This window comes from Acidisoma sp. 7E03 (genome assembly GCF_054665075.1).
The window spans coordinates 53,808-110,831 of record NZ_BAAFHE010000011.1 but is presented as its reverse complement, the minus strand read 5'-3'; the positions used below and the strand labels follow the sequence as shown (position 1 = coordinate 110,831).

Annotated in this window: 51 protein-coding genes (1 of these 51 cut by a window edge); 23 read left to right on the top strand and 28 right to left on the bottom strand. The window is 66.4% G+C overall.

Features of this window, described 5'->3' with window-relative positions; translation table 11 throughout:
• Nucleotides 1-30: 30 nt before the first annotated feature.
• The 3 genes from ACYQ6W_RS17210 to ACYQ6W_RS17200 all read right to left on the bottom strand — a co-directional run bounded on the left by ACYQ6W_RS17210 (nt 31) and on the right by ACYQ6W_RS17200 (nt 5,086).
• Nucleotides 31-1,422 carry an HlyD family type I secretion periplasmic adaptor subunit gene (locus ACYQ6W_RS17210; protein ID WP_459677000.1) on the bottom strand — a complete coding sequence of 464 codons (1,392 nt, stop codon included), beginning with the start codon at nt 1,420-1,422 and terminating at the stop codon, nt 31-33.
• Nucleotides 1,385-3,646: a peptidase domain-containing ABC transporter gene (locus ACYQ6W_RS17205; protein WP_459676999.1), complete on the bottom strand. Its 2,262-nt coding sequence runs from the start codon at nt 3,644-3,646 to the stop codon at nt 1,385-1,387. The genes ACYQ6W_RS17210 and ACYQ6W_RS17205 overlap by 38 nt, the downstream gene beginning before the upstream one ends.
• Nucleotides 3,647-3,832: 186 nt before the next feature.
• A complete protein-coding gene (locus ACYQ6W_RS17200) occupies nt 3,833-5,086 on the bottom strand; it encodes a M20 family metallo-hydrolase (RefSeq protein ID WP_459676998.1) in 1,254 nt (417 codons plus the stop codon).
• 197 nt (nt 5,087-5,283) lie between these two features.
• Between ACYQ6W_RS17200 and fusA the strand changes: the two genes are divergently transcribed.
• The gene (gene fusA, locus ACYQ6W_RS17195; protein ID WP_459676997.1) at nt 5,284-7,380 is read left to right on the top strand and encodes an elongation factor G; all 2,097 of its coding nucleotides are present in this window, start codon (nt 5,284-5,286) and stop codon (nt 7,378-7,380) included.
• Between the two features lie 60 nt (nt 7,381-7,440).
• On the opposite strand, the gene ACYQ6W_RS17190 is transcribed toward fusA, so the two are convergent.
• From ACYQ6W_RS17190 to ACYQ6W_RS17155, 8 genes are all read right to left on the bottom strand, one after another.
• A complete protein-coding gene (locus ACYQ6W_RS17190; RefSeq protein ID WP_459676996.1) occupies nt 7,441-8,523 on the bottom strand; it encodes a Hint domain-containing protein in 1,083 nt (360 codons plus the stop codon).
• A gap of 278 nt (nt 8,524-8,801) precedes the next feature.
• Complete coding sequence (locus ACYQ6W_RS17185) at nt 8,802-8,987, bottom strand: hypothetical protein (protein ID WP_459676994.1); 186 nt, start codon at nt 8,985-8,987, stop codon at nt 8,802-8,804.
• Nucleotides 8,988-9,048: 61 nt separating this feature from the next.
• Nucleotides 9,049-9,645 carry a LutC/YkgG family protein gene (locus ACYQ6W_RS17180; RefSeq protein ID WP_459676993.1) on the bottom strand — a complete coding sequence of 199 codons (597 nt, stop codon included), beginning with the start codon at nt 9,643-9,645 and terminating at the stop codon, nt 9,049-9,051.
• Entirely contained in the window at nt 9,642-11,036 is a 1,395-nt protein-coding gene (locus tag ACYQ6W_RS17175) for a lactate utilization protein B (protein ID WP_459676991.1), read from the bottom strand. The genes ACYQ6W_RS17180 and ACYQ6W_RS17175 overlap by 4 nt, the downstream gene beginning before the upstream one ends.
• A complete protein-coding gene (locus tag ACYQ6W_RS17170; RefSeq protein ID WP_459676990.1) occupies nt 11,033-11,776 on the bottom strand; it encodes a (Fe-S)-binding protein in 744 nt (247 codons plus the stop codon). The genes ACYQ6W_RS17175 and ACYQ6W_RS17170 overlap by 4 nt, the downstream gene beginning before the upstream one ends.
• A gap of 8 nt (nt 11,777-11,784) precedes the next feature.
• Nucleotides 11,785-12,639, bottom strand: a complete 855-nt coding sequence (locus ACYQ6W_RS17165; protein ID WP_459676989.1) for a fumarylacetoacetate hydrolase family protein — start codon at nt 12,637-12,639, stop codon at nt 11,785-11,787.
• A gap of 109 nt (nt 12,640-12,748) precedes the next feature.
• Entirely contained in the window at nt 12,749-14,062 is a 1,314-nt protein-coding gene (rhaI, locus tag ACYQ6W_RS17160; RefSeq protein ID WP_459676988.1) for an L-rhamnose catabolism isomerase, read from the bottom strand.
• Between the two features lie 5 nt (nt 14,063-14,067).
• Entirely contained in the window at nt 14,068-16,176 is a 2,109-nt protein-coding gene (locus ACYQ6W_RS17155) for a bifunctional rhamnulose-1-phosphate aldolase/short-chain dehydrogenase (RefSeq protein ID WP_459676987.1), read from the bottom strand.
• A 189-nt stretch (nt 16,177-16,365) separates the two neighbouring features.
• On the opposite strand from ACYQ6W_RS17155, the gene ACYQ6W_RS17150 reads away from it, so the two are divergent.
• The 8 genes from ACYQ6W_RS17150 (at nt 16,366) to epmA (ending at nt 24,593) form a co-directional block, all read left to right on the top strand.
• Nucleotides 16,366-17,184: a DeoR/GlpR family DNA-binding transcription regulator gene (locus tag ACYQ6W_RS17150; protein ID WP_459676985.1), complete on the top strand. Its 819-nt coding sequence runs from the start codon at nt 16,366-16,368 to the stop codon at nt 17,182-17,184.
• Between the two features lie 67 nt (nt 17,185-17,251).
• On the top strand, nt 17,252-18,259 hold the full coding sequence (gene rhaS / locus ACYQ6W_RS17145) for a rhamnose ABC transporter substrate-binding protein (protein WP_459676984.1): 1,008 nt from the start codon (nt 17,252-17,254) through the stop codon (nt 18,257-18,259).
• 126 nt (nt 18,260-18,385) lie between these two features.
• A complete protein-coding gene (locus tag ACYQ6W_RS17140; RefSeq protein ID WP_459676982.1) occupies nt 18,386-19,870 on the top strand; it encodes a sugar ABC transporter ATP-binding protein in 1,485 nt (494 codons plus the stop codon).
• Entirely contained in the window at nt 19,863-20,861 is a 999-nt protein-coding gene (locus ACYQ6W_RS17135; RefSeq protein ID WP_459676981.1) for an ABC transporter permease, read from the top strand. The genes ACYQ6W_RS17140 and ACYQ6W_RS17135 overlap by 8 nt, the downstream gene beginning before the upstream one ends.
• Nucleotides 20,858-21,862, top strand: coding sequence for an ABC transporter permease (locus ACYQ6W_RS17130; RefSeq protein WP_459676980.1), 1,005 nt, complete (start codon nt 20,858-20,860; stop codon nt 21,860-21,862). The genes ACYQ6W_RS17135 and ACYQ6W_RS17130 overlap by 4 nt, the downstream gene beginning before the upstream one ends.
• 12 nt (nt 21,863-21,874) lie before the next feature.
• Entirely contained in the window at nt 21,875-22,189 is a 315-nt protein-coding gene (rhaM, locus tag ACYQ6W_RS17125; protein ID WP_459676979.1) for an L-rhamnose mutarotase, read from the top strand.
• Nucleotides 22,190-22,194: 5 nt separating this feature from the next.
• Complete coding sequence (locus ACYQ6W_RS17120; RefSeq protein WP_459676977.1) at nt 22,195-23,580, top strand: FGGY-family carbohydrate kinase; 1,386 nt, start codon at nt 22,195-22,197, stop codon at nt 23,578-23,580.
• Between the two features lie 2 nt (nt 23,581-23,582).
• Nucleotides 23,583-24,593, top strand: a complete 1,011-nt coding sequence (gene epmA, locus ACYQ6W_RS17115; protein WP_459676976.1) for an EF-P lysine aminoacylase EpmA — start codon at nt 23,583-23,585, stop codon at nt 24,591-24,593.
• Here the strand turns inward: epmA and ACYQ6W_RS17110 are convergent.
• Complete coding sequence (locus tag ACYQ6W_RS17110) at nt 24,590-25,183, bottom strand: Uma2 family endonuclease (RefSeq protein WP_459676974.1); 594 nt, start codon at nt 25,181-25,183, stop codon at nt 24,590-24,592. The two genes, epmA and ACYQ6W_RS17110, sit on opposite strands and share 4 nt — an antisense overlap.
• A gap of 57 nt (nt 25,184-25,240) precedes the next feature.
• Nucleotides 25,241-26,047, bottom strand: a complete 807-nt coding sequence (locus ACYQ6W_RS17105; protein ID WP_459676973.1) for an FkbM family methyltransferase — start codon at nt 26,045-26,047, stop codon at nt 25,241-25,243.
• Between the two features lie 158 nt (nt 26,048-26,205).
• Between ACYQ6W_RS17105 and ACYQ6W_RS17100 the strand changes: the two genes are divergently transcribed.
• The 9 genes from ACYQ6W_RS17100 to ACYQ6W_RS17060 all read left to right on the top strand — a co-directional run bounded on the left by ACYQ6W_RS17100 (nt 26,206) and on the right by ACYQ6W_RS17060 (nt 32,916).
• Nucleotides 26,206-26,604 (top strand): hypothetical protein, encoded by a 399-nt coding sequence (locus tag ACYQ6W_RS17100; RefSeq protein WP_459676972.1) that lies wholly within the window; start codon nt 26,206-26,208, stop codon nt 26,602-26,604.
• Nucleotides 26,601-27,209: a GNAT family N-acetyltransferase gene (locus tag ACYQ6W_RS17095; RefSeq protein WP_459676971.1), complete on the top strand. Its 609-nt coding sequence runs from the start codon at nt 26,601-26,603 to the stop codon at nt 27,207-27,209. The genes ACYQ6W_RS17100 and ACYQ6W_RS17095 overlap by 4 nt, the downstream gene beginning before the upstream one ends.
• A complete protein-coding gene (locus tag ACYQ6W_RS17090) occupies nt 27,206-28,078 on the top strand; it encodes a carbon-nitrogen hydrolase family protein (protein ID WP_459676970.1) in 873 nt (290 codons plus the stop codon). The genes ACYQ6W_RS17095 and ACYQ6W_RS17090 overlap by 4 nt, the downstream gene beginning before the upstream one ends.
• Nucleotides 28,078-28,533: a GNAT family N-acetyltransferase gene (locus tag ACYQ6W_RS17085; RefSeq protein WP_459676969.1), complete on the top strand. Its 456-nt coding sequence runs from the start codon at nt 28,078-28,080 to the stop codon at nt 28,531-28,533. The genes ACYQ6W_RS17090 and ACYQ6W_RS17085 overlap by 1 nt, the downstream gene beginning before the upstream one ends.
• Nucleotides 28,530-29,729 (top strand): lipid-A-disaccharide synthase, encoded by a 1,200-nt coding sequence (gene lpxB, locus ACYQ6W_RS17080; protein WP_459676968.1) that lies wholly within the window; start codon nt 28,530-28,532, stop codon nt 29,727-29,729. Before ACYQ6W_RS17085 ends, lpxB begins: the two co-directional genes overlap by 4 nt.
• A gap of 37 nt (nt 29,730-29,766) precedes the next feature.
• Nucleotides 29,767-31,239, top strand: coding sequence for a helix-turn-helix transcriptional regulator (locus ACYQ6W_RS17075; protein ID WP_459676967.1), 1,473 nt, complete (start codon nt 29,767-29,769; stop codon nt 31,237-31,239).
• A 143-nt stretch (nt 31,240-31,382) separates the two neighbouring features.
• Nucleotides 31,383-31,598: a CsbD family protein gene (locus tag ACYQ6W_RS17070; RefSeq protein ID WP_459676966.1), complete on the top strand. Its 216-nt coding sequence runs from the start codon at nt 31,383-31,385 to the stop codon at nt 31,596-31,598.
• A gap of 176 nt (nt 31,599-31,774) precedes the next feature.
• Nucleotides 31,775-32,650: a hypothetical protein gene (locus ACYQ6W_RS17065; RefSeq protein ID WP_459676964.1), complete on the top strand. Its 876-nt coding sequence runs from the start codon at nt 31,775-31,777 to the stop codon at nt 32,648-32,650.
• A 41-nt stretch (nt 32,651-32,691) separates the two neighbouring features.
• On the top strand, nt 32,692-32,916 hold the full coding sequence (locus ACYQ6W_RS17060; RefSeq protein WP_459676963.1) for a hypothetical protein: 225 nt from the start codon (nt 32,692-32,694) through the stop codon (nt 32,914-32,916).
• Nucleotides 32,917-32,927: 11 nt separating this feature from the next.
• Here ACYQ6W_RS17060 and ACYQ6W_RS17055 read toward each other — a convergent pair whose 3' ends face one another.
• On the bottom strand, nt 32,928-33,908 hold the full coding sequence (locus tag ACYQ6W_RS17055; protein WP_459677122.1) for a Gfo/Idh/MocA family protein: 981 nt from the start codon (nt 33,906-33,908) through the stop codon (nt 32,928-32,930).
• 251 nt (nt 33,909-34,159) lie between these two features.
• Here ACYQ6W_RS17055 and secD point away from each other — a divergent pair, with 251 nt between their 5' ends.
• From secD to ACYQ6W_RS17035, 4 genes are read left to right on the top strand one after another with little or no spacing between them, the layout of a single operon-like run.
• Nucleotides 34,160-35,737, top strand: coding sequence for a protein translocase subunit SecD (secD, locus tag ACYQ6W_RS17050; RefSeq protein ID WP_459676962.1), 1,578 nt, complete (start codon nt 34,160-34,162; stop codon nt 35,735-35,737).
• Between the two features lie 10 nt (nt 35,738-35,747).
• Complete coding sequence (gene secF / locus ACYQ6W_RS17045) at nt 35,748-36,719, top strand: protein translocase subunit SecF (RefSeq protein WP_459676960.1); 972 nt, start codon at nt 35,748-35,750, stop codon at nt 36,717-36,719.
• A gap of 54 nt (nt 36,720-36,773) precedes the next feature.
• Nucleotides 36,774-38,219 carry a tetratricopeptide repeat protein gene (locus tag ACYQ6W_RS17040; RefSeq protein ID WP_459676959.1) on the top strand — a complete coding sequence of 482 codons (1,446 nt, stop codon included), beginning with the start codon at nt 36,774-36,776 and terminating at the stop codon, nt 38,217-38,219.
• Between the two features lie 8 nt (nt 38,220-38,227).
• A complete protein-coding gene (locus ACYQ6W_RS17035) occupies nt 38,228-39,373 on the top strand; it encodes a tetratricopeptide repeat protein (RefSeq protein WP_459676958.1) in 1,146 nt (381 codons plus the stop codon).
• Here ACYQ6W_RS17035 and budA read toward each other — a convergent pair.
• The 9 genes from budA to ACYQ6W_RS16990 all read right to left on the bottom strand — a co-directional run bounded on the left by budA (nt 39,370) and on the right by ACYQ6W_RS16990 (nt 49,159).
• Nucleotides 39,370-40,203 carry an acetolactate decarboxylase gene (gene budA, locus ACYQ6W_RS17030; protein ID WP_459676956.1) on the bottom strand — a complete coding sequence of 278 codons (834 nt, stop codon included), beginning with the start codon at nt 40,201-40,203 and terminating at the stop codon, nt 39,370-39,372. The genes ACYQ6W_RS17035 and budA overlap by 4 nt on opposite strands.
• 15 nt (nt 40,204-40,218) lie before the next feature.
• Nucleotides 40,219-41,874, bottom strand: coding sequence for an acetolactate synthase AlsS (gene alsS / locus ACYQ6W_RS17025; RefSeq protein ID WP_459676955.1), 1,656 nt, complete (start codon nt 41,872-41,874; stop codon nt 40,219-40,221).
• Nucleotides 41,875-41,949: 75 nt separating this feature from the next.
• The gene (locus ACYQ6W_RS17020; RefSeq protein WP_459676954.1) at nt 41,950-42,699 is read right to left on the bottom strand and encodes an SDR family oxidoreductase; all 750 of its coding nucleotides are present in this window, start codon (nt 42,697-42,699) and stop codon (nt 41,950-41,952) included.
• A gap of 22 nt (nt 42,700-42,721) precedes the next feature.
• A complete protein-coding gene (locus ACYQ6W_RS17015) occupies nt 42,722-43,348 on the bottom strand; it encodes an SLATT domain-containing protein (RefSeq protein WP_459676953.1) in 627 nt (208 codons plus the stop codon).
• Complete coding sequence (locus tag ACYQ6W_RS17010; protein WP_459676951.1) at nt 43,345-44,157, bottom strand: exodeoxyribonuclease III; 813 nt, start codon at nt 44,155-44,157, stop codon at nt 43,345-43,347. The genes ACYQ6W_RS17015 and ACYQ6W_RS17010 overlap by 4 nt, the downstream gene beginning before the upstream one ends.
• A 78-nt stretch (nt 44,158-44,235) precedes the next feature.
• Nucleotides 44,236-44,928: a fumarylacetoacetate hydrolase family protein gene (locus ACYQ6W_RS17005; RefSeq protein ID WP_459676950.1), complete on the bottom strand. Its 693-nt coding sequence runs from the start codon at nt 44,926-44,928 to the stop codon at nt 44,236-44,238.
• On the bottom strand, nt 44,928-46,112 hold the full coding sequence (locus tag ACYQ6W_RS17000) for a phosphoglycerate kinase (protein ID WP_459676949.1): 1,185 nt from the start codon (nt 46,110-46,112) through the stop codon (nt 44,928-44,930). The genes ACYQ6W_RS17005 and ACYQ6W_RS17000 overlap by 1 nt, the downstream gene beginning before the upstream one ends.
• Before the next feature lie 97 nt (nt 46,113-46,209).
• Nucleotides 46,210-47,223: a type I glyceraldehyde-3-phosphate dehydrogenase gene (gene gap, locus ACYQ6W_RS16995; RefSeq protein ID WP_459676948.1), complete on the bottom strand. Its 1,014-nt coding sequence runs from the start codon at nt 47,221-47,223 to the stop codon at nt 46,210-46,212.
• A 37-nt stretch (nt 47,224-47,260) separates the two neighbouring features.
• Nucleotides 47,261-49,159: a transketolase-like TK C-terminal-containing protein gene (locus ACYQ6W_RS16990; RefSeq protein ID WP_459676947.1), complete on the bottom strand. Its 1,899-nt coding sequence runs from the start codon at nt 49,157-49,159 to the stop codon at nt 47,261-47,263.
• Nucleotides 49,160-49,371: 212 nt separating this feature from the next.
• On the opposite strand from ACYQ6W_RS16990, the gene ACYQ6W_RS16985 reads away from it, so the two are divergent.
• Nucleotides 49,372-50,259, top strand: coding sequence for a DUF4142 domain-containing protein (locus tag ACYQ6W_RS16985; protein WP_459676946.1), 888 nt, complete (start codon nt 49,372-49,374; stop codon nt 50,257-50,259).
• Here ACYQ6W_RS16985 and rsmA read toward each other — a convergent pair.
• The 5 genes in view from rsmA to lptF are tightly spaced (at most 34 nt apart) and all read right to left on the bottom strand, a layout consistent with a single transcriptional unit that may run on beyond the window.
• Nucleotides 50,256-51,140, bottom strand: coding sequence for a 16S rRNA (adenine(1518)-N(6)/adenine(1519)-N(6))-dimethyltransferase RsmA (gene rsmA / locus ACYQ6W_RS16980; protein WP_459676944.1), 885 nt, complete (start codon nt 51,138-51,140; stop codon nt 50,256-50,258). The genes ACYQ6W_RS16985 and rsmA overlap by 4 nt on opposite strands.
• Nucleotides 51,137-52,441: a SurA N-terminal domain-containing protein gene (locus ACYQ6W_RS16975; protein WP_459676943.1), complete on the bottom strand. Its 1,305-nt coding sequence runs from the start codon at nt 52,439-52,441 to the stop codon at nt 51,137-51,139. The genes rsmA and ACYQ6W_RS16975 overlap by 4 nt, the downstream gene beginning before the upstream one ends.
• Before the next feature lie 34 nt (nt 52,442-52,475).
• Nucleotides 52,476-54,755 (bottom strand): LPS-assembly protein LptD, encoded by a 2,280-nt coding sequence (locus ACYQ6W_RS16970; RefSeq protein WP_459676941.1) that lies wholly within the window; start codon nt 54,753-54,755, stop codon nt 52,476-52,478.
• Between the two features lie 11 nt (nt 54,756-54,766).
• Nucleotides 54,767-55,879, bottom strand: coding sequence for an LPS export ABC transporter permease LptG (gene lptG / locus ACYQ6W_RS16965; RefSeq protein WP_459676940.1), 1,113 nt, complete (start codon nt 55,877-55,879; stop codon nt 54,767-54,769).
• Between the two features lie 4 nt (nt 55,880-55,883).
• Nucleotides 55,884-57,024, bottom strand: the 3' portion of a protein-coding gene (gene lptF, locus ACYQ6W_RS16960) for an LPS export ABC transporter permease LptF (RefSeq protein ID WP_459676939.1). It continues 35 nt past the right edge of the window; the window shows 1,141 of its 1,176 coding nt (coding positions 36-1,176); its start codon lies beyond the right edge, outside the window — the gene reads right to left on this strand; the stop codon is at nt 55,884-55,886.

The following is a 57,024-nucleotide window of genomic DNA, read 5'->3' as shown; positions in this document are numbered from 1 at the left end:
CTTGCGGTGGTCAGGCAGAGGTCGCCCGGGTCAGTTCGGCTCCCGCATGCCTTCGGTGAAGGCCGGCAGCACACGCTTCAGCATGTAGTCCATGACCGAGCGCTTGCCGACTTTGACGTCGGCCTGAACCGGCATGCCCGGCGCCAGCGCGAAGTCGGCCGGGGTGTTGTGCAGCTTGTTCTCGGTGATCTTGATGCGCGCCCGGTAGAAGAGGCCGGACGGCGTGTTGCCGGCCACGTCGCGGATGGCCCCGGACTGCACTTCCTGCGGATCGAAGGAGTCGGAGCTGACCGATTCCACGACCCCCTTCAGATCGCCATACATCAGGTACGGCAAGGTCTGGAGCTTGACGTTGACGGTGTCGCCGACGGTCACATAGCCCGAGTCCTGGCCGCTGAGATCGACCTCGACTTCGAGAGGCGTGTTCATCGGGGTCAGGCTGATGAACTGCTGGCCGCTCTGCAGGACGGAGCCGACGGAAGCCTGACCGAGGTTGAGGACGATGCCGTCGGTCGGCGCGCGCACCATGACGAGCTGGTGCATCTTCAGGTCCTTGGTCAGGTTCTGCTGCACCGGCGCCAGGCTATTCTGCGCCTGCTGCAGCTGCTGCGACAGATTGGCGTACCACTGCTGGATATAGGTATCCCGCTGCGCTTCGATCGAAGCCATGTCGCCGAGCGCCTTCTTCGCCGCGGCCTGGGCATCGGCCAATTGCCCCGCCATGCTCAGCCGGTTGTCCGCCGCAGAGAGGGAGTCGAGACGGCTGCCAACCTGCATCTTCTGCAGTTGCTGGCGCATGGCCTCGACGTTGTTCGCGATCTTCAGGCGCTCGGCATATTGCCGCATGTCGGACTCGGCCTGGGTGAGCTGTGCCTGCAGGCTCGCGATCTGCTGGTTGAAGTTCGCGACGCCCGCCGCGTACTGCGCCTGCAACTGATTGTAGGTGTCGAGCTGCAGGGCGGTCTGCGGCGTGGAGGTCTTTGGCACATAGGGCTTGTTGGCGAGCTGCGCCTGCAGCCGCTCGATCTGCGCCGTGTAGCTGTCGACCTGCTCCTGATCCGCCTTCACATTGGCGGCCGCGAAGGTCGGGTCGAGCTCGGCCAGCAGGTCGCCCTTGCGCACCACCTGGCCCGGATGGACGAATATCTGCCGCACGATGGAGGTGTCGAGCGGCTGGATCAGATTGGTGGGCTCGGACGAGACGAGCTTGCCCTGGCCGCTGACGACCTTGTCCGTCTTGATGAAGACGGATGCCGTCATGCAGGCAATGACCGCGAGGCCGATCCAGAGGGTGACGCTGCGCGCCGACCGCGGGACCGGCGTCGCGATGAGCGCGCCGGTCGGCGACTGAAATTCCAGGACCGCAAGGGCATCGCCCTGCGGATCAGTCGCCTTGCGCGAGGACAGGAGTTGGCGAGCCATGGCGCGTATTTCCCTGGGTTTCGGTCATGTGGCGGTTCTGCTGCAGCCAAAGCATCCGGTAGACGGAGCAGCGTTCGACGAGTTCCGCATGGGTCCCGACGTCGAGCACGGTCCCCTTGTCCATGACGATGATGGCATTGCAGTCGACGAGCGAGGCGAGGCGGTGGGAGACGATGACCATCGTCCGCCCGGCGCCGATGCGCTTGAGGTTGGCGTTCACCAGAGCCTCGCTCTCCGGATCGAGGGCGGAGGTCGCTTCGTCCAGGATCATCAGCCGCGGATCCACGATCAGGGCGCGGGCGATGGCGATGCGCTGGCGCTGACCACCGGAGAGGTTCGGCGAGCCTTCCTGGATGAAGGTATCATAGCCGTTCGGCATGCGCTCGATGAATTCCTCGGCGCCGGCGAGGCGGGCGGCCCGCACCACGTCTTCCATTGTCAGGCCTGCACGGCCGCCGATGATGTTGTCCCGGATGGAGCCGCGGAACAGGAAATTCTCCTGCAGCACCACGCCGAAGTTGCGGCGCAGGTGGCGGAGGTTGATCGAGCGCAATTCGACGCCATCGATCTTCACGAAGCCGGAATAGTCGCGGCTGATGCCCTGCAGGAGACGCGTGATGGTGGACTTGCCGGAGCCCGACCGGCCGACGAGGCCCAGCATGGTGCCCGGGGGGACGGAGAAGTTCACGTCATTCAGCGCCGGCCGCTGCGAGCCCTGATAGGTGAAGGACACGCCGTCGAACTCGATGGCGCCGGCGAAGACCGGCCGCAGGCCACGGTCGATGCCGCGCACTTCCGGCGGATTGTTCAGCACCGCCTGGGCCTCGCCCATGGTCGCCCGCACCTCTTCGAAATCCTGCATCAGCTTGGTGAAGCCGATGAGCGGACCTGCGGTGCGCATCGAGATCATCGAGAAGGCCATGAGCGAGCCGATCTCGGCATTGCTCTTGCTGGTCAGCGCCAGATAGGCGCCGAGCAGAAGCACGCCGAACTGGCAGTAGCGCTGCAGCGGCAAGGTGAGCGTCGAGGGCCAGAGCGCGAGACGGCCCGCCTGCAGGCGGAGGTCACCGGCCTGGGCGACATATTCGTCCCACTGGCTGTAGCGCGCGGATTCGAGGGCGAGGGACTTAACCGTCTTGATGCCGTGCAGGCTTTCGACCAGCACCGAGAACTTGCGCGATTCCGCCGCGGAAACCCGCCCGGTGAGGATGCGGATCGGCCGCAGGAAGCAGGCGATGATCAGCATGATCAGGCCTGCCGCCGCCACCACCGTCCAGGCCAGGGTCGCGGACATGAAGAACATCAGCGGCAGCATGATCAGCAGCATCGTCGCGTCGATGAAGGTCTCGAGCAGGCGGCCGGTGATGAATTCGCGGATCTGATAGACCTTGCCGATGGCTTGGCCGATCACGCCACTCTGCGTACGCTCGAAATAGTCGAGCGGCAGCGACAGCAGCCGCTTGAACACGAACAGCTGGATCTTCGCGTCGACGCGGGTGGAGACCACCTGCAGCAGATTGCCGCGCGCATGGGTCAGGATCGCGTCCAGCACCACCAGCACGACCATGATGATCGAGACCAGCAGCAGCGTGCTCATGCTGCCGTATTCGATCACTCGCTGCACCGCGGAGAAGACGATGAGGATCGGCGCGATGGTCAGGAAGGTGATGATCAGCGAGGCGAAGGCGACGGAGCGCAAAATGCTGCGCTCGGTCAGCACGAGCTTGGCCAGGAAGCCGAAGCTGAGGGGTACATCCTCCTCTTCCTCACCCCGCTGGGTGCGGATGAGCACGACCTCCCCTTCCCAGACCTGGGAGAGGCGGAGTTCGTCCACCGGCACCGTGGCGCCGCCGCCGGAGATGGTGGGTTCTTTGACGAAGATCACGTTGCGGGCGGCATCGGCCTCCACCATCAGCACCGCGCCGCCATCCTTCATCAGCAGCAGCACCGGGCCAGTGGATTCGAGGCGCAGAAGCTGCTGCCACTTCATCCGCACGGCCTTGGCCCACATGCCCTGGTCACGAATCCATTCCACCAGCACGGCCGGGGAGGGCACGGGCGTCGCCGGATCGAGGCGGAAGGTGGTCGGGTCGAGGTCGACCCCGTGGTAGCGGGCGATCGCGAGGGCGCCGACGAGCCAGGAGTGCAGCCCCTGTTCCCGACCGAGCGAAGCCTCGTCGATCCGGCCCATGCCCTCGGGCTTGTGACCGTCTGTTGCGTCCATCTCTGTCAAACCTTCTTCGGCTTCACCAGCGCGCCAATCAGCCCAATCATAGGCGAATGCCTGCCGTTCTACCAGTGCAACGCAGCATAGGGGCGGGAGGCGCAGGAGTCCTGCGCCGCTTCTACCCCGAACTTCTTTAACTCCGTGTGAAAAAAGTGGCCATTTGCAGGCGCGTTCACCGGAAGTTCAGGAAGCTCTCGCCGTCGTGACCAAGGCGGCCGCCAAGCTGCGCGTGCCTGCGGCAAGCTGCGAGGGTGAGCTATATTCGGCTGGATTGTGGCTGATGCCGTTCCGGCTGGGCACGAAGATCATGGCGCTGGGCACGCGGCGGGCGACCAACTGCGCATCGTGGAAAGCGCCCGAGGGCATCCGAACCAAGGATAGGCCAAGAGCCTCCGCCGCCTGGGCGATGGTCCCGACGATCCCCGCGTCGAAGGTCAATGGCTCGGCGCTGAAGCTTTCCGACACAACGGCGGCGCAGGGCGCCACTGCCGCTTCCACGGTGGCGGCGATGGCGGCTCCCTTTTCGCGCAGCACGGCCGCGTCTGGGTGGCGCAGGTCGATCGTGAAGCGCACGCGCCCGGCGACGCTGTTGGAGGAGCCTGGCTCCACCAGGAAGCTGCCGACGGTGAAGCGCAGCACGTCGGCCGGATCGGCGGTCAGGCGGTTCAGTGCGTCGATGGCCCGCAGCGCTGCTTGAAGTGCATCCCGGCGGAGGGAGACGGGTGTCGTCCCGGCATGGGCGGAGGCGCCGGTCACCGTCACGTCGAACCAGCGGCTGCCCTGGATGCCGGTGACGACGCCGATGTCCAGACCATCTGCCTCGAGCCTCGGTCCCTGTTCGATATGCGCCTCTATATAAGCATGAGCCGACCCGCCGAGCGGGCGGCGGGGCAGGTCCGCTTCGGCCGCCAGCGTCTCGCCCAGGGCCGCACCGAAGGTCACGCCGTCGGGGTCGGGGATATCGGCAAAGGCCGAGAGCGGCTTGGTTCCGGCCCATGCCATGCTGCCCATGCAGCCCGGGGCGAAGCGGCTGCCTTCCTCGTTCGTCCAGGCCACGACCTCGAGCGGCCGGGGGAGCGTCACCCCGCTGTCCCGCAGCGCCTCCAGCACTTCGAGCCCGGCGACGACCCCGTAGATGCCGTCGAATCGGCCACCGGCGGGCTGGCTGTCCATATGGCTGCCGGTGATCACGGGTGCCAAGTCGAGGTTCTCTCCCTCCAGTCGGAACCAGAGATTGGCGGCCTCGTCGACGGAGACGCGGGCGCCGGCGGCCTCTGCCCAGCCGATCACCAGCCGGCGCGCCTCCCGGTCGAGGGCGGTCAGCGCCTGGCGGTTCACCCCGTCACCCGGGATGGCGCCAATCCTGGCGAGCTGCATCAGCCGGTCCCACTGCCGCGTCTCGCTCACCGCCGCTGCCACCCTCAAGCCTTGTTCCATGCGGCAACCTTCTCTATCCCACGAGGCCGTATCTTAGCGGGCACGCAGCCTTTCGCCAGCCGCAACGCGGTTCGGCTTGCACTTCGGCCTGCTCTAGAGCAAAAGACGGCCACGTAAATCACCGGCAATGGGCTGGGACGTGACCGAGCGCGCGGGGCCGCCCCCCCGGCCGCGCTTTTTCTGCATGGAGGCAAATCGTGACCAGCACCTCGCCGCTTGGTTTGATCCGGAATATCGGCATCACCGCGCATATCGACGCGGGCAAGACCACGACGACCGAGCGCATCCTGTACTACACCGGCGTCTCCCATAAGATCGGTGAAGTGCATGACGGCAACACCACCACCGACTACATGGAGCAGGAGCGTGAGCGCGGCATCACCATCACCTCCGCCGCCGTGACCTGCGAGTGGAAGGGCCACCGCATCAACATCATCGACACGCCGGGCCACATCGACTTCAACATCGAAGTGAACCGCAGCCTCCGCGTGCTCGACGGCGCCATCTTCATCATCGAGGGCGTGGCGGGCGTGCAGCCCCAGTCCGAGACCAACTGGCGCCTGGCCGACCGCTACAACGTGCCCCGCATCATCTTCATCAACAAGCTCGACCGCACCGGTGCCGACTTCTATCGCGCCTTCGACACGCTGAAGGAAAAGCTCGACATCGTGGCGCTGCCGCTGCAGCTGCCGATCGGCATCGAGGAGAACTTCGTCGGCGTCGTCGACCTGGTTGAGATGAAGGCGATTCTCTGGGAGGGCGGTGAACTGGGCGCGAAGTTCAACGACGCCCCGATCCCGGCCGAACTCGCCGACAAGGCGGCCGAATACCGCGAGCTGCTGCTCGACACCGCGCTCTCCGTCGATACCGCCGCCATGGAAGAGTATTTCGACAAGGGCGAAGTTTCGGTCGAGACGCTGAAGCGCTGCATCAAGCAGGGCGCGATCTCTGGCGCCTTCCGCCCCGTCCTCTGCGGCACCGCCTTCAAGAACAAGGGCGTGCAGCCCCTGCTCGACGCCGTGCTCGACTATCTGCCGGCGCCGGACGACGTCGAAGGCATCCGCGTCGCCGGTGAGGAAGACGAGGAGGACACCCCCGAGAACGTCGCGAAGCGCCGCATCATCCCGGTCGACCCGGCGGCTCCCTTCGCCGGCCTCGCCTTCAAGATCATCAACGACAAGTATGGCACCTTGACCTTCGTGCGCGTCTATTCCGGCACGCTGAAGTCGGGCGACACCGTGATGAACACCACCAAGGGTCACCGCGAGCGCATCGGCCGCATGTTCCAGATGCACGCGGACAAGCGCGTGGAAATCAAGGAAGTGCAGGCGGGTGACATCGCGGCCTTCGTCGGCCTGAAGGACACCGGCACGGGTGACACCCTGGCCGCTCAGGAAGACCAGGTGGTGCTCGAGCGTATGGCCTTCCCGGTTCCCGTCATCGACATCTCCGTCGAGCCGAAGACCAAGGAAGGCATCGAGAAGATGACGATCGGCCTGCAGAAGCTGGCCGCCGAGGATCCCTCTCTCCGCCTCAAGACCGACCAGGAAACCGGCCAGACCATCCTGTCCGGCATGGGCGAGCTGCACCTCGACATCATCATCGACCGTCTGCGCCGCGAATACGGCGTGGATGCGAACATCGGTGCGCCGCAGGTGGCCTATCGCGAGACCATCTCCCGCCCGCATACCGAGACCTATACCCACAAGAAGCAGTCGGGCGGGTCCGGCCAGTTCGCCGAAGTGAAGATCATCTTCGAGCCGCTGGAGCGGAACCAGGGCATCGTCTTCGAGAACAAGGTCGTCGGCGGCACGGTGCCGAAGGAATACATCCCGGCCGTCGAAAAGGGCATCAAGGTGCAGGCCGAAACCGGCGTGCTCGCGGGCTTCCCGACGGTGGACTTCAAGTACACCCTGGTCGACGGCAAGTACCACGACGTCGACTCCTCGGCGCTGGCCTTCGAAATCGCGGGCAAGGCCTGCTTCCGCGAGGGCATGAAGAACGCCGGCCCGATCATCCTCGAGCCGATCATGGACGTGGAAATCACCACGCCGAACGATCACGTGGGTGACGTGGTGGGTGACCTCAATCGCCGCCGCGGCATGATCCAGAACCAGGAAAGCTCGGGTTCCACGGTCATCGTCCGCGCTCATGTGCCGCTGAAGGAGATGTTCGGCTACATCTCGCATCTGCGCAGCATGACGAAGGGCCGCGCGTCCTTCACCATGCAGTTCCATCACTACGATCCGGTGCCGCGCAATGTGGCCGACGAGATCATGGCGAAGAGCGCCTAAAGCGCTCCTCCCGGAGGAACGAGACGAAAGCCGGCGGAGGGAAACCTCCGCCGGCTTTTTTCATGCGCAGACGGTGCCGGCCGCCTGCTTCGCCAGATGGCGGCGCAGCTTGTCCACGGCGCCGCCGCTGACCCGCAGCGGCGCATAGCCGCAGGCGTCCCAATAGAACGTCGCGAAACCCGCATCCGTCACCGGCGTCCGCCCCAGGCAGACGAAGGCCGCACGGTCGCCGGTGTCGAGATAGCTCTCCACCGGCAGGCCTTCCGCCAGCACCACGTCATGGGCCGGCAGTTCGACATGGTAATAGGTCACCGTCTCGACCGGCCGCTGCTGGATGCTGGTGCCGTTGATCAGCTGTTTGACGGGGATCAGCACCTCTTCGGCAAAGATCGCATGATCGGGTGACAACCATAGATCGCGCGACGGCTGCCCGGGCGCGAAGGCATCAGCGCGCACACAGACCGGCCAGACCGATGCGGGATCGGCATACAGCGTGCAGTCCACCTTTCGGCGGCCGAGCCAGATCACCGGCTGCAGCGCGCCAGATACGGTCAGCACCCGGTCGCCCACGCGCAGAGCCTCCACCGCCACCGGGCCGGCCTCGGTCATGATCCGCGTGCCGGGCGCGAAGCACGGCATCACGATCGTCGTGTCCAGTCCGGCCAGATCGTCGATGCTGGTGTCGGGATAGCCGGGCAGGGACGTCCAGTCTGGATCGCTCGCGGTGATCGGTAGCATATGCGCCCAGTGCGTCAGGCTGACGGAGGCATCACCGGACGTCATCTGCATGGTGAAGACGCCGTCCGCGCCGACGCCGGTCAGCGTGCCATCCCCGATGGTGATGGCGGTCGTCGTCGGGTCTTGCGGATTGGCGGAGCCGAGGGGCGCGAAGCTCAACTTCACCGTCCCGTCCGGCAGAACTGAGCCGACGATCAGCGTATAGGACCAGCCGAAGCCGAAATCGGTCGCGCTGATGCCCACCAGATAGCCGTTCGCGTAGCTGTCGAAATGCCAGACCGTCTGGTCGGGCACGGTGGTGACCACGGGTGTCGCGGTATTGATGGCGTATTCGGCGGGAAGATAAAGCGTCGGCACATACCAGTAGGTGCCGACCAGCCAGTCCCCGGGATAGGATGCGGACATTGCCTCTTTCCGTTCTTGTTATGAAACCATTCCGGGACGAAACGGTCTCATTTGCAAGAGGAAGCGCAGAGGCGGCCACTCGGGTCATAACCGACGACTAGAGTCTGTCAGTCCTTCGTTGAACGCCTCAGGCCGTCATGCCCAGGCAAGTAGGCATCTTCTCGAGCGTCGCAGGCCCCCCCCCCCCTCGCCGGTAACGGCGCCGCTTGGTCAGACGATACCCGCCTGCGTGGGTATGACGGTGTGGAAGGGTCGATTCCGACACAAACCGACAAACTCTAATCGTCGTCGTCGAGCGACCAGGTGCGCCAGTCCACATGGTCCTCATAGAGGTGGATGTGGCGGTTGCAGACGAAGCCGTCCACCACCAGCTCCCCCAGCAGATTGGGATATTTCCCGGGTACCAGATGGTCGCCGTAGAGGCAGCGGAGCGGCTTATGGGTGTCGATGGGCGGTTTGATCACTCTGTCCTCCGGACCATCAGTCTTGGCCGGAAGGAAACCCCGGTTTCGCTTGCCGAAAGATTTAAGCGGCCCGAGCGGGCTGGAAGATCACCGTCAGGCTGCGCACGCCCTGGGCACCGCGGATCAGCACGCCTTCGATGTCCGCGGTGGCGGAGGGGCCGGTCATCAGCGAAACGTAGTTCGCCTGGGCGAAGTCCGGCCGACGGTACGCCTCGGCGATGCCGGATAGAATGGCCGTCGGGTCCAGCAGCACGATCAGGTGCTGCGCCAGATAGGCGATGGTGTTGTGGCCCAGTTCACGGTCACTGAGGAAGACGGAGCCGGTCTCGGCCACCCCGAAACGCGCCCGCACGACGCCGACGTCGACGTCATCCAGATCTCCCGGCTCCGCGACCGCATCCGTCCGCGGGAAGCCGGGCAAGTCGTCGGTAGAGGTGCGGATGCGCGCCTCCGCGCCTGCCCGGTTCCGGATCAGCGCCGCCACATCGGCGCCGTCATCCGGCATCACCCATTGCCCGCCCATGGCGGTGAGGTTGCGCTTGAAGGCGTCCAGCAGATCGGCCGTGGCACCGGGAAAGACCGGCAGATCGGGCAGCGGGAAATCGCCCTCGGGCCGGCGGACGCGCAGCCGGGCCAGGATGTCGTCCCGCGCGCTCATTTCTGGCGCGGCCGGTTACGCGCCGCCCAAGCGGCGAAGCTTTCCTTGGGCGGCACCGGCATCTCACGGTCACGCCCCCAGGCATTGAGGCGGCTATAGAGCAGCGCGCGCGGCAGGCGCCGCACGGCGAGGCGCGCGGCTGCGGTCGCCATCCGGTAGAGGCGCGGCCGCGCCAGCACAAAGCCGGCGATGCGCAGCGACAGCGCCTTCTTCTCCGGGATCAGCCCGCGCTCGGCGATGAGCCGTCGCCATTTGTAGAGCTGGTCGTGAATGTTGATCTTGACCGGGCATACGTTGGTGCAACTGCCATTGAGGGTGGAGGCGAAGGGCAGGGTGGAATAGCGCACCGGATCGTAGGAAGGGTTGATGATGGCGCCGATCGGCCCGGAATAGACGGCGCCATAGCTGAGCCCGCCAGACCGGCGATAGACCGGGCAGGTATTCATGCAGGCGCCGCAGCGGATGCATTTCAGGCTCGGCCAGAAATCGGCTTCCCCCAGACGCTGGCTGCGACCGTTATCGACGAGGATGACATGCATTTCCGCCCCCGCCCGCGGCCCCCGGAAATGCGAGGTATATTGCGTAATCGGCGAACCGAGGGCGCTGCGGGACAGCAGCCGCACGAAGACGCCGAGATCTGCCTGACGGGGGATCAGCTTTTCGAGTCCCGCCGAGACGATGTGGACCTTCGGCAGATTGGCCGAAAGATCGGCATTGCCTTCATTCGTGCAGACGACGACCGCCCCAGTCTCGGCAACCAGGAAATTGGCGCCGGTCATGCCGACATCGGCATTCAGCATCAGGGGCCGTGTGGTGACGCGGGCGCGTTCGGCCAGCGCATTCGGGTCGGCGTCGTTCGGATCGCCGCCGATGGTGCGGGCGAAGACGCGCGCCACGTCCTGCCGCAGCTTGTGGACGGAGGGCACGACGATGTGGCTCGGCGGCTCGCCGTCCAACTGCTGGATGCGCTCGCCGAGATCCGTTTCCGTCGTCTCCACCCCGTGGCGGGCGAGATAGGGCACCATCTCGCATTCCTCGGTCAGCATCGATTTCGATTTGGCCAAGGTGCGGCCTTTGTGTTCCCGCATGATGCGGAGCACGATGGCGTTGTGCTCCTCCGCATCGCGCGCCCAATGCACCTGCACCCCATTCGCCTGCGCCTGGGCCTCGAACTGTTCAAGATATTCCGCGAGGCGGCTCAGCGTATGTTCCTTGATGGCGGAGGCGAGGCTGCGCAGCTCCTGCCATTCGGGGATAACCTGCATCTGCCCATCCCGCTTCTGCCGCAGTTCCCAGAGCCTGCGGTCATGGAAGGCGAGGTGAGGGGCGTCCGCCACGAAGGCGGCGGCAGCACCGGCATGGTCGACCGGCGTCTTCCGCGCGGCGCTCATGCCCGGGCTCCGTTGAGGATCTGTGCGATGTGGATGAAGCGCATGCCGAGGCCGGCGCGGCGGGCGCAGCCCTGTTGATGCATCAGGCAGGAGGTATCGGCCGAGACGATATACTCCGCCCCCGCCTGTTCGTGATCCCGCACCTTGTCGAGGCCCATGCGGCCTGAAACCGCATCTTCCGCGACCGAGAAGGTGCCGCCGAAGCCGCAGCATTCATCCGGCCGGGCAGGCGCCACGAATTCAACGCCGCGCACCTTTTCCAGAAGATCGCGCGGCTTGGAGAAGAAGGGCTCGCCAAGCTCGCTCATGCTGGCATGCCGCAGGCTGCGCAGCGTGCCGCAACTGTTGTGCAGGCCGACCTTGTGAGGAAACTCGGCCCAGGGAAAGTCCTGCACCTTCAGCACATCGTGCAGATATTCCACGAGTTCGAAGGTATTCTCGCGTAGATGCCGCACGCGTGCGGTCTGCGGCACGGCATCCAGATGCTCCCGGATGTGGTGCACGCAACTGCCGGAGGGCATGACGACGGTCTCGAATGCGCCGAAGAGATCGACGAAATGCGCCTCGGCGCCCTGGGCGGCGCCTTGGCACCCGTTATTCGCCATGGGCTGGCCGCAGCACGTCTGGCCTTGGGGATAGACGACGTCGACCCCCAGCCGTTCCAGCAGCTCCAGAGAGGCGATGGCTACTTCCGGGAAGAAGGCATCGATGAAGCAGGGAACGGCGAGGGCGACAGTCATCGGTCCGCTTACGCCTTGGACCAGGCAACGACCTCTTGCCGCTGTTCCCCGAGCTTCTCGATGCCGAGCGTCATCACGTCGCCGGGCTTGAGGAAGACGGGCTCGGGCTTCATGCCCATGCCGACGCCGGGGGGCGTGCCGGTGGTGATGATGTCACCCGGCATCAGCGTCATGAACTGGCTGACGTAGGAGACCAGCGTCGCCGCGCCGAAGATCATCGTCTTGGTGTTGCCGGTCTGCATGCGCTTTCCGTTCACATCCAGCCACATGGAGAGGTTCTGCACCTCGCCGACCTCGTCCTTCGTCACCAGCCAGGGGCCGGTGGGGCCGAAAGTGTCGCAGCCCTTGCCCTTGTCCCAGGAGCCGCCGCGTTCGAGCTGCCATTCGCGCTCGGACACGTCATTGACGACGCAATAACCCGCCACATGGTCCAGCGCCGTAGCCTCGTCCACATACTGCGCCTTGCTGCCGATGATGATGCCGAGTTCGACTTCCCAGTCGCTCTTCACCGAGCCCTTCGGGATGATCACGGTGTCGTTCGGGCCGCACAGCGAGGTGATCGCCTTGGTGAAGACGATCGGCTCCTTCGGGATGGGCATGTTGGATTCGGCCGCATGGTCGGCGTAGTTCAGGCCGATCGCGATGAATTTGCCGGAACCCGCGACCGGCACGCCATAGCGCGGGGTGCCTTCTGCGATCGGCAGGGTGGCGGGGTCGATTGCCGCGAGCTTGGCAAGCGAGTCCGGCGCCAGGACCGCGGGCGTGATATCGGGGACATGGCCGGACAGGTCACGGATCTGGCCGTTCGCATCCAAAAGACCCGGCTTTTCCGCGCCCGCAGGGCCAAAACGCAGCAGTTTCATCGAGTTCCATCTCCCGTTTGGCGGGCGACTGGGCCCGTTCAGGGTGATTTTGAACCCATGCCAGGCGGCGGGCAACCCAGCCGCCCGGCATGGTACCCGCGCGGTGCCCTCAGACGATCCCGCCCGATCCGCCGCTCTTGGCGGGGCGGATGCGCGCCGTGGCGGCGCGGTAGCCGCTGGCGCGATAGGCGGCCACCGGGTCGATCGCCGCCCCCTTCCGCCGCCGCGCCATGGCGAGAATGGGGGAGACGTCGGTCGTGAAGGCGCGCTTCAAGGTCTGGCTCGCCATCAGCGGATCATTGGCCGCCTGATGGGCGTCGAGCGCCGCACGGTCCACCAGCAGCGCCTGGGCATAGGCGCGCTGCACCTCGGCGGCACTCGTCATCAGGCTCTCGATCGGGTCCGTCACGTTGTGCGACTGGTCCAGCATGTAGGAAGGCGCGAAGGCGGCCCCTTGGGCGCGCGCCGCTTCCACCAACTCGTTGAAGACGAGGAAGAGGCGATAGGGCTCGATCGCCCCGGCATCGAGATCGTCGTCGCCATATTTCGAATCGTTGAAGTGGAAACCGCCGAGCTTGCCGGCATGCACCAGCCGCGCCACGATCATCTCGATATTCACGTTGGGCGCGTGATGGCCGAGATCGACGAGGCAAAGGCAACGCTCACCCACCGCCTGCGCCGCGAGAAGGGAGGAGCCCCAGTCCTGGATCACGGTCGCATAGAAGGCGGGCTCGTACATCTTGTGTTCGAGGAAGAGGGTGAAATCACCCGGAATTCCGGCATAGATTTCCTGCATGGCAGCGATGTAGCGCTCGAAGGCGCGGCCGAAATGCTGCTGGCCGGGGAAGTTCGCGCCGTCACCGATCCAGACGGTCAACGCCTTTGATCCGAGCGTCGCGCCGAGTTCGGCGCAGCGGATATTGTGCGCCACCGCCTGCGCCCGCACTGCCGCGTCCGTATGGCTCAGGCTGCCGTATTTGTACGACAGCGGGTGCAGCGGATTGCCAGGATGGTCCTGGAAGGTGTTGGAATTGACGGCGTCGAAGCCGAGCCCAAGGGCGGACCCGATCTCCTTCAGCGCCGCCATGTCCGCCACTTCGTCCCAGGGAAAGTGCAGGGAGACGGTGGGCGTCGCACCGCCGAGGCGGTTGACGACGGCGCAGTCCTCGAGCTTGTCGAAGATGTTGCGCGGTTCACCGCCCATGGGGAAGCGCGCGAACCGGGTGCCGCCGGAGCCGACCGCCCAGGAGGGGGCGGCGACGGCAAAGGCGCCGACGGCCGCCGTCACCTCTTCGATGGCAATCCCGCGGCGGGCGAGGCTGCGGCCGAGCGCGTCATAGTCCTCGGCCAGCGCCGCTTCGAGCGGCGCATTCTGGTGGGCGATGAAATCCGGGTCCAGCGCAGGGGTGGCGATCTTGTCCATGAGGCTCACCGCGTGAAAGCGTTGGCGTTGCCGGCATCAATGTTGATGATGTTGCCGGTGGATTTGGATGAGATGTCGGAGGCGAAGAAGGCGATGCCCTCCGCGATGTCCTCCGGATAGACGCTGCGCTTGAGCAAGCTACGCTGACGGTAGACCTCGTCCAGCTCCTCCAGCGAGGATTTCTGATAGGAGGCGGTGCGCTGCTCGCCCCACTCACCCTTCCAGATTCGGCTGCCGCGCAGCACGGCATCGGGGTTGACGACGTTGGAGCGGATGCCGAGCGGGGCGCCTTCCAGCGCCACGCAACGCGACAAATGCAGTTCGGAGGCCTTGGCCGTGCAATAGGCGGAGGCGCCGGGGGAGGCGACGAGCGCATTCTTGCTCGCCACCATGATGATGGACCCGCCGATCGCCTGATCCTTCATCAGGCGGAAGGCCTCGCGGGAGGTCAGGAAATAGCCGGTGGAAAGAATGTCGATATTCTTCTGCCAGAGCGCGAGGGACGTGTCTTCGAGTGGTGCGGCGGAAGCGATGCCGGCATTGCAGACGCAGATATCGAGCCCGCCGAACTGCGCCGCGGTTTCGCGGAAGGCGGCGGTGATGGCGTCTTCCTTCGTTACATCCGCCCAGACGGTGCCGACATTGTCCGCACCATAGGCTTTGGCCAATTCCTGGCGCGAGGTTTCCAGAACCTCGCGGTCGATGTCGCAGAGCATCACACAGGCGCCGTCCTGCATCAGGCGGCGGGCGGAGGCCATGCCGATGCCACCCGCGCCGCCGGTGATGAAGGCGATCTTCCCGGCCATGGCGCGGGGCTTCGGCATGCGCTGTAACTTGGCTTCTTCCAGAAGCCAGTATTCGATGTCGAAGGCTTCCTGCTCGGGCAGGCCGCGATAGGTGGAGACGGTGGAAGCGCCACGCATCACGTTGATGGCGTTGCGGTAGAATTCGCCGGCGATGCGGGCGGTTGCCTTGTCGGCGGCGAAGGTCATGATGCCGATGCCGGGCACGAGATAGACGACGGCATTGGGGTCGCGCATCTTCGGGCTATTCGGGTGCTTGCAGCGCTCGTAGTAGGCGGCATAGCGCGTGCGATAGTCTTCGAGTGCCGCGGGTAGGCCAGGCAGCAGGTCGGCCACCGTCTGGGTCGCGGGATCGAAATCCAGCACCAGCGGCGCGATCTTGGTGCGCAGGAAATGGTCGGGGCAGGAGGTGCCGAGCGGCGCGAGATCGGCGAGCGCCGCGCTGCCCACGAATTCCAGCACTTCGGGGCTGTCGTCGAAATGGCCGAGCTTTTTCGGTCCGTCCTTGCTGATAAGGCCGCGGATGACCGGCATCAGCGCGGCCGCGGTCGCGCGGCGCTGATCGGGCGCGGCCGGTGCGATGCGCTCACCACCGAAAATGACCTTGCCCCGGCTGCGTTCGGCGAGGAACGCGATGGCCTTGTTGATCGTGCCGACCGTGGTTTCGTAGCACTCCTTCTGGGTCTGCCCCCAGGTGAAGAGGCCGTGTGCTTCCAGGATCAGCCCTTTCGCCTGCGGATTCTCGTCGGCGAACTTCTTCAGCCACAGGCCAAGCTCGAAGCCCGGGCGGCGCCACGGCACCCAGCCGATCTCGTCTCCGAAAATCTCCTGCGTCAGCGCGCGGCTGTCTGCCGAGGCCGCGATCGCGATGATCGCATCAGGGTGGACGTGATCGACATGCGGGTGGTCGATAAAGCCGTGCAGGGCGGTATCGATGGAGGTAGCGCGCGGATTCAGGTTGAAGGTGCAATGGTTGTAGAGGCCGACCATCTCGTCCTCCTGCGCCTCGCTCTTGTAGATGGCGCGGAGGGAATGGAGCTTGTCCATGTAGAGGGTCGCGAAGCCATCCAGCGTGATGCTGCCGATGTCGCCGCCGGAGCCCTTGACCCAGAGCACCTTCACCGTCTCGCCGGTCAGCGGGTCCTGCATGTCGAGCTTGGAGGAGGTATTGCCGCCGCCGTAATTGGTGATCCGCTTGTCGGACCCGAGCAGGTTCGAGCGGTAGACGAGCAGCGCCTCCGGGCTCAGCCGAGCGGCCGCCGCATCATCCCACCGATTTTCGAGCAAAGACATATGGTCCACCGCGTCCATGGGTTCCTCCCGCGAGCCTCTTGTCCTGTCCGGCCTTCCTGACCGGTGCCGCCTGGGCTTCGGCCTGTCCTAGTCCGAACTTCGCTCACGATCAACCATCTTCGATTAAATTCTGTCATCAGATGAAAGAACATGCTTGACGATTGAGCGGTTCTGACGCTTTTCTCCAGGCAACAGGGAGGATCATCCGTGCTCGAACGCGAGCGTCACCGCCTCATCCGCAATCTGGTCGAGGACCGTTCGGTCGTCTCGATCTCCGAACTGGTCGATCTGCTATCGGCGTCGGAAGCGACGATCCGGCGCGACATCGCGGCCATGGCGGATCGTGGCGAGGTGCGGCGCGTGCGCGGTGGGGCGGAAGCGCTGCGGCCGCGGCATCAGGCGCATCTCGGCGCCGCGCATTTCGCGACGGAGGAGCGCGTGGCGCTGGCCGAAAAGCGCGCCATCGCGCGCGCGGCGGCCGCCATGGTGGAGGATGGCGACAGTCTCGTCATCAACGGCGGCACCACCACCTACCGCCTGGTGGAGTTCCTGACCGAAGGCAGGCTCGACATCCTCACCAATTCCTTTCCCCTGGCGGTGGAGCTGATGGCCGGTGGTCGCCACCGCATCACCCTGCCGGGTGGCACCATCTATCCCCAGCAGAACATCGTGCTGAGCCCCTTCGGGCAGGACACGACACGGCATTTCTGCGGGCGCATCCTCTTCACCGGCTGCTACGGGCTCAACCATTTCGGCATGATGGAGACCGATCCTCTCATCGTGCAGGCGCAGATGACACTGCTCGAATGCGCGGAGAAGCTCGTCATCCTGGCCGACAGCCGCAAGCTGCGCCAGCGATCTTCCATGGTGGTCGCACCGCTTTCTCGCGTTGCGACCGTCATTACCGATAGCGGTGCGCGGCCGGAGGAGCTCGAGATGCTGCGTGCGGCGGGAATCGAGACGATCGTCGTCGAGCCGGATGAGGCGGCCGAGAGCGGCGGGAAGGGATTGTTGCACGTCGCATAACGATCGCATCAAGATGATCGCCGAAACGACGGCAAGAACGTCGAAACAAGCAATGGAGGAAACGATCATGGACCGTAGAAGTTTCATCAGGATGGGTGGCGTGGCGCTGGGCGCCGCCGCCGTGCCGGCAGGCTTCGCGCGGCCGGCGCAGGCCGCGAAGGAGATCCGCGTCGGCCTCGTCGCCAAGTCGCTCGGCAACGGCTTCTTCGTCGCCGTGGACAAGGGGGCGGAGGAAGCGGCCAAGCAGATCGGCGACGTGAAGATCATCTTCACCGGGCCCACCTCCACCACGGCCGAAGGCCAGATCGAGGTCATCCAGTCGCTGATCGATCAGCATGTCGATGCGATCGCGATTTCCGCCAATGATCCGGATGCGCTGGTGCCCATCTGCAAGCGGGCGCTGGCGCGCGGCATCAAGGTCATTTCCTATGACTCCGCCGTCGGCCAGGATGGCCGTATCGTGCACGTGGCGCCTTCGTCGGATGAGCTGATCGGCCAGGCGCTCGACAAGCTGGCGGCCGCTGCTGCGCCGGACGGGAAGAGCAAGATCGCCATCGTCTCCGCGACGCCGACCTCGACGAACCAGAACGCCTGGATCGCGGTGATGAAGAAGCATCTCGGCGAATATCCCGGCCTCGATCTCGTTTCCATCGTCTATGGCAACGACCTCGCGGATGACAGCTACCGCCAGGCGACGGCGCTCTTGCAGAAATATCCTGATCTCAAGGTCATCGTTTCGCCGAGCTCAGTCGGCATCGTCGCGAGCGCCAAGGCGGTGGAAGACGCGAAGAAGGTCGGCCAGGTCTATGTCACCGGCCTCGGTCTTCCCTCCGAATGCGCAGGCCATGTGATGGCCGGCTCCATCAAGAGCTTCGCCATCTGGAACCCGATCGACCTTGGCTATGCCACCACCTATGTGGCGGTGGATCTGGTCAAGGGCATGAAGGGACCTGGCAACAGCCTGCCCGATGGCCGCATGGGCAAGATCAGCTTCGACGCCAACGGTGTCGGCGCCATGGCGGTGCCGTTCACCTACGACAAGTCGAACGTCGAGCAGTACGCGAAGATCTTCTGAGCGGACGATTCCTTTCGTCTACGGCGTCGCCCTCGGGCTTGACCCGAGGGCCCACCCGTCCGGGCGCCGCCACCGGTGGATGCGCGGATTACATCCGCGCATGACGAAAGAACTGGGTATGAAACGATGACTGTTCCCATCCTCAGCCTTTCGGGGGTCACGAAGTCCTTCGCCGGCGTGCATGCGCTGGTAAAGGGCGAGATCGACCTCTATCCGGGCCAGGTCACGGCCTTGATTGGCGAGAACGGCGCCGGGAAATCGACGCTGGTCAAAATTCTGACCGGCGTCCATCAGGCGGATGGCGGCGAGATCCGGATGAACGGCCAGCCGGTGCGGATCGGCTCTGCCGATCATGCCGGCCATCTCGGAATCAGCGCCATTCATCAGGAGGCGGTGGTTTTCGACGATCTCTCGGTGGCCGAGAACATCTTCGTCACCGATCGCCCGCGCCGGTACGGCATGGTCGACTGGCCGAGGATGCGTGCCCGCGCCGGCGCCATTCTGGATGAGCTTGATCCGCGCATCGATCCGCGGATGCCGATGCGCCAGCTCTCCGTGGCGCAGAAGCATCTGGTGCAGATCGCCCGCGCGCTCTCCAACGAGGCGCGCATCGTCATCATGGACGAGCCGACCGCTGCGCTCTCGCACCGCGAGGTGGAGGAGCTTTTCGCCATCGTCCGCCGCCTCAAGGCGGAGGGCCGCGCCATTCTCTTCATCTCCCACAAATTCGAGGAAATCTTCGATCTGGCGGATCGCTACGCCGTCTTCCGGGATGGGGCGGCAGTCGGGCAGGGCAATATCGCAGATGTCTCGCGAGATCAGCTCATCGCCATGATGGTCGGTCGCTCGGTGGATCAGGTCTTTCCGAAGGTCGACGTGCCGATCGGCGAGGAACTGTTCCGCGTCGAAGGCCTCGCCCGTGGCGAGGAATTTGCCGATGTCAGCTTCGCGCTCAAGCGGGGGGAAATTCTCGGCGTCTATGGCCTTGTCGGTGCCGGCCGCTCCGAAGTGATGCAGGCGATCTTCGGTCTCACCCGCCCCGATCAGGGCGCCATCACCCTCGAAGGCCGCAAACTGTCCATCGCGACACCGGAAGACGCCATCGCCTCCGGCATCGCCTATGTGCCGGAGGATCGTCAGATTCAGGGTGGCATCTTGCGCTTTCCGATCGCGAGCAACATCGCGCTGCCGTCGCTCGGCCATCTCTCGCATCGTGGCTTCATGCGCCGGGCGGATGAGCGGTCCCTTGCCGAGACCTATGTGCGGGAGCTGCAGATCAAGACATCGGGTGTCGATCAGCGGCTGGAGGAACTGTCTGGCGGCAACCAGCAGAAGGTCGTCATCGGCAAGTGGCTGGCAACCCACCCGCGCGTCCTCATCATGGATGAGCCGACCAAAGGCATCGATGTCGGCGCCAAGACCGCCGTCTATCGGCTGATGGGCGAGATGGTGGCGAAGGGCCTCGGCATCATCATGGTCTCCTCCGAACTGCCCGAGGTCATGGGCCTCGCGGACCGGGTTCTCGTCATGCGCCGTGGCCGGCTGCGCGCCACCTTCACCCGGGCGGACGCCACGCCCGAAAGCATCGTAAGGGCTGCAACCGATGCCTAATGCCTCCAGTCTCCGGCGCGGGCTGCCGCATGAAGTCGGGCTCGCCTTGCTCACGCTGCTGCTGCTCGCGATCGTCACCACGGCCTTTCCGCGTTTCCTCGTCATCGACAACGTGAAGTCGCTCTTCGACGACACGGCGCTGCTCATCATGCTGGCGGTGGGCGAGATGTTCGTGCTGCTCACCCGCAGTGTCGATCTGTCGGTCGCGGCCAATGCCGCGCTCACCGGAATGGTGGTGGCGCTCTTCAATGCACATTATCCCGGGGCCGGCATCCTGCCCGTTCTCGTGATCGCCGTGGCGCTCGGGGCGGGCCTTGGCCTCATCAACGGATTGCTCGTCTGGCGGCTGCGCATCCCCTCCATTGTCGTCACGCTCGGCACGCTGTCGGTCTATCGCGGCAGCGTCTATCTCGTCTCCGGGGGTGCCTGGGTGAACAGCGGCCAGATGTCGCCCTTCTTCCTGAGCTTCGTGCGTGCGCCCATCCTCGGCGTCAGCGTGCTGAGCTGGATCGGCATCGTCACCGCCATCCTCGCCTGGATCTATCTCAAATACGCGGTCTCCGGCCGTAACCTGTATGCTGCGGGCAACAACCCCAATGCCGCGGCCTATGCCGGCATCGATGTCGGGCGCATGCAGTGCCTGGCCTTCGTCCTCTCGGGGGCCATTGCCGGACTCGCCGGCTATCTCTGGGTCGCGCGCTTCGCCGTGGCCTATACCGACGTCGCTTCGGGCTTTGAACTTCAGGTCATCGCCGCCTGCGTCATCGGCGGTGTCTCCATCACCGGCGGTGTCGGCGGTGTCGTCGGCGTCGTGCTCGGCGGGCTTTTCCTCGGCATCATCAAGAATGCGCTGCTGGTCGTCGGCATCTCGCCCTTCTTCCAGATGGCGGTGAGCGGCCTCGTCATCACCGTCGCCGTCATTCTCAACGCCGGCAGCTACCGCAAGAGCCACGGCCGGAAAATTCTCGAACGCACGGAGGTGGCCTCGTGAGCACCGTGTCCTCCTCCGTGCAAGGCGCGGCCGCGCGCGGCCGTCCCGTCACCTGGCGCCGGTTCTTGCGGTGGGAGACGCTGCTCGGTCTCGTCGTCATCGCGGATTTCATCCTCAACACGCAGCTCTCCGCCTATTTCCTCGACCCATGGACGCTGTCGGATGCGAGCTTCAACTTCACCGAGCGCGCGATCATGGCGCTGCCCATGGCACTGCTCATCATCGCAGGTGAGATCGACATCTCGGTGGGGTCGATCATTGCCATGGCCTCGGTGCTGATGGGCCTGGTGGCGAAAGCCGGATTCGGCACGCCGCTGGTCTGCGCCACGGGCCTCGTCGTCGGTTTTGGCGCCGGCTGCGTCAACGGCCTGCTCGTTACCGTCTTCCGGGTGCCCTCGATCGTCGCCACCATCGGCACGCTGAGCCTCTTCCGCGGCATCGCCTATGCCATCATCGGCGATGGCGTGTTGAAGTCCTATGCGCATGATTTCGCCTATTTCGGCCAGGGCTATGTCTGGGGACCGATCTCCTTCGAACTCGTGCTCTTCGCGGGTCTCGCCGTGCTCTTCGCGATCGTGCTGCATGGCACGGTCATCGGCCGCCGCATCTTCGCGATTGGCGCCAATCCCGTCGCTGCCCGGCTTTCGGGCATCCGCGTCGACCGCTACAAGTTCTGGATTTTCGTTCTGCTCGGCACGGTCTCGGGCTTGGCCGCCGTGCTGTTGACCTCGCGTCTCGGCTCCACGCGTCCCTCCATCGCCATGGGCTGGGAGCTCGAGGTCATCACCATGGTCATCCTTGGCGGCATTTCCATCGACGGCGGCCAGGGCTCCATCCTTGGCGTCGTGCTGTCCGCGCTCCTAATCGGCTGCGTCACCTTCGGTCTCTCCCTGCTCAACGTGCCGGGCATCGTGCTCGCCATCGTCACCGGCACGCTGCTGATCGCGGTCGTCGCTCTCTCCACCCTCGTCGGCTATTCCGGCCGCAGGCGCCGGCACTGAGGCGGCGCGGCCATGGAGCAGATCGCCTTTCGTATGCAGCTCAACCCGGGTCATGCCGCCGAATACCAGCGGCGGCATGACGCGATCTGGCCGGAACTCGTCGCCTTGCTGAAGGATGCCGGGATCGCGGATTATTCCATCTTTCTCGATCCAAAGACGCATGCCCTTTTCGCGGTGCTGCGGCGGAGGCCGGACCATCGGATGGCTCAGCTTCCCGCAGAGGCCGTGATGCAGCGCTGGTGGCGGTACATGGGGGACATCATGGCGACGAACCCTGATTCTTCGCCCGCCGTCGTGCCGCTCACCCCCGTCTTTCACCTGGACTGACGCGGATGACCGACCTCGTCCTGGTGCTCGACATCGGCAAAACCAATGCGAAGCTGATGCTGGTGGAGGAGGGCGGCGCCACCCTGTGGTCGGCGGAACGGCCCTCCCCGGCGGTGGAGAAGCCGGACGTGGCACCGCTCTCACGCCAACTCGACGTGCTCGGCATCGAAGCCTGGATGATGGAGCAACTCAACCGCCTGCCGGAGAAGCACCGGGTGCGGGCCATCGTCCCCGTGGCACATGGCGCCGCCATGGTGCTGGTGGGGCATGAGAACGAGGTGCTGCTCGCGCCGGATTACGAAGATGCGGCCTATGATGTCGTTCTCCCCGACTATCGCAGGCGTCGCCCGTCTTTCGCGGAAACGCGGTCGCCACAGCTGCCGGCCGGACTCAATCTCGGCACGCAGATCTATTTCGTGCAGCGCATGCTGCCCGAGATTTTCCTCCGCACGCGCAGCATCCTCACCTACCCGCAATATTGGTCCTGGCGGCTCTCGGGCATTGCCGCGAGCGAAGTGACCTCCCTCGGCTGTCATACCGACCTCTGGAACCCGGCCGAGGCGCGTTTTTCCTCACTGGTCACGGCGGAGGGCTGGGGCGCGCTGCTGCCGCCCCTGCGCCCGGCACGGGCACGCCTCGGCCCGCTCGCCCAGGCCGTGGCGGAAGCGACCGGCCTGCCGGCGGATTGCGCCGTCATCTGCGGCATCCACGATTCCAACGCCTCCTATCTTTCCCACCGCGTCGCACGGCGGGGGGAGGCAGCCTTCTCCGTCATCTCATCGGGCACTTGGTGCATCATCCTGTCGCGCGGCGCGGATCTTGGGCAGTTACGCGAGGCGGAGGACATGCTCGCCAATGTCGATGCGCTGGGCGATCCCACGGCGACGGCGCGTTTCATGGGCGGGCGGGAATATGCCGCAGTTGCGAGCGAGGCGGGGTGCCGCGCCGAACCCAACGAGGCGGGTTTGGCCAAGGTGTTGGCGGCCGGCGCCATGGCGCTGCCGAGCTTCGCCTTGGCCGGCCCATTTCAGGGGCGCGAAGGCCGCCTGATCGCGACGGAGGCCTTGTCACCCGAAGGCCGCGCCGCGCTCGCCACGCTCTACTGCGCGCTGATGGCAGATTTCATTCTCGATCACCTGGGCGCCGAAGGGGCGATGCTGGTGGACGGGCCTTTCGCGGCCAATCCGCTCTTCCCCCGCCTGCTGCAAAGCCTGCGGCCGCAGGCGCCGGTTGCCCCGGGAGCAGCGCGGGGCGGCATCACGGCGGCGGTGCTGTGGCTCGCCGGCTTCACGCCACCGGAGGAGGCGGCCTCTTCGCCTCTGCCGCCTCTCAGCCAGGCGGCGGCGCTGCTTTCCTATCGAGATCGCTGGCGGGGCATGCTAACCGGCTGAGGATGGCCCCAACCCCCGCCTGGCACCCTGAAGGCTTCTCTGCCCGGCTGCCCTTCCTGCGCCGCCGCGCGCTGGTGACCCAGGCGACCCGCGCCTTCTTCACCGCCCGCGGCTATACGGAAGTGGAAACCCCTTATGCGGTGCCGGCGCCAGGGGAGGAGGTGCATCTCTCCGCCTTCCGCACCGAGCGCATCGGTATCGATGGCAGCCGCACGTCGCTGTTCCTCCATACCAGTCCCGAGTTTGCCATGAAGCGGCTGCTGGTCGCGGGCGCCGGCCCCATCTTCCAACTCGCCCGGGTCTGGCGGAATGGCGAGGGCAGCCGCCGCCACGCAGCCGAATTCACCATGCTGGAGTGGTACAAGCCCGGCGCCTCCATGGCCGATCTCATGGCCGAGACTGCGGATTTCCTGCGTGCCGTGCTGCCGCCCGTCGTCACGGCGCAGGGCGTCACCACCAATCTGGCCGCGATGGAGCATCTGACCCTGGCCGAGGCCTTCCGCCGGTATCTCGGCGCCGATCTCCTTGGCACGGCGGGGGATGCGGCGGCACTCGCCGCCTCCGCCGGCGTTGCCCTGCGCCAGGGCGAGGCGTGGGAAGATCTGTTCTTCCGCCTGATCCTGGGGCAGATCGAGCCGCATCTCGGGCAGACCCACCCGACCTTCTTCACCCATTGGCCGGCCGCCCAGGCCGCACTGGCGCGGCGCGACCCGGCCGATCCACGCGTTGCGGAGCGCTTCGAGCTCTATGTCTGCGGCATGGAACTCGCCAATGCCTTCGTCGAGCTTACCGACGCGGCGGAGCAGCGGGCGCGCTTCCTGGAAGATCGTGCCCGCCGTCGCGCCCTCTATGGGGAGGAAGGCTGGCCCTTGGATGAGGATTTTCTGGCCGCCCTCGAACACGGCATGCCGCCGTCGGCCGGTATTGCCCTCGGCTTCGATCGTCTCGCCATGATCGCCGCGGGGGCTGACCGGATCGATCAGGTGCAGTGGTTGCCGGAGCCGCGGCCCTAAGCTTCCTCGGTCCTGGCTTCTTCGCCCTCTTCCGGCGCGGTCTCGAGGTCGATATCGGCATAGAATTCGATGATCGGAATCTCGGCGCCGATCTCGGGCAGGCGCAGCACGTCCCGCTCCCCCAGAATCTCCGATAGCCAATCCTCACCTTGCCGCGCGAAGACCATAGCCCCAACTTTGGTCTGCTCCAGCACCACATAGCGCTGGATGCTCGGGGTCGCGCGATACTCGGCATTCTTGGTGAATAGATCGACCTGCGCCGTGCCCTCGCTCAGGATCTCGAAGACGATCACGGCGTCCGTGACGACTTTGGCCCCGTTCGCAACAGGGGTGCAGACCACGAAGGCATCCGGGTAGCGCACACGCCCGGCCGCCGCGATCTTGAGCTCGGAGCCGTAGGGTTGGCACGGCTTGCCGCGCAGGCGGCCGGTCAGTGAAAACAGCAGATTACGTTGGATGCCGGCATGCGCTGCGGTTCCGCCCGTCATGGCGACTGCCTGGAAGCCATCGAATTCGTACCGTAATTCCTGCCGGTTTTCCCAGGCCAGGAATTGCTCCAGCGTCATCGGCTTGCGCAGGGCGACGTTCATGCGGCCATCCTAGCAAGGGAGGCGCGCGCAACCGAAGCACATTCGCGGGCGGGGGGCCTACCGCCAGAGATAGAGGTCGGTATGCGCGCCATCCTGGCCACGCAGATAGTCCAGCACCGCGTCCGTCGAGACCGGATTGCCGATGCCGAGCGAGCGGTTGGGAAAGTCCTCGATCCGAGCGGCAAACGCGTCCCAGTCCAGTGTGGGCTTGCTGATTCGCCAGACTTCGACGATCGCACAGTCGATGCGGCGCCAATGCGCCCAGGGAACGGCCGAGATGATACGCTCGTCGAAGCCCTGCGTATCCGATTTCCAGATCAGCCGCTCGTCGGGCGACAGATGGGTGTCGAGCCAGCCGGCGACGGAAAGGACCTGCACCTGTTTCTCGTCATAGCCACTCGCATCATGCATCGCGCCCTCATTGAGGGAATGGTTGCCGATGTTGCGGTGGTCCTGGAAGAAACGCCGCACCCCGTCTTCGGTATCGAGCGCGGCGTTGATGAAGTGGCAATCGGGCCGGTCGCCCCGTGGCGCCAGGTTGAAGCGCAGTGCCGCGAAATTCAGGGGCGAAGGTTCGAAGCAGTAGAGCCGCGCGATCTGCGGAAAGACGCGGGTCATCTGGCGGCTGAACAGGCCGATATTCGCGCCGATGTCGAGCAGGGTATAGAGCCTCTGCCCATCCAGCCGATCGGCGAAGAAGCGGATTTCTTCCGGCTGCCAGCAGCCATGGCTGAAGACGGTGGGCAGAATCACCTGGTCGGCCGGCACCAGAAGGGAGTCGCCCACTTGGCCCAGCAGGCCGTCTTGCGCGAGGGCGAAGAGATAGCCCGTGCAGGTCATGGCAGGCTGGGCCGGTTCGGTCATGGGACGCGCCTCGTCTTGCTCGTCGTCCCTTATCCCCTGGAATTGGCGAAATTTTCGGAAAGACCGCGGCGCCAGTCACACTCCCCGGAGGGAGCATGGCGGCCCTCCCGCCGCCGTGCTAACCGGGCGGGACTGATGGCTTTCGCCGGGACCGTCGCATGCGCTCGTCTTTCCGCTTGATTGCACCCTTGGGCGCGAGCCTCGCCCTCGCCGGCTGCCAGACCGGCCCGACGCTGTCGGATCGGCTGCACGCCTATATCGGCCAGCCGGAGCAGGCCATCGTGCAGGGCCTCGGCGTGCCCGCCCGCACCATCACCACGGGCGGCGTCAAATACCTCGCCTATGACTGGCAGAACACGCAGATCATCCCGGGCTCCGGCGGCTTCGGCTGGGGCTGGGGCGGCGATCCCTGGGGGCCTTGGGGTGGCGGCTTCTATGCCCCGCCCACGGTCGTCGTGACGGGCTGCGAGGCCACCTTCCAGATGGGCCCCTCCGGCCAGCCGGGTGGCGGCGAGGTGGCGGTGGCCGTCGTGCTTCGGGGCAATGCCTGCCAATGAGCCTGACGCTGCGCACGGTGACGGGGCAGGACCTGCTGCCCTTCATCCCGGCCCTCGCACGGCTGCGCATCACCGTCTTCCGCGACTGGCCCTATCTCTATGACGGGGACCAGGCCTATGAGGAGCGCTATCTCGCGACCTATGCGGCGAGCCCCCGTGCGGCGGTCGTGCTGGCGCTGGAGGGCGCCAACGTCGTTGGTGCCTCCACCTGCCTGCCGCTCGCGGACGAGACGCCGAATGTGCAGCAGCCCTTCCGGGACGCGGGCATCGCGCCGGAGCAAGTCTTCTATTTCGGCGAGTCGATTCTCCTGGCGTGCCATCGGGGCGCCGGTGTCGGCGTCGGCTTCTTCGCGGCGCGCGAGGCCCATGCCCGCGCCATCTCGGCTTGTGATTATGCCGCCTTCTGTGCGGTCCAGCGCCCGGCAGAGCACCCGCTGAAGCCGTCAGGCGCCGTTCCGCTCGATGCCTTCTGGCGCAAGCGCGGCTTCACGCCCACGCCGCAGCTCACCTGCGTCATGCAGTGGAAGGAGGTTGGGCAGGCGGAGGAAACCCCGCATCATCTCGCCTTCTGGATGAAGAGCCTGACTGGAGCGCCCCTGCCGTGACCCGCCTTCGCCTCGCCCTCGCGCAATACAAGATCGACCGGCTGGACAGTCTCGACGATTTCGCAGTCAAGATCGACCGGCTGTTGGCCGAGGCGCGTGCCGGCGGCGCCGACCTTCTCGTGCTGCCGGAATATGCCGCCATGGAACTCGCCGCCGTTTTCACCGACGCCGGTGATGCGGTGGCCGAGCGGGATGCGGTCGTCGCACGGGCCGAGGACATCGTCGAGATCATGCGCCAGGGCGCCATGCATCACGGGCTTTGGCTGCTCGGCTCCTCCGTGCCGATGCTGCGCGACGGCGCCGTGCGTAACCGCGCCCCGTTCATTTCAGCAGAGGGCGTCGTGCGCTTTCAGGAGAAGCGGGTGATGACCCGCTTCGAGACGGAGCAATGGATGGTCTCGGCGGGCGACGCGCCGCAGGTGTTCGACACGCCCTGGGGCTGCATCGGCATTTCCATCTGCTACGACGTCGAGTTTCCCATGCTGGTGCGGGCTCAGGTCGAGGCTGGGGCCTGGCTCATCCTCGCCCCTTCCTGCACCGATACGCTGTGGGGCTTCAATCGCGTGCATCTCTCGGCCCGCGCGCGGGCGGTCGAAAACCAATGCTTCGTCGCCATCACGCCGACGGTCGGCGAAGCGCCCTGGTCCGCGACGCTCGACGTCAACCGTGGCTATGCTGGCGTCTTCGGCCCCTGCGACCGCGGCTTTCCGGAAGACGGGGTGATCGCGATGGGTGCGCTGGATCAGGCGAGCCTCGTCTTCGCCGATCTCGACCCCGCCCGCATCGAAGTGGTGCGGCAGGACGGTGGCGTGCGCAACCATCGGGACTGGCCGGCAGCGCCCCAGGGCGCGCCGGTCGTCGGCTTCTGATGCGCCTGCGCATCCTCGCCGTGCCCGTGCGCACGCCCGGCGTGCGCCGCCTGCTGGAGCAATCCTGGGCGCTGTCCGAAAGCCTCTACCCGGCGGAGAGCAACCATCATCTGGACGAGGCCGCGCTCGACGTGCCGGAGGTCTCCTTTTTCGTGGCGAAGGAGGATGAGGCCATTCTCGGCTGTGGCGCCCTCAAGCGGATGGACGCGACCTACGGCGAGGTGAAGAGCCTCTTCGTCGATCCCGCCGCGCGCGGCCGCGGTCTCGCACGCGCCCTCCTTGCGGCGATCGAAGGGGAAGCGCGCGCCCAGGGCCTCGCCCTGCTGCGCCTTGAAACCGGCATCCGCCAGCCGGAGGCGATCGGCCTTTATGAGGCGACGGGCTTCCGCCCTATCGGCCCCTTTGGCGCCTATGCGCCCGACCCGCTCAGCCTCTTCATGGAAAAGACGTTGTGAGCGACGCCGCGCCGCTCATCTACATCGTCGCCGGCGAGGCGAGCGGGGACGTGCTCGGCGCTCGGCTGATCCGCGGCATCCGTGCGCGACTGCCGCAGGCGCGCTTCGCCGGGGTCGGCGGCGCGCGCATGGCGGAAGAAGGCTTCGTCAGCCTGTTTCCCATGCAGGAACTGGCCTTGATGGGCCTGGCCGAGGTCCTGCCCAAGCTGCGCCAGCTCAAGCGCCGCATGGCGGAGACGGTGGCGGACGTCACTGCCCGCCGGCCGGACGTGGTGGTGACGATCGATGCGCCGAGCTTCACCCACCGCCTGCTGCGCCGCATCGCGCCGCTCGGCATTCCCCGTGCGCACTACGTGGCCCCCCAGGTCTGGGCATGGCGGGAGCATCGCGTGAAGCACTACCCGGGGCTGTGGAACACGCTGCTTTGCCTCTTGCCCTTCGAGCCGGAGTTTTTCGCCCGCCACGGGCTCGCCGCCGATTTCGTCGGCCACCCGGTGCTCGAATCCGGCGCGGACCAGGGGGATGCGGCGCGCTTCCGCGCGCGGCATGGCCTGGGCCCGGAGGCCGTGCCGGTGATCCTGATGCCGGGCAGCCGCATCACCGAAATCACCCGCCTGCTGCCGGTCTTCGCCGACACCCTGGCGCGGCTGCGCGCCCGCTTCCCCCATCTCGTCCCCGTCATGCCGGTCGCCGCAAACGTCGCGCAGCGCGTGATGGAGGCGGCGGGCGGCTGGCCGGAGAAACCCATTCTGGTCACGGAGATGGAGGACAAGCACGATGCTTTTGCCGCCGCCGCCGCGGCCCTGACCAAATCCGGCACATCGACGCTCGAGCTGGCGCTGGCGGGCGTCCCAATGGTCGTCACCTACAAGGTGAATCCGATCACCGCGGCCATCGTCCGCCGCGTCATCAAGGTGCCCTTCGCCGCCATGGTGAACCTGCTCGCGGGCCGGGCCGTCGCGCCCGAACTGCTGCAGGAGAAATGCCGCCCCGATCTGCTGGCCGCGGAAGTCGCGCGGCTGCTGGAGGATCCGGCCGCCGCGGCAGCGCAGCGCGCCGCCTTCGCCTCCGTCATGCAGAGCCTGCGGCCGGGACCCGGCATCGCCCCATCGGAAGCCGCGGCCGAAGCCGTGCTGACGCTGCTTCCCGCGCGGTCCGCTGCCCTGCCGCCGTTGCCAAACCGGGAAACGACCTAGATTCGGGGGAGCATCCCGCTCTGACCCGGACCGACCCGTGACCTCTGCCGCCGCTGCCCGCATCGACAATCTCCGCCAGATCATCGCCGGTCTGTCCGAAGGCATCATCCTCGTCCGTCCCGACCAGCATCTGCTCTGGGCGAACGAGGCCGCGCTTCGCATGCACGGGGTCGAAGAGGTCGCGGGGCTCGGCGCCACGGTGGACGAGTATCGCAAGCGCTTCCGCTTGCGCTATCGCAACAACCATCAGCTGGAAGAGGGCGCGTATCCGCTCGACCGGGTTCTCGCCGAAGAAGTCTTCAGCGAGGTGGTGGTGGAGGTGACGCCGGCCGATGCCGACGAGCCGTGCTGGGTTCATCAGATCCGCAGCCTGATCCTGACGGATGCCGAAGGTGTCCCCGATCTGCTGGTTCTGATCATCGAAGACGTCTCGGCGCGCATGGCGGCGGAAGAGCGCTTCGAGCAGACCTTCAACGTCAATCCTGCGCCCGCTCTCATTCTTCGGTTGCGTGATCAGCGCTACGTGAAGGTGAACCAGGGCTTTCTCGATCTCACCGGTTTCGCGAAGGATGAGGTGCTGGGGCGCAGCCTGTACGACATCGATATCTTGCAGGATGCGGCAGGGCTGGATCTGGCGAAGGAGCGGCTGCGCGAAGGCCGCACCATTCCGCAGATGCAGGCGGACATCTCCTTGCCGGATGGCGGCCGGAAGCTCGTCATCGTCGCCGGCCAGCCGATCGATCTCGCGGACGAGCCCTGCATGCTCTTCTCCTTCGCCGATCTCGAGCCGCGGCGTCAGGCCGAGAACGAACTGCGCCATAGCGAGGAACGTTTCGTCACTACCTTCCGCCTGGCGCCGGTGGGCATGGCGATCACCACCCGCGAAGAGTATCGCATGTGCGACACCAACGACGCCTTCCATCAGCTCACCGGCTGGTCCGGTGATGAGGCGATGGGCAAGACGCTGTCGGACATGCAGCTATGGGAAGCGCCGAGCTTCGTCGCGAAGGTCGAGGTGATGCTGGCCGAACGCAGCGGGTTTCGCGGCGAGGATGCGCGGCTGCGCAGCAAGGACGGGGGCTTTGTCGATTGTCTCGTCTCCGCCGAAACCATCATGCTGCGGCGGGACAGCTGCATCCTGTGGGTGATCCAGGACATTCATGAGCGTCGGCGCAGCGAAATGGAGCTGATGGGCGCCATCGAGGCGGTCATGACTGATACGAAATGGTTCAGCCGGACGGTGATGGAGAAGCTCGCCAATCTGCGCATGCCCCAGAACCACACGGCCCCCTTGGAGGTCGCTGAACTCACGCGGCGCGAAAAGGAAGTCCTCAGCCTGATGTGCGAGGGGATGGAGGATGCGGCGATGGCCAAGGAAATGGGCGTGTCCCGCAACACGCTCCGTAATCACGTCGCGCGGGTCTATGGCAAGATCGGCGTCAATCGCCGCCCGCAGGCGATCCTCTGGGCGCGGGAACGCGGCTTTCCCCTCGCGCGGCCCATCCGCTGAGCGGCGGAATTGGTACAGGACTACTACACGATTTAGTCCCCGCGGATCATGTCGCGCTGTCCGGCGACCCCTATCTTCCTCATCATTCCGGAGCGCCCAAAACGATCGGGCCTTTCCGGGCAACAGAAGCTTAGGAGGCTGACATGGACGAGAACCGCATCAAGGGTGAAGCGCACCGCCTGAAGGGCTCCATCAAGGAAGCCATCGGCAAGGTCACCGGCGACCGCAAGATGGAAGCCGAAGGCGCCGTCGAGAAGCAGGCCGGCAAGGCCCAAGCGGCCGCGGGCCGCGCCGCGGACGGCGTACGTGATGCGGTCGGCCGCGCCGCCGACAAGGTGAAGGACGCGGTGCGCCGCTAATCCCGACGCCGGCCCGGAAAGCGGGCCGGCACGGCGCCCAGTGGCGGATCAGCGAAACACTCCCGTCCTGATCTGACCGCGGCGCCGGTCGCCGCCGGGCGGCCCGCACCGCCCGGCGTGCCGATCTTTCCATTTCCCATTGTTTTTCATCAGTGCTTCAGGAAGGAGGCATCCTCATGCCGACCCATGGAGAGGTGCAGGCCGAACCCCGGCAGGTGATTGCCATGCCGCGGATGAGCTGGGGCGCGATCCTCGGCGGTGTCGCTATCGCCTTTGCTGTCGAAATCATGATCGCCCTGCTTGGCGCCGGTATCGGCCTCGGGCTCGTTGCCCCGATCGGCGCTCAGGGACCAGACGCGAGCGGGCTTGGCCTCGGCGCGCTGCTGTGGTGGGGCTTCGGCACCATCCTAGCCCTTGCGCTCGGCACCTTCGTCGCGGTGCGGGCCGCCGGCATTCGCCGCAGCCCGGAAGGGGCCGCGCACGGCCTTGCGATTTGGGCCGTGGGCCTGCTGGTCTCGCTCTATCTGTTGGGCAGCGCCGTCAGCGGGCTGGTTGGCGGTGTCCTGAACGCGGCCGGGGGTGTCCTCCATGCCGCCGGTGCCAGCGTGCAGGCCGCGGCGCCTACGATCGCGCAGACAGTGGGTCTAGACCAGACCGTGATCGACGCCCGAGCCCAGGCCCTCTTGGCGCCGGCACCCGCCGATCCGGCGCAGATGACCCCGGAAGCGGCGACGAAAGCCGTGGTCGCGGCTCTGCCGGATGCGTTGAAGGGTGGGGCTGACGGTCAGCAGGCGGAAAACCGGATCGCGGACATCGTGGCGGCGCAGACCCATGAAAGCCATGACGCGGCTCTCCAGCGTGTGGAGCAGACCCGGCAGACGCTGCTGAACGCCAAGGACGCCGCCGTGAAGACGGTGCAGGAGACGGCGCGGGCCAGCGCCCATGTCGCCGCCCATGCGGCGCTCCTCGGCTTCGTCGTGATGGTGCTCGCGGCGATGGTGGCCAGCCTTTCGGGCAGCCTCGCCGCCCGCCGCAACCGCGTCCTCGGCTAAGCCGGTGCCAAGGGTCCAGGATCGGCAGGAGGAGGACGGTCATGCGCCTCGTCACGCGCCTTGTCTCCGAGGTCTTTAAGGTCGGCGGCCTTCGGCCGCTGACCGGGCCGGTGGCGCTGCTCGGCACGCCAGCCGGACAGGATGAGCCGCCCTTTCTTTGGGATCCTGCGGAGGATGCGGCGCATGACCTCGCCTCCGGCTTAGGCGGCGCACTCCCCCGCCAAGGGCCTGGGGCCCTCGGCCTGCACCTGCCCTGGCGGCGCTAGCCGGTGATGCCTCAGCCGGTCGGGCCGAGCAGGCCTGCGGCCGCCACGCGGGCGTTGGAGCGGTCCATCGCTTCCTTCACCGCGATGGCGGCTTCGAGCGCCCGGCGGCCGGCGGCCGCATCCACCAGAACCGGTGCGCCGTCGAGGATCGAGGCGTAGAAGGCTGCATGTTCGGCGGCCAGGCTGTCATGGTCTTCCCAGGCCATTTCCTTGACCGAGAAGTCCGGCATGCCGGGCACCGGGAATCCTCCCTGCGCCTTGGCGATCGCTGTCAGCTTCCGCCCGGCGAAATCGACGGCAATGTAGCCGTTCTGGCCGAAGATGCGCATCCGCCGCTCGGTCTTCAGCGAAATCCGGCTCGCCGTAATGGTGGCGACGCAGCCATTGGTGAAGCGCACGCGGGCATTGGCGATGTCCTCATGCGCGCTCGCCACCGCCGCGCCCACCGCATCGACGCTTTCGATCGGCGCATCGACGAGGGCAAGCACGAGGTCGAGGTCGTGGATCATCAGGTCGAGGATGACCGAGACGTCCGTGCCGCGCGGCTTGAAGGGGGCGACCCGCACGGCCTCGATGTAGAGCGGCTGGCCCATGCGGGCCGAGACCGCGCCATGTGCCGCGGAAAACCGCTCGAGATGGCCGACCTGGAGGACGACGCCGTGTTCGCGCGCGAGGGCGGCCAGGCTGTCGGCTTCCTCGAGGGTGGAGGCGATGGGTTTCTCGATCAGCACGTGCCGCCGGGCGCGGATCGCCCGTGCCGCCAGCTCGTAATGCGCTTCCGCGGGGGCTGCGATGATGATGGCCTCGGCGGCCTCGATCAGCGCCTCGAAGGGCAGGGGCTCGGTGCCGGCTTCCCAGCCGACGCTCCGCGCCCGCTCCGGGTCGCGGTCATAGACGCCGACGAGGTGGGCGCGCGGCGAAGCGGCGACCTTCAAGGCATGAAACCGCCCGAAATGGCCGACCCCGGCCACGCCCAGCTTCACGGTATCCATCGTCATATTCCGATCTTTGGGAGGTGCTTGCCCCCCGGGTGAGCGACGCGCGCAGAGGGTTAGCAGGTGGCACCGATCCGTCAACCAAAGCCCTGTAACGCAGTGTGTTACGTTTCCGGGCCGGGCGCGGCGCGGCGGCCACTTGCCATGCAGGCGGCGGGCCGCCATACCTCCGCGCCAAAGATCGACGCCATCTGCGGGCGCCGTGGTTCAAGCTGCCTATCTTCAAGCTACGGGGGCCTTCCGCCGCTATGCTCTATTTCAGCCGGCTCAAGGCCGCCAGTGTGATCGGCGCCTGCCTGATCGGCCTTCTCCTCTGCCTGCCCAACTTCTTCGCCGCCCCCGTCAAGGGGCTGCCCTGGCAGCAGATCCATCTCGGCCTCGATCTCCGCGGCGGCAGCTTCCTGCTCATGCAGGTCGACATGGGCGCGGTCGCCAAGGAAAAGCTCGGCAGCACGCTGGACGGGGTGCGGCAGGATTTCCGTAAGGCGAATATCGGCTACACCCGCCTCGCGGCCGACGCGGCGGCGAACGAGGTGCGCATCACCCTGCTCGATCCGAGCCAGCGGCAGGCCGCCATCGCGGCGCTCGGTGATCTGCTGACGCCGCCCAACGGTCCGGGCAGCCTGCCGGATTTCGCGGTGAGCGGTGCCGGGACTGACCTCGTGCTCACCCTCTCCAAGCCCGCCATGCAGGCGCGTGCCAAGGCGGCCGTCACCCAGTCCATCGAAATCATCCGCCGCCGCATCGACAGCACCGGCATCGTCGATCCGCAGATCGCCCAGCAGGGCGACGACCGTATCATGGTGCAGCTGCCCGGCATCTCCGATCCGCAGCACATCAAGAAGCTGCTCGGCGAGACGGCGCACATGACCTTCCATCTCGTCGATGAGAGCGTCGATCCGAATTCGGGCAATCCGCCTCCGCCGGGTGATGCCTTCCTGCCCCTGCAGGGCAATCCCAACCAGAAGGTCGCCATCCAGCAGCAGGTGATGGTGGACGGCGCCGACCTCACCAATGCCCAGGCCGGGCAGGATCCGCAGACCGGCGGCTGGGTGGTGAACATCACCTTCGACAGCCTCGGTGCCCGGCAGTTCGCCGAAGTCACGAGCGCGAATGTCGGTCACCCCTTCGCCATCGTCCTCGACAATCAGGTGATCAGCGATCCCGTGATCCGCGAAGCCATCACCGGCGGCCGGGCACAGATCAGCGGCAGCGCCAATGCGCAAGCCGCGACCGACCTCGCGCTGCTGCTGCGGGCGGGCGCCCTGCCGGCGCCGCTCACCGTAGTCGAGGAACAGAGCGTCGGGCCGGAACTCGGGGCCGATGCCATCCGCGCCGGCGCGATCTCCCTCGTCGTCGGCTTCCTCCTCGTCATCTTCTTCATGGCAGCCTTCTACGGGCTCTTCGGCTGGTTCGCGAACGTCGCCCTCGTCGCCAACCTCGTCATGATGATGGGCCTGCTCTCTTTGCTGGGCGCGACCCTCACCCTGCCGGGCATGGCGGGCATTCTGCTCACCCTCGGCATGGCGGTGGACGCGAACATCCTGATCAACGAGCGCGTGCGGGAAGAGGTACGCAACGGCCGCACGCCGCTGCAGGCGCTGGAGGCGGGCTACAAGCGCGCTTATGGCACCATCATCGACAGTAACGTCACGGCGCTGCTCGCCCACGTCATGCTCTTCATCTTTGGTGCAGGGCCCGTGCGCGGTTTCGCCGTGACCATCACCGTCGGCATCGTGACGACGCTCTTCACCGCGACCGTCTTCGCGCGGCTCCTGACCTCGCGCTGGTACATCTCCCGCCGTCCGGCGGCGCTGCCGGTTTAAGGACGACCCCATGCGCTTCTTCTACAAGCCGCTGTTTCGCCTGGTGCCGGATGGCACCCGCATCCACTTCATGCGGGGCCGCTACGCAGGGTTGATCGTCTCCGCCGTGCTCTCCCTCGCCTCGATCGGCCTCTTCTTCTATCCGGGCCTGCGCCTCGGCATCGATTTCAAGGGCGGCGTGGTGATGGAAGCGCGCACGCCGAAGCCGGCCGACTTCCCCGAATTGCGCGCGGCGCTGGCCAAGCAGAACCTTCCGGATGCCGGGTTGCAGCGGCTCGGTGGCCCGAACGAGGTGATGATCCGGCTCGAAAGCCGCGCCAATGCGCAGGAGACCGATGCGGCCGTCGCCCGGGTGCATGCCGCGCTCGATCAGGTGGCGCCGGGCAGCCAGGTGCTCAGCACCAGCGCGGTCGGCGCCTCGGTCTCGGCGCAGCTCTTCGACCAGGGTCTGCTCGCCCTCGGCCTCTCCCTGCTGATGATCCTGATCTACATCTGGTTCCGCTTCGAATGGCAATTCGCCGTCGGCGCGGTGGTGACGCTGATCCTCGACATCACCAAGACCATCGGCTTCCTGGTCGTCACGCGGCTGCAGTTCGATCTGGTGATGGTGGCGGCAGTGCTGACCATCCTCGGCTATTCCACCAACGACAAGGTCGTGGTCTATGACCGGATGCGTGAGAATCTCCGCAAGTACAAGAGCATGCCGCTGCGGGAGCTGATTGACCTGTCGATCAACGAGACCCTGAACCGGACGCTCGGCACGTCGATGACGGTGTTCCTGGCGGCGCTGCCGCTCGCCATCTTCGGCGGCTCCTCGATTCAGGACTTCGCCATTGCCATGCTGTTTGGCATCGTCGTCGGCACTTCGTCCTCCGTCTTCATCGCCGCCCCCATCCTGCTGTTCCTGGGGGAAAAGCGCCTGCGGCAGGACACCCGGCCGGCCAAGCCGGAACCGGGAAAGAAGGTCCAAGCCCGGCTCTAGCAGGGGGTCGGGGATGTTGTTACTTTTTCGTATCAAGATCCCATAGGCCCGCAGATGCCGTCAGAGACGACGACGACGACCGAAGCCCCGCCGCCCGCCGCTCCTGCTGCCGCTCCGCCGCGGCCGCCCGAGCCGATGGTGGCCATGCCGCTCGGCATGATGCTGCTGCTCGGCAACCAGGCTTTCGAGGGCGGCCGGATGAAGGAGGCGGAGGCCATTGCCTCCAACCTCTTGCGCGCAGCACCCGAGGAACCGCGCGTCCTGCAGCTCGGCGCGATCGTCGCCTTCCGCCTGAACCGCGCGCCGCTCGCCATCCAGCTCCTGGAAAAGGCCATCCGGCTCGAGCCGCGGAATTCGCTTTATTATCGCAATATCAGCGAGATGTACCGCCAGGTTGGCAGGCTGGATGATGCGCTGACGGCGGCGTCCCAGGCGGTCTCGTTGCTGCCAGGTGACCCGATCGCCCTGCATAACCTCGCCATCATCCACCACGGCCGCGGCGAGCTGGACCAGAGTCTCGTCTGTTCCCGCCGCGCCGTCGCCCTCAAGCCGGACATGGCCGGCGCTCATTTCGCCATCGGCGAGACGCTGCTGCTGCGCGGCGAGATGACCGAGGGCTGGGAAGAATACGAGTGGCGGTTCCGCATTCCGGGCGTCCAGCCGCTGATGCCGCCGGCCATTCGCGACGGCCAGCCGCAATGGGGCGGCAGCCGGCTCGGCGCCGGTCGTCGGCTGATGCTGGTGGGCGACCAGGGCTTCGGTGACGTCATCCAGTTCAGCCGCTACATCCCCTGGGCACGCAGCCAGACCGAAGAGGTCTTCCTCGCCACCAGCCGCGAGATGGCGCCGCTCATCCGCCGGCTGTTCCCCGATCTCGAATTGCAGACGCGCTGGGCGGATTGCCGGAATTTCGCGGCCTTCAGCGCGCTCTCCGGCCTGCCGCGCCTGCATGGCACGCGGCTCGAGACCATTCCGCCACCAATCCCGATCGTCGCCGACCCCGTGCGCGTCGAAGCCTGGAGCCAGCGCTTCGCCGAAGCCCTGCCGGACGGCGCTAAGCGCATCGGTATCGTCTGGGCTGGGCGGCCGACCCATAAGAACGACCGCAACCGCTCTATCGCATTCGCGCAGCTCGCCGCGGCGCTGGGTGGTCTGCCGGGCATCGCCCTGGTCAGCCTGCAGAAGGGAGACCGCGAGGCGGACCTCAAAGCCTACGAAGGCGCCGCGCCGCTCTTCGATGCGGCGCCTCATATCGCCGATTACGAGAATACGGTCGCGGCCATCGCGGCGCTCGACCTCGTCGTCACCGTCGATACCTCGGTTGCGCATCTCTCCGGCGCCATGGGGCGGCCGACCTGGGTGCTGCTGCCCTTCATGCCGGACTGGCGCTGGCTGCAGGGGCGGGAGGACAGCCCGTGGTATCCCTCCGTGCGGCTCTTCCGCCAGAGCGAACCGCGCGCCTGGGAGGCGCCGCTCGCCGCCGTCGCCGCTGCGCTGTAGCAGCCGGAGTGTCCTCTTCCGCGGCAGTTCTGCGGGCCTTCGACGCTGGCCGGCTGGACGAGGCGCTGACCCTCGCTCGCCAGCTCTTCCTGGCCGAACCGGGAGAGGTGGAGGCGCCCTATCGCCTGGCCTGCATCCACCATCGCGGCGGCGAGATCGGAGAGGCCGAAGCCTGGACGCGGCGGGTTCTGCTGCTGCAACCCGACCATGCCGCCGCGCATGTGCTGCTCGCGGAGTTGTTGCTGTTGCAGGGTCGCCTGGCGGAGGGCTGGGTGGAATACGACTGGCGTTTCCACCTGCCCGGTGCCGCGCCCTTCCTGCCCGAGGCGCTGCGCCAGGGCCGCCCGCTATGGGACGGTGGGCCGCTCCCCGGCCCCCTGATGCTGGTGGGCGACCAGGGCTTCGGCGACGTCATCCAGTTCAGCCGCTATGTCCCTTGGGTTCTGGAGCGGGTGCGGGATGTGCGGCTCGGCGCGAGCGATGCTCTGGCGCCGCTGCTCGGCCGCGTCTTTCCGCGGCTGCGTGTCGCGACCCGTGTCGCGGATTATGCGGATTTCACCGCCTGTCTGCCCCTCTCCAGCTTGCCCCGCCTGCATGGAACCACATGCGAGACCATCCCCCTGCCGGTGCCGATGGCGCCCGAGCCGGGGCGCGTCGCGATCTGGCGCGAGCGATTGCAGGTGGCGCTACCCGAGGGGCTGCGGCGCATCGGCCTCGTTTGGGCAGGGCGGCCGACGCATGGGCATGACGCTTGGCGCTCCATCCCCTTCGCGCGGCTGGCAGAGGCGCTGGCAGGCCTGGCCGGCATCACCCTGGTCAGTCTTCAGCTGGGGGAGCGGGCGGCGGAACGCGCAGGATATGCGGGCGCGGCGCCGGTCTTCGATGCGGCACCCTTCCTCAGCGATTACGAAGAGACGGCGGCGGCGCTGGCAGCGCTGGACGGGGTTGTCACGGTGGATACCTCCGTCGCCCATCTCGCCGGCAGCCTGCGCCTCCCGGCAGCGGTGCTGCTGCCCGCCACACCCGACTGGCGCTGGGGGCTGAGTGGAGAGCGGAGCGCCTGGTATCCATCGCTCCGCCTCTATCGTCAGCCGGCGCTGGGCGATTGGCAGGCGCCGCTGGCGGCGGTCAGGGCCGCGCTTTCCGCGGCCTAAGACCGGGCTTTCTCGGCACGATCCAAAGCGGCGGAAGAATCGGGCGAAAGGTCGCTCGCCAGGAACTGCGCCGTTTCAGGAATGGCGATGCGAAAATCGTCGAGAGGTTCGATTGCCGCCGTGATGCCGTCACCCGCGGCGCCCAGAACATGGCCGCCAAAGTGGCGGTCGTCGCTGATGAAATGCAGATGCCAGCCGGCGACACCGATCGCCTTGACGTAGCCCGGCGTCCAGAAGCCAACCATGCTGCCGCTCACGTCATCGGTATGGAACTCGCCCTGATGGGCCGCCGCGTCCACAAGACTTTCCTGCGGCCCGACTTTGCAGGCGGCGCGGTTATGGACGTGGCGGAACCGGCCGTCGAGGCGCGCCGCGAAGAAGAGGTTGTCGCTCGTCCGCAGCCGGTCGAGCTGCCCGGTCAATTCCGCGAGGGACGCGAAGGGGTGCAAAACCTCTGTGCGCTCCGGGCTGAAATGCGTCACCATGGCGAAGGGCGCCTGCTGGCGATCCTCGGCCTGGTGCACGGAACCATCGCTCTGGATCTGGTAGAAGGCGCCATCCAGCACCACCATCTCGCCGTCGAGATCGACGAAGGTGCCGAGGCCGAAATTCCCATGCTCCCGCAAGGTGCCAACCGTCACGGCCCCGTCCAGCACGCCCTGCACCAGGGCGCCCGCGGTCGAGACCTGGAACAGCGTTCCATGCTCGACCTGAAGACGATCGGCCAGCGCGCGGGAGACGACATGGGCGATCGTCTCCCCATTCTCATGCGCGGCCTGGTGCAGCGCATCCCAAAGCGATTGCGAAATATCGCAGGTGAGGCGGGGCATGGTCCTGTCTCTCCCTCAGGCGATCACATCGGCATGCATGCCCTGGCCGAGCGCGGTGTTGTGGGAATAGTCGACCGGAATATCGATCAGCACCGGCCCCGGAATCTCCATCGCGCGGCGCAGCGTGGGCAGGAATTCATCCGCATGATTGATGCGGAAACCGGTGGCGCCGAAGGCCTCGGCATATTTCACCTTGTCGACCGGACCGAAATCGACGCCCGCCGTGCGGCCGTATTTCAGCTGCTCCTGGAAGCCCACCATGTTGTAGGTGCCGTCCGTCCAGATCATGTGGACGAAGTTGCATTTCAGGCGCACGGCCGTTTCCAGCTCCTGCGCCGAGAACAGAAAGCCGCCGTCGCCCGAGACCGACAGGACCTTGTCATGGGGCCGCGCGAGGCAGGCGGCGATGGCCCAGGGCAGCGCCACGCCCAGCGTCTGCTGGCCGTTGGAGATCAGCAACTGCTCGGGCCGGAAGCTATGGAGATAGCGCGCATGCCAGATGTAGAAACTGCCGATATCGAGGGCGAGTGTCACGTCATCCGTCATCACGGATTGCAGATCGCTGATGACGCGCAGCGGATGCAGGGGCGCGCTGCCGAGGGCGGCGCCGCGAGCCCGGATATCGGCCAATTCACGACGAACGGCACCCAGCAGCGGATGCGTGATCAGATCGGCCCGTGGCGCCAGCGTCCCTGCAAGCGCCGTGATGGTCGCTGCGATGTCGCCGAACAGTTCGACGGTTGGCTTATAGTCGCGGTCGATGGCGGCCAGGATATGGTCGATGTGAATGATCGGCCGGCTGCGGCCCTTGTTCCAGAAATAAGGGTCGTATTCGATGGGGTTGTAGCCGACCGTGATGACCAGATCGGCGGCATCGAGCAGTTCGTCCGATGGCTGGTTGTGGAACAGGCCGACGCGGCCGGCGAAGCAATCGAGCAGGTCGCGGGAGATGACGCCCGCCCCCTGGTATGTGCAGATGGTCGGCAGGGCATAGCTGTGCAGGAGGGCGCGGACGGCCGCTGCATGGGCTGGGCGGCTCGCATCCATGCCGAGCAGCAGCACGGGTGTGCGCGCAGCCTGGATCAGCTGCGCTGCCGCCGCGATCGCTTCAGCCGGTGCCGCGCCCAAGGGCGGCACGGAGACCGGCGTCAGCACGTCATCGGGGGCGGGGCCGTTCATGACATCGAAGGGCAGGCTGACATAGGCGGCACCCCGCCGGCCACTCTCTGCCGCGCGGAAGGCATTGGCGACCACTTCGCCGATGGCGTCCGCCGATTCCACTTCCGCCGCATAGCGCGTGACAGGCCGGAACAGGCTGACGGAATCGAGACTCTGATGCGTCTGCTTGAGCAGTTCCGACCGCGGCACGCTGCCGGCGAAGCCCACCACCGGCATGCCTTCGGAATTGGCAGTGGCGAAGCCGGTGACGAGATTGGTGGCGCCGGGGCCGGAGGTGACGGCGCACACCCCGGCCTTGCCGGTCATCTTGCCGATGCCGGCGGCGATGAAAGCGGCATTCTGCTCGTGCCGGCAGACGACCGTTTCGATTCCCGAGCCGATCAGGCTGTCGAAGACCCGATCAACCTTGGCGCCGGGGATGCCGAAGACATGGCGTACCCCTTGAGCCTTCAGATTGGCAATCAGAACCTCGGCGCCGCATGGCTCGGTCATCGTGCTCTCCTTCGTTTCGAGAGCGGACTTTAACGCCTCACCGACATGGGACAAATTACATTTCGGGTCGTGACCTCACCCGCGCCCGATGAAAGGCATGGTCGTCGCCATCACCGTTACGAACTGCACATTGGCTTCGGGCGGCATACTGGCCATGAAGAGGATGGTGCGGCCGACGTCGTCCACCTCCATGCGCGGCTCCACGGCAAGCCGCCCGTCTGCCTGCGGCACGCCCGCCGTCATCGCCTTGGTCATGGCCGTCGCCGCATTGCCGATGTCGATCTGGCCGCAGGCGATGTTGTAGGGCCTGCCATCCAGCGAGATGGATTTGGTGAGGCCGGTCACCGCATGCTTGCTGGCCGTATAGGGGGCCGAGCCCGGGCGCGGCGTATGTGCCGAAATGGAGCCGTTGTTGATGATCCGGCCGCCCTGCGGCGTCTGGTCGCGCATCATCCGGTAGGCGCCGTGGGCGACGAGAAACATGCCGTCGAGATTGACGGCCAGCATGTCGCGCCACTGCTCCCAGGTGAGATCGCCGAAATTGGTCGCGGGCGCCGCCATGCCGGCATTGTTGAAGAGCACGTCGAGCCGGCCATGATCCGCCTTGATGCGGGCGAAGAGGGCGTCCACGCTCGCGGGGTCGGTCACGTCCGCGGATACCGCAATGGCGGTGCCGGTGCCGGTGCTGGCCGCCGCCGCCGTCTCTTCCAGCGGGCCGAGGCGCCGGCCGACGAGGTAGACGGTATCGTTATCATTCAGCAGCGCCAGAGCCGCGGCGCGGCCCACGCCGCTGCCAGCACCGGTTACGAGACAAATGCGGTTCATAGGACGAGCTCCAGATGATTTCTTAAAATAGTTTTGGTTGGGCAAAGTGGCCAACTGCGTAGACAAAAGCGCACGTGAGTATAAAAGTGATAATTGGAATCAGGTTATCACTAAAAAATAGCTTCATACGAAGTACAGTAGCATCAAAGCATGTGATCTCCGGATGCTCGTGGCGTCGCTCTAATCGAACCCGGTTATAATCGATGTCCTCGTGATTTATGCTGTATTTCTGCAATGCCACTCTATATCTGTCTAGATAAGGCATGATGTCTGTATTGATCCCGGCGAATTCTAGCTCCCGGCGTATTTCGTTAATCTCTAACGCGCATCGATGATGCTGTTCGGCCTCAACACCATTTTGGCTAGCAAACTGTAGTAAAGAGCTTACGATGATGACGATCGATAGGGCGACCGTCAGAAGGTCGAGCAAGCTCCTTTGTGGTTCTTGATAAGACAAATAGTGGGGAGCCAGCGTCAGTATAACTACGTAAGCTGAAGCTAACGCCGTGAGCCACGTCAACTTACGATCGAGCGATCTTAGGCGTTTATGCGCTTTAAAGCGAGACCTCGTAGTTTCCTTCATGGAATTAACAAGATGGGTAAAATACTTTAGTTCAACCGCTCGGGCGGAAGGAGGCGCGTCGATCACGGTAGTTCGAGCTCCACCAGAACGGGCACGTGGTCCGAGGCCTGGGTCCAGCCGCGTGCCTCCTTGAGAATGTCGTGACGCTTGAGCGCGTCCTTCAGATCATGGGTAACCCAGACATGGTCGAGCCTACGCCCGCGATCGGCGGCGAGCCAGTCCCGCGCGCGATAGGACCACCACGTGTAAAGCTTCTGGTCAGTGGGCACGAAATGGCGCAGGGCGTCGTGGAAGCAGGTGTTCTGCCATTCGGTCAGAAGCGCCGTTTCGACAGGGGTATGCGAGACGATCTTGAGCAACTGCTTGTGGCTCCAGACGTCATGCTCCAGCGGTGCGATGTTGAGATCGCCCACGAGGACCGTGCGCTTGAGGTCTGGGGTTCTGGCAAAATGGTCCCGCGCGGCCGCCACGAAATCCAGCTTATGGGCGAATTTGGGGTTCTCGTGCGGGTCGGGGATGTCGCCGCCCGCGGGCACGTAGAAGTTCTGCAGCACCAGCGGCCCGCTCGCCAGGTCGATCTCGACAGCCAGGTGCCGGCAGTCCTCGCGCCCCACCCAGTCCTGCGTATCGGCATGCCGGCGCAGCGGCCGGCGCGAGAAGATGGCGACGCCGTTGTAGCCCTTCATGCCGCGAAACAGCACGTGCTCCATCCCGAGCGTTCGCGGCAGCTCCACCGGGAACAGATCGTCCGGGCATTTCGTCTCCTGCAGGCAGACGAGGTCCGGCTGAAGCCGATCCACCACCTCCTTCAGCAGCCCTTGGCGCAGGCGGACGGAGTTGATGTTCCAGGTGACGATGCGAAGGGTCTCGGGCATGGCTCGCAGAGATACGGGGCGGGGCGGCAAAAGAAAATCCCCGCCGAAGCGGGGATTTGTTTCGAAACCAATCTTGTCTCAGACGATCTTCACGTGAACTGGTGGCAGGCCGGAGATCATCCCCTCCAGCACGTCGCCGCGCGCGACGGCACCCACGCCTTCCGGCGTGCCGGTGAAGATGAGATCGCCGGGGGCCAGCGTCACGAAGGTCGAGAGCGTCGCGACGATCTCCGGAATGCTCCAGATCATGTCGGCGAGGTCGCCCTCCTGCCGTTCCGCGCCGTTGACGGACAGCAGGACATGCCCGTCCTCGCCGTATTTGCGGCCCATCTCGCTGGCCGGCACCATCTCGCCGATGGGGGCGGAATGGTCGAAGCCCTTGCCCATGTCCCAGGGCTTGCCGGCCTTCTTGGCGGCCCCCTGAAGGTCCCGCCGCGTCATGTCGATGCCGGCGGCATAGCCCCAGACATGGGATTTCGCCTGTGCTGCGGGGATGTTGGCGCCGCCGGTGCCGATCGCGACCACGAGTTCGATCTCGTGGTGCAGATCCTCGGTCTGCGGCGGATAGGGCATGTCGGCGCCGCCGGTCAGCAGGGCATCGGCGGGCTTGGTGAAGAAGAAGGGCGGCTCGCGGTCCGGATCACCGCCCATCTCGCGCGTATGGGCCGCATAGTTGCGGCCGACGCAGAAGATGCGGCGCACGGGGAAGAGCCCGCCGCCGCGCACCGGCACGGCCGCCTGGGGGGGCGCCGGGATGACGTAGTCCACCATCAGCCGAGCGCCGCGACGCCGGGCAGCGTCTTGCCTTCGAGCCATTCGAGGAAGGCGCCGCCGGCCGAGGAGACGTAGGAGAGTTCGTCGAGCACGCCGGCCTGACGCAGCGCGGAAACCGTGTCCCCGCCGCCGGCGACGGAGCGCAGCCGGCCTTCCTGGGTGAGGTCGGCCACAGCCTTGGCCACCTTCATGGTGGAGGCGTCGAAGGGCTGGATTTCGAAGGCGCCGAGCGGCCCGTTCCAGACCAGGGTCTTCATGCCGGAGAGGCGGTCGATGATGAGATCGGCGGTGGCCGGCCCGACGTCGAGCGCCATGCCGTCATGCTCGGCATCCACCGGCAGAAACTGGGTCGCCGCATGCGCCTTGAACTCCTGCGCGACGGTGCCGTCCACCGGCAGCAGGATTTCGCAGGAGCTGCCTTCGGCTTCCGCCATGATCTTGCGGGCGGTCTCGTGCAGGTCCTTCTCCTGCAGGGAGCGGCCGACCGGCAGGCCCTTGGCGGCGAGGAAGGTATTGGCCATGGCGCCGACGATCACCAGCACGTCCACCTTCGTCAGCAGATTGCCGAGCAGGTCGAGCTTGGTCGAAACCTTGGAGCCGCCGACGATCGCCATCACCGGACGCTCCGGCTTGGAGAGGGCGGCTTCCAGCGCTTCCAGCTCGGCCTGCATCAGGCGGCCGGCATAGCTCGGCAGGTGATGCGCGACACCTTCGGTGCTGCCATGGGCGCGGTGCGCGGCGGAGAAGGCGTCGTTGACGTAGACGTCGCCGAGCTTGGCGAGGGCCGCGACGAAATCGGGATCGTTCTTTTCTTCGCCGGCATGGAAGCGGGTGTTTTCCAGCAGCAGCACGTCGCCGTCCTGCATGCGGGCGACGGCTTCCTCGGCGGCGGGGCCGATGCAGTCATCCGCGAAGGCGACCGGGCGGCGCAGCACTTCGGCCAGGGCATCGGCCAGGGGCGCCAGGGACATTTCAGGGACGCGCTTGCCCTTCGGCCGCTCGAAATGCGAGAGCACGATCACCCGGCCGCCCTTGTCGGCAAGTTCCTGGATCGTCGGGCCCACCCGCTCCACGCGGGTCATGTCGCTAATGTGGCCGTCCCGCATCGGCACGTTGAGGTCGGCTCGCAGCAGCACGCGCTTGCCCTTCACCTCGGCCTGATCGAGCGTCTTGAACGTCATTCTGCGTCCCCTGAACGTCAGTTGGTCTTCTCGTGGGGGTCATTCCGCCCTGAGGGGGCGCCGAGGCGCCTCCACAGAGCGGTCCGACCGGGTCAGATCAGAGCGCGCCGAAGGCGGCGGCGGTGTCGGACATGCGGCTGGAGAAGCCCCACTCGTTGTCGTACCAGGACAGCACGCGCACCATCTCGCCGTCCACCACGGCCGTCTGGGTCGCGTCGAAGGTGCTGGAGGCGGGGTTATGGTTGAAGTCCGAGCTGACCAGCGGCTCGGTGTTGTAGCCGAGGATGCCCTTCAGCGGGCCTTCCGAGGCCGCCTTCATGGCCGCGTTCACCTCGTCCTTCGTTGCCTTCTTCGCCAGGTTCACGTCGAGCGAGACGAGGGAGACGTTCGGCGTCGGCACGCGGATGGCGGTGCCATCCAGCTTGCCCTTCAGCTCCGGCAGCACGAGGCCGACGGCACGCGCGGCACCGGTCGAGGTCGGGATGGAGGAGAGGGCGGCGGCACGGGCGCGATGCAGATCCTTGTGCAGCGTGTCGACCGTCTTCTGGTCGCCGGTGTAGCTGTGGATCGTCACCATGTAGCCGCGCAGGATGCCGAAGGTGTCGTGCAGCACCTTGGCCACCGGCGCCAGGCAGTTGGTGGTGCAGGAGGCGTTGGAGATGACGGTCATATCCTTTGTCAGCGTCTTGTCGTTGACGCCGTAGACGATCGTCGCATCCACGCCGTCGGCGGGGGCGGAGATGATGACCTTACGGGCGCCGGCATCGAGCAGCGGCTGCGCCTTCTCCTTGCTGGTGAAGATGCCGGTGCATTCCAGGGCGACGTCCACGCCCTGGAGCGGGATTTCGGCCGGGTTGCGATGCGCCGTCACCTTGATCGGGCCCCAGGTGCGGCCGTTCATGGTGATGACGAGGCTGTCGCCCTCGACCTTTACCTCGCCGGGGAAACGGCCGTGCACGCTGTCGTAACGGAACATGTGCGCATTCGCCTCGACCGAGCCGAGATCGTTGATGAGCACGGGGGTCACGTCGGTGCGCCCGCTCTCGATCATGGCGCGGAGCACCAGCCGCCCGATGCGGCCGAACCCGTTGATCGCTACCGTCACTGCCATAGTCAGCTACTCCTCATGTTGCATGCCCGAAGGGGCATCAGAGCTTTTTCTTCACCGCGATCACCAGCGCTTCCGCCGTAACCCCGAAATATTCACCCGGCCGAGCGGCCATCAGCCCGAGGCTCGCCGCTCCGATAAACTGTCCGTCGGTTCCAAGCCAGCGCCCCCAGCCGAAATCCGAGCCGGCTTCCACCGCGAGCCGCGGCGCTTCGCCCAGGACGTCCGCCCGGTACGCCTCGTTCTGGCTGACGAACAGCGACCAGCAGGGCAGCGAGACGACCGCGACCGAGATGCCGGATTGCGCGAGGATCGACCGGGCTTCCAGCGCCACCGCGAGTTCAGCCCCGCTGGCGATCAAAGTCGCAGCGCGCGCTTCATACAAGCCTGCGGCGACATAGCCGCCCCGCGCGCAGGCGTTTTCGGCGCTCTCTTGCCGCCAGCGCGGCATGGGGCGCGGCGTGTGGATCAGCACGCTGGGCCCGTCGTCGCGCTGCAGGGCGAGTTCCCAGCACTCGGCCGTTTCGATGGCGCAAGCCGGCCGGAAGACGAGCAGGTTGGGAATGGCGCGGAGGGACGCCAGCGGCAGGGCGGCGGCAGCTGCCGGATCGTTCTCGGCCTCGGCCAGGATATGGATCATGCGGCGGCCCTCGCGGGCGAGCGGCCGGATGGTTTGTGGCAGGCAATCGGCGCCAGTGGCCGCCGTCTCCGCGACCAGAGTGAGGCCGCCATGGCTCGTCATGCCGGCCAGCACGCCCGGCAGCGCCGTTTCGGTGCCGCCGAAGGGCACGTGGCGCCCGCTGAAATCGCCGGCGTCGATCGCGACGGCGCCGGGGACCGGGGCCTCGGCCTTGGCCGTGGGCAGGGTGGCGGAGGCGCCCGTGAGATCGGGAATGGCGGCCGCCATGGCCGCGGCGAAGGCGGCACTCGCGGCGCGCGGCGACAGGCTCTCCTCGCTGCCGATGAGCTTCGCACGCTCGGCGCGGGCGATGTCGCGCCAGCCGTCCGGCAGCCGACCGGTCAGCGCCCGCTCGAACTCGGCCGCCTGGGCATGGCGGGCGAGGCGCTTCAGCCAGCCGCGCCGCGCGGCGGTGTTGCGGCCGCCGGCCGCGCGCCATGCTTCGCGCACCTCATCGGGAATCTCTCCAGGCAGGATCCGGGGCGCCTGGTTGGGCGGGCGGCAGGAAATGTAGAGCGGCTTGCGGGCGCGCAAGGCGATGGAGAGCGCGCTCGAAATCGCCGCCGGGTCCTGCGCCGCGATGCGCTTCGTCGCCCAGCCCCAGCTCGCGAAGCGCTCCATCACCTCGGTCGCGAGTGCGGCCCCTGGCGTATGCGCCATGGGTTCCTCTACCAGCAGGGCAAGCTTGCCGAGCTTGAGGTCGGCCGCCTGCTTTGCCGCCTCGTAGGCAAGGCCCCCGGTCAGCTGCTCGGGATGGCTGAACAGCCAGGTCCGATGGTCGACCAGACTCTTGCCGAAGCGCGCCGCCATCATCCGCTCGGCTAGCGCCTGGCCCACTGCGAAGGCGAAGGCCTGGCCCGGCGCGGAAAAGACGGTGTCCACCCCGGGCAGGCTGAAGCTCAGTTCCGCCGGGTCGACGCCGCAGAGTTCCAGCAGGCTGCGCAGGATCTGGGCCTGCTGCCGGCAGGAGACGACGACGCGGTCGCGGTCCGCCCAGGCGGGGGCGGCGGCATCGAAGCGCAGCGCGCGGGTCCAGAGCGTCGTCGCGACCTCGACGATAGAGCTGCGGGCGGTCTCTTCCGTGGGCTGGCCCTCGGGCCGCATCGGGGCACCGGCGGCCGCAGCCACCCGTGCGGCGACATGGCTGCGCACCGCGTCTGCCATCCGATGCTGCCGCTCCGGCTGGCGTGCCTGCGCCAGAGGCGCCGGCTCGGCAGGATGCGGGCCCTTGCGGGAGAAGATGTCCGCAAGACGGGTCACCAGACCTCCTCGATTGTGCGGGGTCGCGTCGAAGGTGCGTTTTTTGACCGGATGGGCGGTGATCGGCAACCCCCCGGCCGCGCCCATGCCTGCCGGAGTGGCGCTCACGTTCGGGCGACGGACCCTGGGATCGTCCGGCCACGGCGCCAATTTAGGTCTCGTCCGCGCGCCTCCTCGCGAGGCGCTCTCTGAGATTAAAAAGGAGTAACGCCATGACGAACCGCAAGCCGATGCGCAACCGCTGGCTTCTCTCGACCACGCTCGGCGCCGGGCTGCTCGTGGTCTCCGCGGGTGCCGCGCTCGCGCAGAACGTCCCGGGCGAGAACGCGACCGGCGTGACCGGGCCTGCCACCAGCGCGGCGACGCAGACGATCACCCTGAAGCCGGGGCAGGTCGCGGGGACGGACACGGTGCTGCCGGCCGACACCGCCGGCAATCCGGCTGCTTCCATGGGAGATGCGCGCTTCGTGATGGCCGCGTCCCGCATCAACCAGGCCGAGATCATGATGGGGCAGCTCGCGGCGCAGCGCGGCGAGACGCAGAGCGAGCGCAACTATGGCGAGATGCTGGTCCGCGATCATACCCAGGCCACCGCGGCACTCCGCACCATCGCCGATCCGCTGCGCCTGCACATGGCGAGCCGGCCGGGCAAGATGGAAGTGGCGATGTATCAGCAGCTTCAGGCCGCGCCGGCCGGACAGTTCGACACGATGTTCAACCAGGCGATGATCCAGGGGCATGAGCACGCCATCCGCCTGTTCCAGATGGAGGCGACCCAGGGCCAGAGCGGCGCGCTGCGGTCCTTCGCGCAGGAGAACTTGCCGGTCCTGCAGCGCCACCTCCAGGTGGCCCAGTCTCTGAGCCCGATGGCGAGCCCCGCACCGATGGCAGAGGGCGCGGCGCCGGGCGTGATGCCGGGGACGCCTGGCATGGCGGTTGCTGGCCAGGCGCCGATGATGGTACCGCCGGGCCCCGCCACGGTGAATCGTCAGATCGACCAGATCCAGCAGGCGACCAGCGCGCCCACCTCCGGCAATCCGGATAGCTCCGCCGATCAGCTGAACGCCCGCGTCCTGACCGTCACCAGCGGCCCGTCCTAATCACGCGGGCCATCGGTATCGCTCGCCGGCTGCTCGCTGAGCAGAAGGCGGGCGAGCCGGTCGAACTCCGGAACCGACAGGGTTTCGGCGCGGCGGGTGGGCTCGATGCCTGCCCGCCCGAGGAAGGCTTCACCCCCGAGCGGCTTGAGGGCAGCCCGCAGCATCTTGCGGCGCTGCCCAAAAGCATGCTGGGTCAGCCGTTCCATGGACGCGAAGAGCGCGGCCGAGGGCTGTTCCGCTTTCGGGATCAGCCGGACCACCGCGGAATGCACCTTGGGTGGGGGCGTGAAGGCCTCCGGCGGCAGGCGGAGCGCGAGGGCGACGTCGCAGGTCCATTGCGCGAGGACGGCGAGCCGCCCATAGGCGCCGGTATCGGGCGCGGCGACGATGCGCTGCGCCACCTCCTCCTGAAACATCAAGACCATCCGCTCAAAGGCTGCGGCCTGCCGCAGCCAGCCGATCAGCAGCGGCGTGCCGACGTTATAGGGCAGATTGGCGACGATCTGCCTGGGCGCCGGCACCAGCGCCGCAACGTCCACCTTCAGAGCATCGGTGGCGATGACGGAGAGACGGCCCGGGAAATGGGCCGCGAGTTCTTCGGCGACCGCGACGCCCCGCGGGTCGATCTCGATCGCGGTGACATGGGCGGCTGGTGTCGCGAGCAAGGCCCGCGTCAGGCCGCCCGGCCCAGGCCCGACTTCGACCACCTGCCGCCCGGCCAAATCCCCGGCGATGCTCGCGACCCGGGCGGTCAGGTTCAGGTCGAGCAGAAAGTGCTGACCGAGGGCGTGTTTCGCCCGGAACTCGTGCCGGGCGATGACCTCCTTGAGCGAGGGGAGCGGAGTGCCGGCCGGGGGACCGGCCGGCCGTCCTTCCGTCACGAGGCCTGCATGATCTGGATCGAGCCCTGGCGGTGCAGCTGGTCCAGCTCCTGCTGGGCCGCGAGGCCGACGCGGCTCTGGAACAACTCTTCCGCCACCTGATCACGCGAGGGCAGGGACTGCGTTTCCGTCTGACGGCCGCAGATCATCACCATGGAGACGCCGTTGTCGGCGATCAGCGGCGGGCTCGGGGTGTTGTCGGGCAGTCGGGACAGCAGTTGCTGGAAAGCGGGCGGCGTTACCTGGGCGAGGTTGACCGGCCCCGGGTTGGATGGCTTCACGTTGCCGGCCGCCTGATTGGCCGCCTCGATGGCGGAGCAGCTCTTGGCGCTCTGGGCGATCGCGTGCAGCTTCTCGATGGTCGCGCGCTGCTGCGGCGTCGGGTTCTGCTGATTGAGCGGGCTGGAGAAGGGCAGGAAGACCTGGCGCACGTCCAGCATCACGGCGCCCGTATCGGTCTGGCCCGCGATCTGGCGGCCGCGGAGCTGCACGATGGTCAGACCGCCCGCGACCGGCACGGGATTGCTGATGGCGCCCACCGGCATCTGGGAGACGAGCTTGGCCACCGCCGGGTCCAGCTGATCGGGCCCGACCCAGCCGAGGGCACCGCCCTGCAGCGCCGTCTCGCCCTGGCTGAACTGCGCAGCGATGATCGGGAAGGGCGCGCCCTGCCGCAGTTGGGTGATCACCGATTCGGCGAATTTCTCGGCGCCCGGCGCCGCCTGGGGCGAGTTGATGGGGATGAAGATTTCACCGACGTTGTATTGCGCCTGGCCCTTCTGCTCCTTGAGCAGTGCGAGCTGGCGCGTGATGTCGGCGTCCGTCGGCCGGCCCATCTCGCCCACCACCTGGCGCAGCACCTGGTTCCAGGCGATCTGCGTGCGCACCTGGGCGATCAGCGTGTCGATGTTGATGCCGAGGGCGGCGAGCTTCTGGCGCAGCCCGCCCGCCGGCATGTTGTTGTTCTTCTCGATATTGGCGATGGCCTCCGCCACCTCCTTGTCGGAGACGACGATCTGGCGGCGCTCCGCCTCCTGAAGCTCGAGCCGCTCGTTGATCAGCTGCTGCAGGATCTGCGATTTCAGCCTGTCCACCACCTCCGGTGTCGGGCCTTGGCCGGTCGCCAGCGCGAAGAAGCGTGCACGGTTGGCCACGTCCTGATTGGTGATGACGTCGCCGTTGACGACGGCCGCGATGCGGGCGGTCTGCGCCTGGGCCTTGGGCGTGCCGAGACCGGCGCCTGTGCAGGCGAGCCAGGCGGGCACCACCGCGAGGCAGAGGAGTTTCAGGCGGAGGGACATGGCTTTGTTCAAAACTCCTGACATCCTGGACGGGCTAGAGCGCATTGAGGCCGATCGCCCCGATCGTCTTGAGGGTGATGGTTAGCAGCACGGTGGTGGAGCCGTCTTCCCCATCGATGGTGGTGTTGGTGTGGGAATAGGTCAGATTGACGCCGAAGCAGTTGTTCTGCCAGCCGATGCCGACGTTGGTGCTGTCGAGCTTGCCGGTCTGAACGTTCTGCTGCACCGCACCGTTGAAGCTCCAGCCTTGATAGTTGGTATTGAGGCCGAAGGTCACTTCGCTGCGCGGCGTGTAGTATTCGGCCGGCGGCGGGCTTCCATCGTAATAGTAATAGGGGTCGGTGGAGGAATAGAGATAGCCCGCGCTCACCCGCAGCGCCGGCACGCCGGCGGTGGCGAAGGTATCGATATACTTGTCCTGCAGGCTCTTGTGGTCGAGCCGGGTGCGGTAGGTGAGATCGAGCCAGCTCGTCGGCGTGTACGTCAGGCGCGCTACGATGTCGGACACGTTGTCGTTCAGGCCTGAGTCGGGCGCGAAGGTATCGTCCGTATGGGCGCGGTAGGACTGGCCGATCAGCCCGTCGAGCGCCGAGCCATTGTTGAAGAACCAGGTGCCCTGCAGGCCCACATTGGCGCGCACGCCGTTTTCGAGCCGGTCGATGCCCGGATACTTGTTGAATCCAAAGAGGTTCGCATCCGTGAACTGAAAGTCGAAGCTGTCTTCGTTCGGGATGTTCGTCGTGTTGATGTTGTTGCTGATGATGGGCGCTGCGATCAGCTGCACGATCGGCTTGATGAGCTGGGAGCCGAGGCGCCCTGAATCGTTGATGATCGGCCAGCTGTAGTTGAGTGCCACCTGCGGCAGGGCCCGGACTTCGGAGGCGCTGTCATGCGCCGCGTCGTAGTTCGGGAATTCGTTGAGGCTGGTCGCGTTGTAGCCCGCGGCGTCGAAGTGGAAGACCGTGCTCCACTGCTCGCCGAGCGCATCCTGGAAGGGTAGGGCGTAATTGCCGGTGATGGCGGCGCGCTGCGTGTTCGTGCCGTCGGTGCGTTCGATGTTGAAGGCCGAGAGATTGACCGAGGTGGTGCCGCCGAGGCCGTCCGGCAGGCCGGTGTAGTCGTAGACGGCATAGGGCAGGACCAGCGGCAGCTGGCTATTGGTCACGCTGCCGACCAGGCCTTGGTAGAAGCTGCTTTCGATCCGCGCATAGGAGCCCGCGCCGAAGCCTTCGAGGTAGAGATTGCTCTGCAACTCGTTGGCGTTGGGCAGGATCGAATAGTCGTTCAGATAGGCGACCGACGAGGCGCGCTGGATGTTGAAGCCCGCCCGCCAGCTAGGGTTGAGGTCGAACTGGCCGTTGGCGAAGAGCGCGCCTTCAAGCTTGCCTTTGTCGAAGCCGCTGGAGGCGTCGACGTTGAGCTGGCCGAAGTTGAAGCTGTGGCGCAGCTTCAGATCGCCCGCCAGGCCTTCCTTGGTGGAGAGGATCGGCGTGATGGTGGCGTCCGTCGATTTGTTGATCACCCAGTAGTAGGGGATGCTGGTGAAGGCGCCGATATGGCTGTTCACCCCGGCATTGGGGATGAGCAGGCCGCTCATCCGCTTCGCCGAGGGATCGGGGTGCGAGAAATAGGGCAGCCACAGCACCGGAACGCCGAAGAATTCCATCGTCGCGTCCTGATACTCGATCAGGTGGTGCTGCAAATCCTGTGTCGCGGTCTGCGCCGTGATCTGCCACAGCGGATAGCTCTCGGGATGCTTCGCGCAGACGTCGCAGGCGGTGTAGACGGCGCGGCTGAGTTCGTTGACCTTGCCTTCCGTCCGCCGCGCCCCGTTGGCAGCCAGCTTCGCGTTCTGCGGCAAGGTGACGTTGACCTGGGCAATGATGCCGTTGGTCATGTCCTGGCTCAGTTCTGCATAGTCGGCGTAGACCACCTGGCCGTCCGGCGAGATGAGCACGACGTGGCCGACCGCATCGGCGATGTTGGTGTTGCGGTCGTAGAGCACGCGATCGGCGAAGAGCACGTGGCCGGCCTGCCAGGCTTCGACATGGCCGGACAGGGTGACGATGTTGCTCTTCTGATTGTAGTCGATGCGGTCTGCCTTGAAGGCGACGGGCTGATGCTTGTCAAAGGTGGTGGCACTCTGCGCCCGCGCCTCGCGGATCAGGTTCGGCACGCCGCTCACGGTGATGAGGCAGAGGGTGCCGAGCAGGGCCTGGCGCAGGGTGAGCGGGCGACGCGGCTGCCGCCGTGGCGGACGCGACAGGCCCGAGAGAGACCGGTGCCGACGGTGGGGGGCGGAAGTCTTAGACATCGGGCGGGTCCTCAACCGTCTTCGAGATGCAGCAACAAGGCGAGCGCCAGCATGAGGCCTGCGGCCGATGGCGCCCAGGCTGCCAATACCACGGGCAGCGCGCCGGACTGCCCGAATTGCTGTGCGACCTGCGACAGCATGAAGAGGGCGAAGCCGGAGGCGACGCCCCCGCCGATCATGCGGGCGATGCCGCCGCGCCGGCTGGTCTGCATCGAAAAGCCTGCCGCCACCAGAGACATCGTGGCGCAGAGCAAGGGAAGAGCCAGCAGCGCCTGGAAGCGCAGCCGGTGCGCGACGGAGGAGAAGCCGGAGCGTTCCAGCACCCGGATGAAGCCGGGCAGCTGCCAGAAGGAGAGCGCGTCGGGGGCGGCGAAGCTCTGCTGGATACGGCTCACGTTGAGATCCGTCGGCAGGCTCATGACGTTGGGCGCCGTCGGCACCTGGCCGGGGACCAGGACGCGGGCATTGGCGAGCAGCCAGGCGCCGGGAGTGAGCTTCGCATTCTGGGCTTCGATCCGGTCGATCATCTTGTCGTTCGCGCCGATGCGGAACACCGTCATCGGCCCCGTGGTGAGCACGTCTTGGCGCATCATCACGCCCGTCGCGTGGATGATGGCGAAGCCGCCCTTCTGTTTCGTCTCGTCTCCCTGGCGCAGCCAGAGCTGGCCACCGTTGAGGGCGAGCGGCCCGCCGCCGGCATCGAGGAAGGTCTCCTCGATGGCATTCGCGCGGGCGAAGAACATCGCCGAGACCGGGCTTACCGCGATGTCGGCGAAAATACCAAGCGCGAAGGCGCAGATGATGGGGCCGAGCAGGAACTGCCAGGCGGAGAGGCCGGCGGCGCGGGCGACGACGAGTTCGGAAGACCGCGCCAGGCGCCAGAAGGCCCAGATGCCGCCCAGGAGGATGGCGAAGGGCAGGATTTCCAGCATGGCCCAAGGCATGCGGAACAGCGCCATCTCCACGACGAGGCCGAAGGTCGCGTCCGGCCGGGTGGCGGCGCGCCGCAGCAGTTCGAGGAAATCGAAGAGCGAGACGAGGCCGGTGAGCGCGCAGAGCATCGCGATCACCGAGATGAGGAAGAGGCGGCTGATATAGGTGGCGAGGATGCGGGAGAGGAACACGTCGTCAGCCCTCGCTCTGCCCGGGGGTGGGGGTGGGCGTGGCCGGAACGGGCGGCGGCACCTGCATGCGCTCGCGCCGGAACAGCAGCCAAGCCGCGATCAGCCCGGGCAGGATCGCCTGTAGCCAGACGAGCGGCAGGAAGGCGCTGTTGCGCGCCGCAAGATTGCCGAAGCTGAGGCCGAGGGCGACGAGGCCCACCGTGACGCCGACGCCGATCATGGGACGGGCGAAGCCGCCATGGCGGCGGAAGGCGCCGGTCAGCACCGAGGCGAGGGCGACGAGCGTGTAGGAGATGACGGTGAAGGGCTCCGAGAGGCGCCGATGCGCCTCCTCTCGCCATTTCGGGATGTCCTGCGGGCGGACCTCGTTCGGATTCGGGTGCAGCAGCTCGCGCAGCGACACTTCGGAATCGTCGCGGAAGCGCGTGTCGTCGCCGCTGGCGCTCGACGACAGGTTGATCTCGTTCTCGCTGAAGGTCAGCAGATTGAGCCGCCCGGTCTTCTTGTCCACCTCCTGGCGCGCGCCATTGAGCAGGATGACGCTCGGCCCATGCAGCCCGGGCACGATGTGCCCGCTCTGGGCGATGATGGTGGCGGCGTTCGCCGGGTCTCGCTCGTCATCCACCAGAATGCCATGCAGCATGCCGTTCGGATCGCGCTTGCGGACATAGACGGTGAGGTTCGGCGAAATGGTGGTGAAGACGCCTTCCTGGATCAGGAAGGCCGCGATGCGGTTGCGGATTTCGAACTGGTATTCACGGAAGGCGGCGAAGCTCGCCGGCACGACCGAGATGTTGAGCCACAGGCAGAGAGCGGCGATGAGCGTCGCCAGCACCAGAGAGGGCCGGGCCAGAGCGAAGGGAGAGAGGCCTGCCGCCCGCATCACCGTCAGTTCGCGGTCGCCGGCCAGGCGCTGATAGACGAATTGCACCACCACGAACATCGTGATGGGCAGGATGACGGCCACGAAGCTCGGCACCAGCAGAACGGTGAGCCGCAGAAAGACCACGGGCGACAGGCCGCGATTGACGATCAGTTCGACGAAGCGCAGCGACTGCGTCAGCCAGATCAGCGCCACCAGAGCCAACGTCACCGCTACGAGCGCCACGAAAATCTGGCGCAGGATGTAGCGGTCGAGCCGCCGG

Bases quoted from the DNA above. Each gene is read 5' to 3' on its own strand.
- ACYQ6W_RS17210 (WP_459677000.1), bottom strand. From the start codon at position 1,422: ATGGCTCGCCAACTCCTGTCCTCGCGCAAGGCGACTGATCCGCAGGGC.
- ACYQ6W_RS17205 (WP_459676999.1), bottom strand. From the start codon at position 3,646: ATGGACGCAACAGACGGTCACAAGCCCGAGGGCATGGGCCGGATCGAC.
- ACYQ6W_RS17200 (WP_459676998.1), bottom strand. From the start codon at position 5,086: ATGGAACAAGGCTTGAGGGTGGCAGCGGCGGTGAGCGAGACGCGGCAG.
- ACYQ6W_RS17190 (WP_459676996.1), bottom strand. From the start codon at position 8,523: ATGTCCGCATCCTATCCCGGGGACTGGCTGGTCGGCACCTACTGGTAT.
- ACYQ6W_RS17180 (WP_459676993.1), bottom strand. From the start codon at position 9,645: ATGAGCGCGCGGGACGACATCCTGGCCCGGCTGCGCGTCCGCCGGCCC.
- ACYQ6W_RS17175 (WP_459676991.1), bottom strand. From the start codon at position 11,036: ATGAGCGCCGCGCGGAAGACGCCGGTCGACCATGCCGGTGCTGCCGCC.
- ACYQ6W_RS17170 (WP_459676990.1), bottom strand. From the start codon at position 11,776: ATGACTGTCGCCCTCGCCGTTCCCTGCTTCATCGATGCCTTCTTCCCG.
- ACYQ6W_RS17165 (WP_459676989.1), bottom strand. From the start codon at position 12,639: ATGAAACTGCTGCGTTTTGGCCCTGCGGGCGCGGAAAAGCCGGGTCTT.
- rhaI (WP_459676988.1), bottom strand. From the start codon at position 14,062: ATGGACAAGATCGCCACCCCTGCGCTGGACCCGGATTTCATCGCCCAC.
- ACYQ6W_RS17155 (WP_459676987.1), bottom strand. From the start codon at position 16,176: ATGGACGCGGTGGACCATATGTCTTTGCTCGAAAATCGGTGGGATGAT.
- rhaS (WP_459676984.1), top strand. From the start codon at position 17,252: ATGGACCGTAGAAGTTTCATCAGGATGGGTGGCGTGGCGCTGGGCGCC.
- ACYQ6W_RS17140 (WP_459676982.1), top strand. From the start codon at position 18,386: ATGACTGTTCCCATCCTCAGCCTTTCGGGGGTCACGAAGTCCTTCGCC.
- ACYQ6W_RS17135 (WP_459676981.1), top strand. From the start codon at position 19,863: ATGCCTAATGCCTCCAGTCTCCGGCGCGGGCTGCCGCATGAAGTCGGG.
- rhaM (WP_459676979.1), top strand. From the start codon at position 21,875: ATGGAGCAGATCGCCTTTCGTATGCAGCTCAACCCGGGTCATGCCGCC.
- ACYQ6W_RS17120 (WP_459676977.1), top strand. From the start codon at position 22,195: ATGACCGACCTCGTCCTGGTGCTCGACATCGGCAAAACCAATGCGAAG.
- epmA (WP_459676976.1), top strand. From the start codon at position 23,583: ATGGCCCCAACCCCCGCCTGGCACCCTGAAGGCTTCTCTGCCCGGCTG.
- ACYQ6W_RS17110 (WP_459676974.1), bottom strand. From the start codon at position 25,183: ATGAACGTCGCCCTGCGCAAGCCGATGACGCTGGAGCAATTCCTGGCC.
- ACYQ6W_RS17105 (WP_459676973.1), bottom strand. From the start codon at position 26,047: ATGACCGAACCGGCCCAGCCTGCCATGACCTGCACGGGCTATCTCTTC.
- ACYQ6W_RS17100 (WP_459676972.1), top strand. From the start codon at position 26,206: ATGCGCTCGTCTTTCCGCTTGATTGCACCCTTGGGCGCGAGCCTCGCC.
- ACYQ6W_RS17095 (WP_459676971.1), top strand. From the start codon at position 26,601: ATGAGCCTGACGCTGCGCACGGTGACGGGGCAGGACCTGCTGCCCTTC.
- ACYQ6W_RS17085 (WP_459676969.1), top strand. From the start codon at position 28,078: ATGCGCCTGCGCATCCTCGCCGTGCCCGTGCGCACGCCCGGCGTGCGC.
- ACYQ6W_RS17070 (WP_459676966.1), top strand. From the start codon at position 31,383: ATGGACGAGAACCGCATCAAGGGTGAAGCGCACCGCCTGAAGGGCTCC.
- ACYQ6W_RS17065 (WP_459676964.1), top strand. From the start codon at position 31,775: ATGCCGACCCATGGAGAGGTGCAGGCCGAACCCCGGCAGGTGATTGCC.
- ACYQ6W_RS17060 (WP_459676963.1), top strand. From the start codon at position 32,692: ATGCGCCTCGTCACGCGCCTTGTCTCCGAGGTCTTTAAGGTCGGCGGC.
- ACYQ6W_RS17055 (WP_459677122.1), bottom strand. From the start codon at position 33,908: ATGGATACCGTGAAGCTGGGCGTGGCCGGGGTCGGCCATTTCGGGCGG.
- secD (WP_459676962.1), top strand. From the start codon at position 34,160: ATGCTCTATTTCAGCCGGCTCAAGGCCGCCAGTGTGATCGGCGCCTGC.
- secF (WP_459676960.1), top strand. From the start codon at position 35,748: ATGCGCTTCTTCTACAAGCCGCTGTTTCGCCTGGTGCCGGATGGCACC.
- ACYQ6W_RS17040 (WP_459676959.1), top strand. From the start codon at position 36,774: ATGCCGTCAGAGACGACGACGACGACCGAAGCCCCGCCGCCCGCCGCT.
- budA (WP_459676956.1), bottom strand. From the start codon at position 40,203: ATGCCCCGCCTCACCTGCGATATTTCGCAATCGCTTTGGGATGCGCTG.
- alsS (WP_459676955.1), bottom strand. From the start codon at position 41,874: ATGACCGAGCCATGCGGCGCCGAGGTTCTGATTGCCAATCTGAAGGCT.
- ACYQ6W_RS17020 (WP_459676954.1), bottom strand. From the start codon at position 42,699: ATGAACCGCATTTGTCTCGTAACCGGTGCTGGCAGCGGCGTGGGCCGC.
- ACYQ6W_RS17010 (WP_459676951.1), bottom strand. From the start codon at position 44,157: ATGCCCGAGACCCTTCGCATCGTCACCTGGAACATCAACTCCGTCCGC.
- ACYQ6W_RS17005 (WP_459676950.1), bottom strand. From the start codon at position 44,928: ATGGTGGACTACGTCATCCCGGCGCCCCCCCAGGCGGCCGTGCCGGTG.
- ACYQ6W_RS17000 (WP_459676949.1), bottom strand. From the start codon at position 46,112: ATGACGTTCAAGACGCTCGATCAGGCCGAGGTGAAGGGCAAGCGCGTG.
- gap (WP_459676948.1), bottom strand. From the start codon at position 47,223: ATGGCAGTGACGGTAGCGATCAACGGGTTCGGCCGCATCGGGCGGCTG.
- ACYQ6W_RS16985 (WP_459676946.1), top strand. From the start codon at position 49,372: ATGACGAACCGCAAGCCGATGCGCAACCGCTGGCTTCTCTCGACCACG.
- ACYQ6W_RS16975 (WP_459676943.1), bottom strand. From the start codon at position 52,441: ATGTCCCTCCGCCTGAAACTCCTCTGCCTCGCGGTGGTGCCCGCCTGG.
- ACYQ6W_RS16970 (WP_459676941.1), bottom strand. From the start codon at position 54,755: ATGTCTAAGACTTCCGCCCCCCACCGTCGGCACCGGTCTCTCTCGGGC.